Origin of the sequence: Bacillus sp. KS1, from assembly GCF_020075515.1 — a bacterium.
Classification (GTDB): Bacteria; Bacillota; Bacilli; order Bacillales; family Bacillaceae; genus Bacillus; species Bacillus velezensis.
Map to the genome: position 1 here is coordinate 344,024 of NZ_JACAWW010000015.1, position 57,671 is coordinate 401,694.

The window sequence follows — 57,671 nt, forward strand, 5'->3', positions numbered from 1 at the left end:
AAGGAAAACCGTTTATTTTAGAAGCGGAGGGTTTTTTGGCCAGAGCCGTTCAGCATGAAATGGATCATTTAGACGGCATTTTATTCACATCAAAAATTACGGCTTACTACACTGAAGAAGAACTGGCAGAAATGGAAGGATGATTGGATGACAAGGATCGTTTTTATGGGAACGCCCGACTTTTCAGTTCCCGTCCTGCGCACGCTTATTGAAGACGGGTATGAAGTGGTTGGCGTCGTTACGCAGCCTGACCGCCCGAAAGGCAGAAAAAAAATCATGACGCCCCCTCCTGTAAAGGCTGAAGCTGAACGTCACGGCATTCCCGTGCTTCAGCCCGAAAAAGTAAGGCTCGAAGAAGAAATAGAAAAAGTGCTCAGCCTGAAGCCGGACCTGATTGTTACGGCGGCATTCGGACAGATCCTGCCCAAGCAGCTGCTGGACGGCCCGAAATACGGCTGTATCAACGTACACGCGTCACTATTGCCTGAATTAAGAGGCGGAGCGCCGATACATTATTCGATTCTCCAAGGAAAGAAGAAAACGGGCGTGACGATCATGTATATGGTTGAAAAGCTTGATGCGGGCGATATGATTTCTAAAATCGAAGTGGAAATTGATGAAACGGATAACGTCGGAACGCTACACGACAAATTAAGCATAGCGGGGGCAAAGCTTTTGTCAGAGACCGTCCCGAACGTCATTTCCGGAAATATTAAACCGATCAAACAGGACGAATCAAAAGCGACTTACGCGCCTAACATTAAGCGTGAGCAGGAGCGGATTGATTGGGCAAAGCCCGGGGAAGAGATTTACAACCAGATCAGAGGTTTAAACCCTTGGCCTGTCGCCTATACAACTTTGAACGGTCAAAATATTAAAGTATGGACTTCTGAAAAAGTTGCGGCGAAAACTGAAGCTGCGCCCGGAACAGTCATCCGTACGGAGCAAAACGGGATTGTCGTCGCAGCAGGAAACAGCACCGCCCTTTTAATCACAGAGCTGCAGCCGGCGGGAAAAAAACGGATGAAGGGCGAAGATTTTGTAAGGGGCAAAAATGTGCAGCCCGGTGACGTGTTAGGAGAAGCAAATGAAGAAAATTAATGTCCGGGAGCTCGCTCTTGAAGCGCTTGAGAAGCTTGAGCAAAATCAGGCATACAGCAACCTGCTTCTTACATCGGTTATCAAAACGAACACGCTCAGCGATCAGGACAGAGGACTCCTGACAGAGCTTGTCTACGGAACGCTGCAAAATAAAATCGCCTTAGACTATATGCTGAAGCCTTTTATCCGCAAGCCGAATAAGGTGAAACCGTGGGTGATTCAGCTGCTTCGTCTGTCCGCGTATCAAATGGAGTATTTAGAAAAAATTCCGGATCGCGCCGCCATTCATGAAGCGGTTGAGATCGCCAAAAAACGCGGGCATAAGGGCATTGCGTCCTTTGTCAACGGCATCCTCCGCTCCCTGCAGCGTGAAGGGGCGCCGTCATTCGCTGAAATTGAAGACCCGGTTCTCCGTCTTTCTACAGAGACAAGCCATCCCGAATGGCTCGTTAAAGAGTGGATCGAGGCGTACGGCTTTGAGGCGGCTGAAAAGATCTGCCGGATTCATCTCATTCCGCCTAAGCAGACGCTCCGTGTCAATCACATAAAGAGCGACAGGGAAACGGTGCTGAATGAGATGGAGAAAGCCGGTCTGGAAGCGGAAGCCGGAGACCTTTCTCCTGATGCGATTAAGCTTTTAAAAGGAAGCATCGCGAACACGGCATTTTTCCAAAACGGCCGGGTATCCATACAGGATGAAAGCTCAATGCTTGTCGCGCGGGCACTGGACCCGAAGCCGGGCGAAACCGTTTTAGACGCATGCGCCGCACCGGGCGGAAAGTCGGCTCACATTGCGGAACTGATGGAGAACGAGGGGAGCCTCACATCGCTTGATCTTCACCGCCATAAAGTGAAGCTGATTAAAGAGGGCGCAGAACGGCTCGGGCTTACAATCATCGACGCGCAAACGATGGATGCGCGAAAAGCGGGAGAGGCCTTTGGCGCAGAACGGTTTGACCGTATTCTCGTTGATGCCCCTTGCTCAGGTTTCGGCGTCATCAGAAGAAAACCCGATATGAAATATACGAAGACGCCGGAGGACAGCAGACGGCTGTCAGAAATCCAGCTCGGCATTTTAAGGGAAATCGCCCCATTAGTAAAAAAAGGTGGCACACTCGTATACAGTACGTGTACAATGGACCGGACAGAAAATGAAGAAGTTATGCATGCGTTTATACAAGAACACCCTGAGTTTGAACCCGATTTGTCTCTTGAAAAGCGGCTGCCTGAAAAGGCGAGACCCTTTGTTCAGGATGGAAGCCTTCAAATTCTTCCGCATTATTTCGGAACAGACGGTTTCTTTATTAGCAGCATGAGAAAGAAGGGATAAAAAATGACACAATTAAAAAAGACAAGCGTACGGAAAGAGCTGCGGACTGAGCAGCCGTCCATTTACTCTTTTGAATTAGATGAAATCAAACAATGGCTGACCGAGAATGGCGAAAAGCCGTTCCGCGCGGCACAGATTTTTGAATGGCTCTATGAAAAGCGGGTTTCTTCATTTGATGAAATGACAAACCTCTCAAAAAGCCTGCGTGAAAAACTCGAGAGCAATTTTGTGCTGACAACGCTGAAAACGGCTGTAAAACAGACATCTCAAGACGGCACGATGAAATTTTTATTTGAGCTTCATGACGGTTATACGATCGAAACGGTTTTAATGAGACACGAGTATGGTAATTCTGTATGTGTAACGACACAGGTCGGCTGCCGGATCGGCTGCACATTTTGCGCGTCAACGCTCGGCGGACTGAAACGGAATCTTGAAGCGGGAGAAATCGTCGCTCAAGTCGTGAAAGTGCAAAAGGCGCTTGATGAAACGGATGAACGCGTCAGCTCAGTCGTCATCATGGGAATCGGAGAGCCGTTTGATAATTTCAATGAAATGCTCGCTTTCTTAAAAATCATTAACCACGATAAAGGGCTGAACATCGGAGCGCGTCATATCACAGTTTCCACTAGCGGAATCATTCCGAAGATTTACGATTTCGCCGATCAAAAAATGCAGATCAATTTCGCGATTTCTCTGCATGCTCCGAATACAGAAATCAGAAGCCGTCTGATGCCGATTAACAAAGCCTATAAGCTTCCTGACCTTATGGAGGCCGTCAAATATTACATCGAGAAAACAGGCAGACGGATCAGCTTTGAATACGGGCTGTTCGGCGGCGTAAATGATCAGGTCGAACATGCAGAAGAGCTTGCAGAACTGTTAAAAGACGTGAAATGCCATGTCAATTTAATTCCGGTAAACTATGTGCCTGAACGGGATTACGTCCGCACACCGAGAGATCAGATTTTCGCATTTGAAAAAACGTTAAAATCCCGCGGTGTAAATGTCACGATCAGAAGAGAGCAAGGCCATGACATTGACGCGGCCTGCGGTCAGCTTCGCGCGAAGGAGCGTCAAGACGAGACGAGGTGAAGAGGTTGATTACAGCCTTGAAAACAGATACAGGTAAAGTCCGCCGGCATAATGAAGATGCGGCGGGCATTTTCACAAAAGAAGACGCGGTGCTTGCGGTTGTCGCCGACGGCATGGGCGGTCATCTTGCCGGAGATGTAGCGAGCAGGATGGCGGTTGCGGCGATGGAAGAGCAGTGGAACCGGACCGAAACGGTTCCTTCTCTGCCGTCTGCTTGCGAGGATTGGCTGAAAGACCGGATCCATGAGGCGAATGTCAAAGTACATGACCACGCTAAAGCGAATGAAGAATGCCGGGGAATGGGCACCACCGTTGTTTGCGCCTTATTCACCGGTAAATTTGTCACTGTGGCTCATATCGGAGACAGCCGGTGCTACCTGCTTCAAGAGGGGGATTTCACTCAGCTGACTGAAGACCATTCGCTTGTGAATGAGCTGGTCAAGACAGGAGAAATTTCGAAAGAGGACGCCGAGCACCATCCGCGGAAAAATGTATTGACGAGAGCGCTAGGGACAGATGAAACCATCAGTCCCGACGCCCGTTCTTTTGAACTGTCTGACGGCGATCAGCTGCTTTTATGCTCTGACGGACTGTCAAATAAAATAGAAGATCACGAGATCAAACAAATGCTTCAAACCGAATCTGATCCTCAGGAAAAAGTAGACCTTCTCATCAGCAAAGCGAATCAAAACGGCGGCGAAGATAACATCACGGCTGTGTTGATTGAGTTTTCCGCAGATGCAAAAGAGGGTGAAGACAAGTGCTAACCGGCAAGCGGATCAGCGGGCGTTATCATATCCTCCGGCCCATTGGCGGCGGCGGAATGGCAAACGTTTTTTTAGCTGAGGACATCATTCTCGAACGTGAAGTCGCAATTAAAATTCTGCGGTTTGACTTTGTGAATGACATTGATTTTATCAGGCGTTTTAGAAGAGAAGCACAGTCGGCATCAAGCCTCGATCATCCGAATATCGTCAGTATTTACGATATCGGGGAGGAAGGCGATATTTATTACATTGTCATGGAATATGTGGAAGGCATGACATTAAAGGAATACATAAACGCACACGGGCCGCTCCATCCGAAAGAAGCGCTGTCCATTATGGAGCAAATCGCCTCGGCCATCGCCCATGCCCATCAAAACCATATCGTGCACCGGGATATTAAACCGCACAATATATTGATAGATCATTTAGGGCATATCAAGGTGACGGATTTCGGCATCGCCACAGCGCTTACGTCTACGACAATCACACATACGAATTCTGTGCTGGGCTCGGTTCATTATTTGTCTCCGGAGCAGGCGAGAGGCGGTCTGGCAACGAAAAAATCAGATATTTACGCGCTCGGCATCGTGCTGTTTGAGCTTTTAACAGGTAAAATTCCTTTTGACGGAGAATCAGCCGTCAGCATAGCGCTAAAGCATCTGCAAACAGAAACGCCTTCCGCCAGAAAGTGGAACCCTTCCATTCCGCAGAGCGTCGAAAACATTATTTTGAAGGCAACCGCTAAAGACCCGTTTCACCGCTATGAAAGCGCCGAGGACATGGAAGCGGACATCAGAACGGCTTTTGACGCCGGCAGGCTGAATGAACAAAAGTTTTCCGTGCAGGATGATGAGGAAATGACAAAAGCCATTCCCGTTATTACTGACGGCGCAAAAGCCGCGCCTCAGGCGGAAACGCCGGGGGAGACGGACGATAAGGAACAGCAGCCCGCCAAAAAGAAAAAACGGAAATGGCCGTGGGTTTTGCTGGCCGTCTGTTTCATTTTCATTATGGCGGCTGTTCTTGCGGTCACCGTGTTTCCGTCTTTATTTATGCCTAAAGATGTAAGCGTCCCCGACGTACGGGGCATGAAGTACGAAAAAGCGGAAGCCCTGCTTGAAAAGAACGGGCTCCGGGCGGATCCTGATATAACGGACATTGAAGATGAAAAAATAGAAGAGGAATTAATGGTCAAAACGGACCCAAAAGCGGGGTCTACCGTTAAAGAAGGCTCTTCTGTAAAACTGTATAAAAGCATCGGAAAACCGAAAACCCAGCTGATCGACGTGAAAGGACGGCAGATCGGCGACGCAAAAAAAGCGCTGAAGGAAAAAGGCTTCAAACATGTCAATGTCAAAGAAGAGAACGATGACAGCGAGGCCGGCACCGTAATTGATCAGAACCCGTCAGCCGGCACCGACATGGTCGCAAGCGACGATGAAGTCAATCTAACGGTCAGCCTCGGCCCGGCGGACGTTACGCTGAGGGACTTAAAGACTTACAGCAAAGAAGCGGCTTCAGGGTATCTTGAAGATAACGGCCTGCAGCTTGTTGAAAAACAAGCCCATTCAGATGATGTGCCGGAAGGACAAGTCATGAAGCAAGAGCCGGCAGCCGGCACTGCGGTTAAGCCGGGAAGTAATGTTGAAGTGACGTTCTCGCTCGGACCTGAAGAAAAACCGGCGAAAACGGTAAAAGAAAAAATCAGCATTCCTTACGAACCCGAACATGAAGGGGACGAGCTTGAAGTGCAAATCGCCATCGATGATAAGGACCACAGCATCTCTGATACGTATGATTCATTTAAAATAAAAGAGCCGACTGAAAAAACAATTGAACTGAAGATTGATCAGGGACAGAAGGGGTATTATCAAGTGATGGTCGATCATAAAGTCGTCAGCTACAAAACGATTGAATACCCGAAAGATAATGACTGACAAGGAGGGACCCTATGCCTGAGGGCAAAATTATAAAAGCGTTAAGCGGATTCTATTATGTCTTGGATGAATCACAGGACAAGATCATTCAATGCAGGGGCCGGGGCATTTTCAGAAAAAATAAAATAACGCCCCTGGTCGGCGATTATGCCGTTTATCAGGCTGAAAATGATAAAGAAGGCTACCTGCTGGAAATCAAAGAACGAACAAACGAGCTGATCAGGCCGCCGATTTCAAATGTCGATCAGGCCGTTCTTGTCTTTTCTGCCGTTCAGCCGGCGTTCAGCACGTCTTTATTGGACCGCTTTCTCGTCCTTGTGGAAGCCAACGGCATTCACCCGATCATCTGCATAACCAAAATGGACTTAGCTGCAGACAGGGAATCGAAAGAGGCGATACTTTCTTACGTGAAAGACTATCAGGGGATCGGTTATGACGTATATGTGACGTCATCAAAAGAAAACAGCGGTTTAACAGGCATTGTGAAACACTTCGAGAACAAAACAACGGTGTTTGCCGGTCAGTCGGGAGTCGGAAAATCTTCGCTTTTAAATGCGATCAGCCCGGAGCTTGAGCTGAAAACAAACGAGATTTCCGCACATTTGGGACGCGGAAAACATACGACGCGCCATGTGGAGCTCATTCATACATCAGGCGGTCTGGTGGCGGATACTCCGGGATTCAGTTCGCTTGAATTTACCGGCATTGAGGAAGAAGAGCTGGGCAGCACGTTCCCTGAGATCAGAGAAATAAGCGCCTCTTGCAAATTCAGAGGCTGTCTGCATCTTAAGGAGCCGAAATGCGCGGTAAAGCAAGCGGTGGAAGAAGGAAAGATTCAGCCATACCGCTATGAGCATTACAAAGAATTTATGCAGGAAATAAAAGAGAGAAAGCCGAGGTATTAATATGATTAAGGTTGCGCCATCAATTCTTTCCGCCGATTTTGCTTCACTGGGCGAGGAAATTAAAGACGTGGAAAAAGGAGGGGCGGACTATATCCATATTGATGTCATGGATGGCCATTTCGTCCCTAACATTACAATCGGGCCGCTTATCGTTGAAGCCGTCCGTCCGGTGACTGATCTGCCGCTGGATGTCCATCTTATGATTGAAAACCCGGACCGCTACATCCCGGCATTCGCAAAAGCCGGTGCGGACATCCTTTCCGTTCATGCTGAAGCGTGTCCGCATCTTCACCGGACCATTCAATTGATAAAAGAGCAGGGGGTAAAAGCGGGAGTTGTGCTCAATCCGCATACGCCCGTCCAAATGATTGAACATGTGATCGAGGAGCTTGACCTTGTGCTGTTAATGACGGTTAACCCCGGTTTTGGCGGACAGCGCTTCATTCATTCGGTTCTGCCGAAAATCCGTCAGGTCAAACAGCTGGCTGAGGAGAAAGGCCTGTCTGAGCTTTTAATCGAGGTGGACGGAGGCGTTAATAAAGAAACAGCCCCTTTATGCGCTGAAGCGGGCGCCAATCTGCTTGTTGCCGGGTCTGCCGTATATAATCAGCCGGATCGGAAAAAAGCCATCGCTGACATTCGAAACGCGTAATAAACATGCTGAAAAAGAGCCCGGTGAAAGCCGCCGGCTCTTTTCGCGTCTAAGAGAGAGGAAAACATATGAAGACAATCAATATTGTTGCGGGCGGCCCGCGGGAGCTTATTCCCGATCTATCCGAATACACAGGCGGAGATACGACGTGGGTCGGAGTCGATAAAGGGACGGTTGCTCTTTTGGAGGCCGGAATCATTCCGCAGGAAGCTTTCGGTGATTTTGACAGCATTACGGAAGAGGAGCTCATGCAGATTCAAAAAGCGGCTCCGGCCCTCCATGTATATCAGGCGGAAAAAGATTATACCGATCTTGAACTCGCCCTTGACTGGGCTTTACAACTAGAACCGGAGACCATTCGGATATTCGGTGTGACGGGCGGAAGAGCCGATCACTTTTTAGGGAACATCCAGCTGCTGTATAAAGCCTTACATAAGAATACCGATGTCGAGCTGATCGACCGGCAGAATGACATTCAGATGTTCGGGCCCGGCCGTTATACAATTGAAGAAAAAGCGGGCAGACGCTATATTTCTTTCATTCCGTTTACGGAAGCGGCAGACGGCCTGACACTCGACGGTTTTAAATATCCCCTTGATAATTGTCATATTCCTCTGGGTTCCACACTATGTATTAGTAACGAACTCATTCATTCACGAGGTACTTTTTCGTTTGCAAAAGGCATATTAATAATGGTAAGGAGCGCGGATTAGAAAAGCGGCTTCTGCCATATGCGGAAAAAACCATGAATCCTAAAGTGATGAACGCAGCGGATACGGGACTTATAGGAGGGGACAAAATGAAATTTTATACCATTAAATTGCCGAAGTTTTTAGGAGGAATTGTCCGGGCGATGCTGGGCTCATTTAGAAAAGAGTAAGCCCAAGAAGCTGAAATTGCCCTCTTTGAACGCATAAAAAACGCCTGCCGCATAAAAGGGCAGGCGTTCATTTTTGCTTATACACGCTCAACTTTACCGGATTTTAAAGCCCGGGCAGATACATACACTTTTTTAGGTTTGCCGTCAACGAGGATGCGGACCTTTTGAAGGTTGGCGCCCCAAGTACGCTTAGAAGCGTTCATTGCGTGAGAACGGTTGTTTCCGGCTTTTGTTTTTTTACCTGTAATAAAACATTTACGTGCCATTTGTTTCCCTCCTAACTGCGCGAAACATCTTTTCAAACATAGTTTCTCAGATGCTTTCGTTATACAATACTTTAAATAATTTACCACAGCTAAAAACCGTTTGCAACTATTGTTTCCCTTACTTTCAAGAAAAATCACTTGACATGTAAAACCAATCACATTTCCGCGCTGAAGGCCGCTGTCTGTATCTTTTCTTTTCATAATGGGATACATATAGTAGAATAATGATAACTCTATGCACCTGAAGGAGGAACCTGTGTGTCCATTGAAATGAAGACAAAATACGGACAGATTGATATATCCAACGAAGTCATCGCAATGGTTGCCGGAGGCGCTGCCATTGACTGTTACGGAATAGTGGGGATGGCCTCAAAAAACCAGATTAAAGACGGTTTGTCTGAAATCCTCCGGAGAGAGAACTTCGCAAAAGGCGTACATGTCCGTCAGGAAGCCGAACAAATACATATCGACATGTACATTATTGTCAGCTACGGCACTAAAATATCCGAAGTAGCCCACAATGTTCAGACGAAGGTAAAATACACAGTAAATCAAACAATCGGACTTGCAGTTGATTCTGTAAATATTTATGTCCAAGGCGTACGAGTAACGAACCCGTAGTGAGGAGGATGAGTATTGGCTAGACGAAACTTAGATGGGAGAGCTTTTGCGGCAATGATTCTGGCGGGGGCTGAGACATTGTCTCAAAACGCATCCGCGGTGGATGCGCTGAACGTGTTTCCCGTGCCTGACGGCGATACCGGAACAAATATGAATTTATCGATGTCATCCGGTGCAAGAGAGGTAGAGCACATTGACTCACCCGATATCGGCAAAGTCGGCATCGCCCTGTCAAAAGGCCTGCTTATGGGGGCGAGAGGAAACTCAGGGGTGATCTTGTCCCAATTGTTCAGAGGTTTCACAAAGAGCATTGAAAACAAAAACCAAATAGACGCCCAAGAATTTGCCGCAGCACTCCAAGCGGGAGTGGATATGGCATATAAGGCGGTCATGAAACCGGTTGAAGGAACGATTTTAACCGTGGCCAAGGATGCGGCTAAAAAAGCGGTCGCCTCGGCTAAAGAAGAAACCGATATCATTGCTCTCATGGAGGCCGTTATTGAAGAAGCGGAAGCGTCGCTGAACCGCACACCGGATCTGCTTCCTGTTTTAAAGGATGTCGGTGTCGTTGACAGCGGCGGAAAAGGTCTGCTTTGTGTATATGAAGGCTTTTTGTCTGCTTTAAAAGGAGAGGCCGTACCGAAAAAAGCGGTTCTTCCGGCACTCGATGATATGGTGAATGCCGAGCATCATAAAAGCGCGCAGAGCATGCTGAGTACAGAAGATATTGAATTCGGATTTTGTACGGAAGTGATGGTAAGGCTGGATCAAGATAAACGGACGTTCAAGGAAGAGACGTTCAGAAACGAACTGAGCCGTTTCGGCGATTCATTGCTGGTCGTGGCTGATGATACGCTGGCGAAAGTCCATATTCATGCCGAAGAACCAGGGAACGTACTCAATCTCGCACAGCGTTACGGCGATTTGATTAAAATTAAAATTGAAAACATGAGGGAACAGCATACTTCAATCATCAGCCAAGAACATGATGAAAAAAAGCCGGCCGGCGTTATGAAAGAAGCCCGGAAGCCTTTTGGCATCGTGACTGTGGCAATGGGAGAGGGCATTTCTGAATTGTTTACGAGCATCGGCGCTTCACACGTAATCGAAGGCGGCCAGACAATGAATCCGAGCACGGAAGATATTGTTGAAGCCGTTCAGTCTGTCAATGCGGAGACGGTTTTCATTCTTCCGAACAATTCCAATATTGTGATGGCTGCCAATCAGGCGGCGAGCGTGGCTGAAGAAAATGTCATTGTCATTCCGGCAAAAACGGTCCCTCAAGGCATGGCCGCCCTGCTTGCGTTTAACCCTGACCAGCCGGCTGACGTAAATGAAGCCAATATGCTTGAGGCCATCCGGAATGTGAAAAGCGGGCAGGTGACATATTCAGTCAGAGACACCCATATTGACGGTAAAGATATTAAAAAAGGTGATTTTATCGGCATTTTAAACAGTTCAATTATCGGCAGCGCCGAAGATCGGATGAGTGCGGCGAAATTGCTGCTGGATGAAATGATCGGGGAAGAAGATGAAATCGTCACCATCCTGTACGGAGAGGACGCGCCGGAAGAAGAAGCTGAGAAACTTGCTGAGTATATTGCAAGCGTCTGTGAAGATATCGAGGTTGAAATCCATAACGGCAGACAGCCTCTGTATCCATATATATTTGCGGCAGAATAGAAGGGCTTATCAGGCCCTTCTATTCTTATGCCTTTATTTACCTGCGGCAGTGTGCCTGCTTGCCAATTGAGAAATGTTCAATTAGTCTAAAGAAAAGCGCTGAATAGAGTGATGTTAAGGAGGAACAAACCAGCATGAAGTATAGAAGCGTTTTTGATATTATCGGCCCGGTAATGATCGGTCCGTCCAGTTCACATACCGCAGGCGCCGCCCGGATCGGCAGAGTGGCCAGAAGCCTATTCAGGCGGGAGCCCCGCCGGATCATTGTGTCTTTTTACGGATCATTTGCGGAGACGTATAAGGGTCACGGCACTGATGTCGCGATTATCGGCGGCCTGCTTGATTTTGATACATTTGATGAACGGATTAAAACAGCGATTCAAATTGCGGAAGAGAAGGGCATATATGTAGAGTTCCGTACAGAGGATGCCGTGCCCGTTCATCCGAATACAGCGCGTATCGTCATTTCTGATGATGAGGGAGAGCTTGCCCTTACCGGTATTTCCATCGGCGGCGGAAAAATAGAAATCACGGAGCTCAACGGCTTTGAGTTGCGTCTTTCCGGAAACCATCCGGCTATTTTAGTCGTTCACAATGATAAATTCGGCACGATTGCAGGCGTTGCCAATGTGCTTGCGAAATTCTCCATCAACGTCGGACATATGGAAGTGGCGCGTAAGGACGTCGGCCAGCTTGCGCTGATGACGATTGAGGTCGATCAGAATATTGAAGAAGAAGTGCTTGACGAGCTTTCAACACTTCCTAATATTATACAGGTTACTAAGATAGCTGACTAAAAAGTCAGGAGGAAAATGACATGTTTCGTAATGTAAAAGAATTAATAGAAATTACTCAAGAAAATCAAATTCCGATTTCGGAAGTGATGATCACCCAAGAGATGGAAGTGACGCAAAAAACGCGGGAAGAAATCTTTCAAGGAATGGAGCGCAATCTCTCCGTCATGGAAGCAGCTGTTGAAAAAGGGCTGAAGGGCGTCACGAGTCAGACCGGTTTAACAGGCGGAGATGCCGTGAAACTTCAGGCGTACATCCAATCGGGAAGAAGCCTGTCGGGCAATCTGATTTTAGACGCCGTCTCTAAAGCTGTCGCGACAAATGAAGTTAATGCGGCCATGGGAACGATCTGCGCTACACCGACCGCCGGCTCTGCCGGGGTTGTGCCGGGAACGTTATTCGCCGTAAAGCATAAGCTGAACCCTACGACAGAACAAATGATCCGTTTTCTGTTTACAGCCGGCGCGTTCGGTTTTGTCGTAGCAAACAATGCGAGTATTTCAGGAGCGGCAGGAGGCTGTCAGGCGGAAGTCGGGTCAGCATCAGGCATGGCAGCGGCTGCGATTGTGGAAATGGCGGGCGGAACGCCTCAGCAATCAGCGGAAGCAATGGCGATTACACTGAAAAATATGCTCGGTCTCGTATGTGACCCGGTCGCCGGATTGGTAGAAGTGCCGTGTGTCAAACGAAACGCAATGGGAGCATCCAACGCAATGATCGCGGCGGATATGGCGCTGGCCGGGATTACAAGCCGCATTCCTTGCGATGAGGTGATTGACGCGATGTACAAAATCGGCCAGACAATGCCGACAGCACTGCGTGAAACGGGACAAGGCGGTTTAGCCGCGACACCGACGGGAAGAGAGTTGGAGAAAAAAATTTTCGGAGGAGCGCTGAAATCAAGTGACACACCATCAGCAAACTAGTATAGCGGAGATTAAGGGCATTGGGCCGGAAACAGAAAAAACATTGCACGAACTTGGTATCTATGACATTTCTGATCTTCTGAATTATTTCCCTTACCGTTATGACGACTATGAGCTGAGGGACTTAGAAGAAGTAAAACATGAAGAAAGAGTGACGGTAGAAGGGAAGGTTCATTCAGAGCCTTCTCTTACCTATTACGGCAAAAAACGAAACAGGCTGACATTCAGGGTGCTTGTCGGCAATTATTTAATTACCGCGGTCTGCTTTAACCGTCCCTACTTAAAAAAGAAACTGACGTTAGGTTCTGTCGTCACGATATCCGGGAAATGGGATAAACACAGACAGACCGTTTCCGTGCAGGAATTAAAAAACGGTCCTCATCAAGAAGATAAAAGCATTGAGCCTGTTTATTCCGTTAAAGAAAACGTCACCGTAAAAATGATGAGACGGTTTATTAAGGAAGCGCTGGAGCATCATTTGGACAGTGCGGCCGATCCGCTTCCTGAAAAATTGAGAATCCGCTACAAGCTGCCTGATTACAAACATGCCCTGCAGACGATGCATCAGCCTGAAACGAGGGAATCGTTACAGCAGGCAAGACGCCGGTTTGTTTACGAGGAATTCTTGTTATTTCAGCTGAAAATGCAGGCGTTCCGTAAAGCGGAAAGGGAACAGTCAAAAGGCATCAGCCATGTGTTTCCTGCTGAAAAGCTCGCCGCTTTCACAGACAGCCTGCCGTTTTCGCTCACAACCGCACAGACGCGCGTGCTTCGGGAAATTACCGCTGATATGACATCCCCTTACCGAATGAACCGTCTGCTGCAAGGTGATGTCGGTTCAGGGAAAACGGCCGTCGCCGCCATCGCTTTGTACGCTGCGATTCTGTCGGGGTATCAGGGGGCATTAATGGTGCCGACTGAAATTCTGGCCGAACAGCATGCAGATTCTCTCGTGTCATTGTTTGCAAATGAAGATGTGAATATCGCGCTTTTGACGAGTTCTGTAAAAGGAAAGCGGCGCAGGGAGCTTTTGGAGCGGCTTGCTCTCGGAGAGATTGATATTCTAGTAGGGACCCATGCTTTAATCCAGGATGAAGTGGAATTTAAAGCGCTGAGTCTTGTTATTACGGACGAGCAGCACAGGTTCGGGGTCGAACAGCGCAAAAAACTCAAGAATAAAGGTCAGGATCCGGATGTGCTGTTTATGACAGCCACCCCGATTCCGAGAACGTTGGCCATTACCGTCTTCGGAGAAATGGATGTTTCCGTGATAGATGAAATGCCCGCGGGGCGAAAACAAATCGAAACGTATTGGGTGAAACACGACATGCTGGAGCGGATTTTGGCTTTTATAGAAAAAGAGCTGAAACAGGGAAGGCAAGCCTATATTATCTGCCCGCTCATTGAAGAGTCGGATAAACTGGATGTACAGAATGCGATTGACGTATATAACATGCTGTCTGACGTTTACCGTGGGAAATGGAATGTCGGCCTGATGCACGGGAAGCTCCATTCTGATGAAAAAGATCAGGTGATGAGAGAATTCAGCGCCAATCAATGTCAGGTACTTGTGTCAACAACTGTCGTAGAAGTCGGGGTGAACGTGCCGAATGCGACGATTATGGTCATCTATGACGCCGACCGTTTCGGATTATCTCAGCTCCACCAGCTCCGCGGCCGGGTCGGACGGGGAGACCACCAATCTTTCTGCATCTTGATGGCAGATCCGAAATCCGAAACCGGGAAGGAACGGATGAGAATCATGTCGGAGACAAACGACGGCTTCGAGCTGTCTGAAAAGGACCTTGAACTGCGCGGCCCCGGTGATTTCTTCGGAAAAAAACAGAGCGGTATGCCCGAGTTCAAGGTGGCGGATATGGTTCATGACTACAGAGCTTTGGAGACGGCCCGCCAGGATGCGGCCAATCTGGTGTCTTCAGAGGCTTTTTGGAAAGATGACGAATACCGCATGCTGCGCGGTCAATTACTTTCAAGCGGCGTCCTGGAAGGGGAGAAATTAAGCTGATTCTGTAAAATTCGGCGGCTTTCAAAAAACAATCATTGCATTCCAATCTATGAGATTATATACTACTATTAGTACCTAGTCTTAATTGTCCGGATGGTGTTTACAGATGAGAAGAAGCAAAAAAGAACGCCAAAAATTATTGCAGCAGACGATCAAATCGACACCCTTCATCACAGATGAAGAATTAGCGGGGAAATTCGGCGTCAGCATTCAGACGATCCGTTTAGACCGCTTAGAGCTCTCAATACCGGAGCTGAGGGAAAGAATTAAAAATGTGGCAGAACAAACGCTTGATGATGAAGTGAAATCACTGTCTTTAGATGAAGTGATCGGTGAAATTATTGATCTGGAGCTTGACGGCCAGGCCATTTCCATATTAGAAGTAAGACGCGAACATGTCTTCAGCCGCAATCAAATTGCGCGGGGGCATCATTTGTTTGCGCAGGCGAACTCACTCGCCGTAGCCGTCATTGATGATGAGCTGGCGCTGACCGCAAGCGCAAATATCCGCTTTACAAGACAGGTGAAAGAAGGCGAGCGCGTCGTTGCGAAAGCCAAAGTGACGGCAGTCGAAAAAGAAAAAGGCAGAACGGTAGTTGAAGTCAACAGCTATGTGGGAGAAGAAGTCGTGTTCTCCGGCAGCTTTGACATGTACCGTTCAAAACAATCATAAAGGTGGAGCATGCATGAGAATAGCTGTAGATGCAATGGGAGGCGACAACGCACCCAAAGCTGTTATTGACGGAGTAATGAAGAGTATTGAGGCATTTGACGATCTCCATATTACGCTAGTCGGTGACAAGACAACGATAGAATCACACTTGCCAACAACAACAGACCGCATCACTGTGTTGCACGCCGATGAAGTGATTGAACCGACGGATGAACCGGTCCGCGCCGTACGCAGAAAGAAAAACTCTTCTATGGTGCTGATGGCGCAGGAAGTGGCTGAAAACAGAGCAGACGCCTGCATCTCAGCGGGGAATACAGGCGCACTCATGACAGCGGGACTGTTTATGGTCGGCAGAATTAAAGGAATCGACCGGCCTGCGCTTGCGCCGACGCTTCCGACTGTTTCAGGCGACGGTTTCCTTCTTTTGGACGTGGGAGCCAATGTCGATGCCAAACCGGAGCATCTCGTCCAGTACGGAATTATGGGATCTGTATATGCCCGGCAGGTTCTCGGAATCAGCTCGCCCCGCGTCGGCTTGTTAAATGTCGGCACGGAAGAAAAGAAAGGAAACGACCTGACAAAAAAGACGTTTGAATTATTAAAAGAAACAAACGTGAATTTTGTCGGAAACGTAGAGGCGAGAGACTTGCTTGAAGGCGCTGCTGACGTCATCGTCACAGACGGCTTTACGGGCAACGTCACGTTGAAAACATTGGAAGGTTCAGCGTTATCGATTTTCAAAATGCTGAAAGATACACTGACTTCAAGTTTTGTTTCTAAGCTCGCAGCGGGAGTGCTGAAGCCGAAGCTGATGGAAATGAAACTGAAAATGGACTATTCTGAGTACGGCGGGGCGAGTCTTTTCGGTTTGAAAGCCCCCGTCGTTAAAGCGCACGGCTCTTCTGACGCACGCGCTGTTTACCATGCGCTGCGCCAGGCGAGAGAAATGGTCAGCCAAAACGTGGCCGCATTTATAGAAGAAGAAGTAAAAGAAGAAAAAACAGATGAGTAGTCTGGAGGTTACCGCATCATGAGTAAGATTGCATTTTTATTTCCCGGACAGGGATCACAATATATTGGTATGGGAAAAGACTTGTACGAACGCGAAGAAGCGTCAAAACGTATTTTTGATGAAGCGGATGAAACGCTTGAAACAAAGCTGAGCTCGCTCATTTTTGAAGGTGACGCCGAAGAATTGACCCTTACATACAATGCGCAACCCGCGCTGTTGACAACGAGCATCGCCGTATTGGAAAAGTTTAAAGAATCCGGCATCACCCCTGATTTCACCGCCGGCCACAGCCTCGGAGAATATTCGGCGCTTGTTGCGGCGGGAGCGATGACATTTAAAGATGCCGTTTACACGGTAAGAAAACGGGGAGAATTCATGAATGAAGCCGTGCCGGCCGGAGAAGGCGCCATGGCAGCTATTCTCGGAATGGATGCGGAGTCCTTGAAAAAGGTGACGGATCAAGTGACGGAAAACGGTCATCTCGTACAGCTTGCAAACCTGAACTGCCCCGGCCAGATCGTCATTTCCGGAACGGCAAAAGGCGTGGAGCTGGCTTCAGAAGAAGCGAAAAACAACGGAGCCAAACGGGCAATCCCATTAGAAGTAAGCGGACCGTTCCATTCTGAATTAATGAAGCCGGCAGCGCAAAAACTCGAGGAGGTGCTCAGCGCCTGTGAGTTAAAAAATGCGGCTGTTCCCGTGATTTCAAACGTTTCGGCTGACGTTATGACAGAAAAAGACGATATCAAGAAAAAACTGATCGAACAGCTGTACTCACCTGTACGCTTTGAAGAAACCATTAACAAACTGATTGACGAAGGCGTCACGACGTTTGTTGAAATCGGGCCCGGAAAAGTGCTTTCAGGCCTTGTGAAAAAAGTGAACCGCCGCCTTAAAACAATCTCGGTTTCTGACCATGAAACCATCGAACTGGCGATTCAAACGCTGAAGGAGGAGAATCAGGATGCTTAATGAAAAAACAGCAGTGGTAACGGGAGCGTCCCGCGGAATCGGGCGGGCGATCGCGCTTGATCTTGCGAAAAACGGCTGTAACGTAGTAGTCAACTACTCCGGGAATGAAGCGAAAGCGAACGAAGTCGTAGATGAAATCAAATCTTTGGGCCAAAACGCGATCGCGGTAAAAGCCGATGTATCAAATTCCGAAGAAGTACAAAACATGATGAAAGAGGCTGTCGCTGCATTTTCTTCAATCGACATTCTCGTGAACAATGCGGGGATCACAAAAGACAATCTTCTGATGAGAATGAAAGAAAATGAATGGGATGATGTCATTAACATTAACCTGAAAGGTGTATTCAACTGCACGAAAGCCGTGACAAGACAGATGATGAAACAGCGCTCCGGCCGGATTATCAACGTATCATCAATCGTCGGCGTCAGCGGAAACCCCGGCCAGGCGAACTATGTGGCGGCAAAAGCCGGTGTAATCGGCTTAACGAAGTCATCAGCCAAAGAGCTTGCGAGCCGAAATATTACGGTTAATGCCATTGCTCCGGGCTTTATTTCTACAGATATGACGGACAAGCTTTCTAAAGAAGTCCAAGATGAAATGCTGAAGCAGATTCCGCTCGCGCGTTTCGGTGATCCTTCCGATATCAGCAGCGTTGTTACGTTCCTTGCTTCTGAAGGATCGCGTTATATGACGGGCCAAACCCTTCATATTGACGGCGGAATGGTGATGTAAAGATTTGTTTTTAAAATTTCATCCTAGTTTCTCTAGTTTTTTAAAAACGAATCCTCTATAATACTTGAGGGGAGGTGAATTGCTATGGCAGATACATTAGAGCGTGTAACGAAAATCATCGTAGACCGCCTTGGCGTTGATGAAGCTGACGTCAAACTTGAAGCTTCTTTCAAGGAAGACTTAGGTGCTGATTCCCTAGATGTAGTTGAGCTTGTTATGGAACTTGAAGACGAGTTTGATATGGAGATTTCTGACGAAGATGCTGAAAAGATTGCAACAGTCGGCGACGCTGTGAACTACATACAAAACCAGCAATAAGCTGATGCTAAAAGTCCCGCCTGACAGCGGGGCTTTAGCCCTTTAATCGTTCGGTTACCGGCGTCTGACGCTGTACGCGCTGCCGATTCCGTTTACGGCGGGGAGCGCGGTGAACCTGATGTGCCTATGGAGGTTACTATGTCAAAACACTCACATTTTAAAGATAAAAAAAAGTTCTATAAAAAAATAGAGCAATTTAAAGAGTTCCAAGAACGGATTTCGGTTCATTTTCAAAACGAGAAACTTTTGTATCAAGCATTTACACATTCATCTTATGTGAATGAGCATCGGAAAAAGCCGTATGAAGACAATGAAAGGCTTGAATTTTTAGGTGACGCTGTTTTGGAACTGACGATCTCCCAATTCTTATTTGCCAAATATCCGGCCATGAGTGAAGGAGATTTGACGAAGCTGAGAGCCGCTATCGTATGCGAGCCGTCACTCGTCTCACTTGCCCATGAATTGTCATTCGGCGATCTTGTTCTCTTGGGAAAAGGAGAAGAAATGACGGGCGGCAGAAAGCGTCCTGCGCTTTTAGCGGATGTGTTTGAAGCGTTTATCGGCGCACTGTATCTGGATCAGGGCCTTGAGCCGGTTCAGCAATTCCTGAAAGTGTACGTGTTCCCTAAAATAAACGATGGTGCTTTTTCTCATGTGATGGATTTCAAAAGCCAGCTTCAAGAATTTGTACAGCGGGACGGAAAAGGATCGCTTGAGTACAAAATTCTCAATGAAAAAGGGCCTGCCCACAACCGGGAATTCGAGGCGCTTGTCTCTCTTAAAGGTGAGGCGCTCGGTATCGGGAACGGACGTTCCAAAAAAGAAGCCGAGCAGCATGCGGCACAGGAAGCTCTTGCAAAAATGCAAAAACATCATACGAAACAATAAAATCCCCCTGTTTCCCTAGGGGGATTTCAGTATGTCTGCGCCTGATATAAGAGGGTGATTATGATAATATTGAGATACTTATACGATAAGGAGGATCTGGGATGTTCCTCAAACGTTTAGACGTTATAGGATTTAAATCATTTGCAGAACGGATATCCGTTGACTTTGTAAAAGGCGTCACGGCCGTTGTCGGTCCGAACGGCAGCGGAAAGAGCAACATTACCGAAGCCATCCGCTGGGTGCTCGGCGAACAATCAGCCCGCTCGCTTCGGGGCGGAAAAATGGAAGATATCATTTTTGCGGGAAGTGATTCGCGCAAGCGGCTGAACCTTGCCGAAGTTACGTTAACGCTTGATAATGAAGATCATTTTCTCCCGATCGATTACCACGAAGTCAGCGTGACGAGACGGGTGTACCGTTCCGGAGAAAGTGAATTTCTCATCAACAATCAGCAGTGCCGCCTGAAAGATATCATTGACTTATTTATGGACTCCGGGCTCGGGAAAGAAGCATTTTCTATTATCAGCCAGGGGAAAGTCGAAGAGATTCTCAGCAGCAAAGCGGAAGACCGCCGCAGTATTTTTGAAGAAGCGGCCGGCGTGCTGAAATATAAAACAAGAAAGAAAAAAGCGGAAAACAAACTGTTTGAGACGCAGGATAACTTAAACAGGGTGGAAGATATTCTCCACGAGCTTGAAGATCAGGTCGAACCGCTGAAAATCCAGGCATCAATCGCCAAAGACTACTTAGAAAAAAAGAAAGAGCTTGAGCATGTCGAAATCGCCCTTACCGCCTTTGACATCGAACAACTGCATGGCAGATGGTCGGGTTTAAAAGACAAGGTGCAGGCGGCTAAAGAAGAAGAATTGGCGGAATCATCGGCTCTATCCGCAAAAGAAGCGATGATAGAAGAGACGAGAGATAAAATCCACGCGCTTGATGAATCCGTCAACGAACTGCAGCAGGTTCTGCTCGTGACAAGTGAAGAGCTGGAAAAGCTGGAAGGCCGGAAAGAAGTGCTGAAAGAGCGCAAAAAAAACGCCGCGCAAAACCGGGAACAGCTTGAGGAATCCGTTACACATTACACGAACAAAGAAGCCGAACTGAAAGCGGACATTGAAAAACAGTCTGCCGTCTATGATAAGCTGCGTGCGGAAGTGAAGCAGTTAAACGCCCAGGTGAAAGAAAAGCAGCAGGCTCTCAGTCTGCATAATGAAAATGTAGAAGACAAAATTGAACAATTAAAAAGCGATTACTTTGAATTGTTAAACAGCCAGGCGTCGATTCGCAACGAGCTGCAGCTTTTAGATGACCAGATGTCCCAATCTGCGGTCCAGCAGGCGAGACTGACCGCAAACAATGAAAAATACCTTGAAGAACGAAACGATATTGCAGTCCGCAAAGCGGCGTGCGAAGAAGAATTGGCCGCCGTTGAAGAGGATATTCACAATCAGGTCGTCCGCTTTCGCGAAGTCCAGACAGCATATGAACAGAAAAAACGCCAATATGAAAAGAAAGAATCTGCGCTGTATCAGGCATATCAATTCGTCCAGCAGGCCAGATCCAAAAAAGATATGCTTGAAACGATGCAAGGCGATTTTTCAGGATTTTACCAAGGCGTAAAAGAAGTGCTGAAGCAGAAAGAGCAGCTTGGCGGCATCCGCGGCGCCGTTCTCGAACTGATTGCCACCGAACAAAAATATGAAACGGCGATCGAGATTGCACTCGGCGCAGCGGCGCAGCACGTTGTCACAGACGACGAGCAGGCGGCGCGGAAAGCGATTCAATATTTAAAACAGAATTCATTCGGCCGCGCGACGTTCCTGCCGCTTACGGTTATGAAACCGCGCCAGCTCCAAACCCGTGATGAACAGACGGCTTCAAAGCATCCGTCTTTCCTCGGCACAGCGAGCGGGCTTGTCACATATGATGCCGCGTATCGGAATGTCATTCAAAACCTTCTCGGCACCGTGCTGATCACTGAAGATTTAAAAGGCGCGAATGAACTGGCCAAGCTTCTCGGGCACCGCTACCGCATCGTGACGCTTGAGGGCGATGTCGTCAATCCAGGCGGATCAATGACAGGCGGCGCGGTCAAAAAGAAAAACAATTCTCTGCTCGGCAGAAGCCGTGAGCTTGAGACGGTGACTGCGCGGCTTTCCGAAATGGAAGAAAAAACAGCTCTGCTTGAAAAAGAGGTCAAAACGCTGAAGCAGGCCATTCAAGAGCTTGAACATACGCTGAGCGGTCTCCGTGAAGACGGTGAAGCTTTCAGAACAAAGCAGCAGGATGTAAAAGGCAGGCTGTATGAACTCGAAGTTGCTGAAAAGAACATCAATACCCATCTGGAGCTTTACGATCAGGAGAAAGCATCGCTGACGGAAAGCAGCCGGGAAAAAGAAACGCGCAAATCAGCTCTGGAAGAACAGCTGAGTGAGGCATCCGGCCAGCTGAAAGAGCTTGAGGAAGAGATGGAAAAGCTGACAAAACAAAAGCAGACCCTATCCTCAACAAAAGAAACGCTCTCTCATGAACTGACGGAATGTAAAGTGGCCGCTGCGAAAAAAGAACAGGCGTGCTCGAGTGAGGAAGACAACCTCAAAAGGCTGAAAAAAGAGCTTGAAGAAACGCAGCTCGCTCTGAAAGAAACACGGGAAGATTTAAGCCTCCTGACCTCAGAGATGACGTCCAGCACAAGCGGTGAGGAGCAGCTTGAAGAAGCAGCCCATCATAAGCTTCACGATAAAACGAGAACGATCGAATTGATCGCCAGCCGGCGCGACCAGCGGGTGAAGCTTCAGAGGGTGCTTGATACGAACGAGCTTGAGCTGAAAGAGATGAAGCGTCTGTACAAGCAAAAAACGGACATTCTGAAAGATGAAGAGGTAAAACTCGGCCGGATGGAAGTCGAGCTTGATAATCTCTTGCAGTATTTACGCGAGGAGTACAGCTTATCCTTTGAAGGGGCTAAAGAACAATATCAGCTCGAACTCGAGCCTGAAGATGCGAGAAAACGGGTCAAACTGATCAAGCTTTCAATTGAAGAGCTCGGAACGGTCAATCTCGGCAGCATCGATGAATTTGAAAGAGTAAACGAACGGTATCAGTTTTTAACAGAGCAGAAAAATGACCTGACGGAAGCGAAAAACACACTGTTTCAAGTCATTGAAGAAATGGATTCTGAAATGACGAAGCGATTCCATGAAACGTTTGTCCAGATCCGTTCTCAATTCAACGACGTGTTCCGTTCTTTATTCGGAGGAGGACGGGCTGAACTGAAGCTGACTGATCCGAATGATCTTCTTAATTCCGGGGTGGACATTATCGCGCAGCCTCCGGGCAAAAAACTGCAAAACTTAAATCTTTTGTCAGGGGGAGAACGGGCGCTGACTGCCATTGCCCTTTTATTCTCCATTCTGAAAGTAAGGCCCGTGCCGTTCTGCGTCCTTGATGAAGTGGAAGCTGCGCTTGATGAAGCCAATGTATTCAGGTTTGCGCAATATTTAAAAAAATACAGCGGCGACAGCCAGTTTATCGTCATCACCCACAGAAAAGGCACCATGGAAGAAGCGGATGTCCTCTACGGTGTTACGATGCAGGAATCCGGCGTTTCCCGAATGGTTTCGGTCAAACTGGAAGAAACAAAAGAATTCGTTCAGTAACGAGGAAAGAGGTTGAAAGATGAGCTTTTTTAAAAAATTAAAAGAGAAAATCACGAAACAGACAGACTCCGTCTCTGAAAAATTTAAAGATGGTCTTGAAAAAACAAGAAATTCCTTCTCAAATAAAGTGAACGAACTCGTCTCCCGCTACCGGAAGGTCGACGAGGATTTCTTCGAGGAGCTTGAGGAAGTGCTGATTGGCGCTGACGTCGGTTTTACAACCGTTATGGAGCTGATTGATGAGCTCAAAAAAGAAGTGAAGCTGAAAAACATCCAGGATCCTCAGGAAGTGCAGTCCGTCATTTCTGAAAAGCTTGTCGACATTTATAATAGCGGCGACGAACAGATTTCTGAATTAAATATTCAGGACGGGCGCCTGAACGTTATTCTGCTTGTCGGGGTAAACGGCGTCGGAAAAACGACAACGATCGGAAAACTTGCCCATAAGCTGAAAAATGAAGGCAAATCCGTTGTGCTCGCTGCCGGAGACACCTTCAGAGCCGGGGCGATTGAACAGCTTGAAGTGTGGGGGGAGCGTACAGGCGTGCCTGTCATTAAACAGGCTGCCGGAAGCGACCCTGCTGCGGTTATTTATGATGCCGTACACGCGGCTAAAGCAAGAGGAGCGGATGTGCTGATTTGTGATACGGCCGGCCGCCTTCAGAATAAAGTAAACTTAATGAAAGAGCTTGAAAAAGTCAAACGCGTCATCGAACGCGAAGTGCCTGAGGCTCCGCATGAGGTTCTCCTTGCGCTGGACGCGACGACAGGCCAAAATGCGATGGCGCAGGCGAAAGAATTCTCCAAAGCGACGAATGTGACGGGTATCGCGTTAACGAAGCTTGACGGCACCGCAAAAGGCGGTATCGTCCTGGCGATCCGCAATGAGCTTCACATCCCCGTGAAACTGGTCGGCCTCGGAGAAAAGGTTGACGATCTCCAGCGGTTTGATGCAGAATCTTACGTATACGGTCTCTTTTCTGATTTAGTTGAAAAAGCCGAGGATTAATGAATAAAAAACGAGTATAAAATGGACGGTTTTATACTCGTTTTTTTATACCATTGATAGATCGGAATGGAGGGGCAATTGTTGGACAAGTGGCTGAAAGCTGAATTGGAAAGCAAGATCGGCTCGATAAACCATATGTCGCTGTTGGATGAACAGGGAGGCACTTCAACCGTTCGAAAAATAGTGACCGGCCAAGACGCATTTCTGCTGAAAAGTTCTTTTCAACAGAAGTATCGGGAATGGTTAATGAGAGAAGCCTTCGTTTTACAAAAACTGACGGAAACTCGTCGTCTGCCTGTTCCTATTTATTATGGGATGATACAGGAACAGCATGCCAGCCATATCCTAATGTCATTTGAGGATGGAATCACCCTGACTTCGGCTTTAAGAAAAGCAAAAGGGGATACTGAAAAGAAAAAGCTGATCAAAAGTTTCGGCCAGTTTCTGCAACGGCTGCATGAAACCGAAATGGTCTCTGGTTTACAGCCGGAAACAGACTGGCTCGATCTGCAAATCAAACGAGCCGGGGAATATGTCAAAAAAGGACAGGCTGAAGGAAGTGCAGAGCTTTTGAAGGAATTGGACAGGTACAGGCCTGTTCCTGTTCAGCAGACAATGATTCACGGTGACTGCACGACTGATAATGTGCTGGTGAAAGACGGAGAGGTCTATCTGTTTATCGATGCTGCGGGAATATCGGCGGGAGATCCGCGATATGATGAATCATTAGCGATCAGTCATTTTGTCACAAATGAAGCATGCCTTAATGCTTTTTACGAAGGCTATTGCCGCTATCGTGTATCAAAACAAGAATTCGAGTATTTTAACGACGGTCTGTATGAATTTTTTTAAAAAAACTTATTATGTAAAAAGAGCATCCTGCTTTGACAAGATAAAAACTTGACACACGCTCTGAAACCATGTAAACTAAGTTTTTGTAAAGGGATTTGACTTAACAAAGGGGAGAGCTCAAATGTCGCTCGAAAAAACGACGAGAATGAACTATTTATTTGACTTCTATCAGTCGTTGCTGACGTCAAAACAAAAGAGCTATATGTCGCTTTATTATCTGGACGATTTCTCCCTTGGTGAAATAGCCGAAGAGTATGACGTTTCAAGGCAAGCCGTTTACGATAACATCAAACGGACTGAAGCGATGCTTGAACAATATGAAGAAAAACTGCTCCTTTTTAAAAAGTTTCAGGAGCGTAAAGAAATGTTTACAAAGCTGAAAGAGCTTGCTTCCGGGTTGCAGGAAGAGGAAAAAATGACGGCTCTGATTGAAGCGCTTGAGAAATTAGATTAGGAGGCGGCAAACAATGGCATTTGAAGGATTAGCCGACCGACTGCAAAAGACGATTTCAAAAATCCGCGGAAAAGGAAAAGTCAGCGAACAAGACGTAAAAGAGATGATGCGTGAAGTTCGTCTTGCGCTTCTTGAGGCTGACGTTAACTTTAAAGTCGTAAAGGATTTTGTGAAAAAAGTAAGTGAACGGGCTGTCGGACAGGACGTTATGCAGAGTCTGACACCCGGTCAGCAGGTTATTAAAGTCGTAAAAGAAGAGCTTACCGAGCTGATGGGCGGCGAAGAAAGCAAAATTGCCGTCGCCAAACGCCCGCCGACCGTTATTATGATGGTCGGGCTCCAAGGTGCCGGTAAAACGACAACCACGGGGAAGCTTGCCAACCTGCTGCGCAAAAAACATAACCGCAAACCGCTGCTCGTGGCTGCGGATATTTACCGCCCCGCCGCGATTAAACAGCTGGAAACACTGGGGAAACAGCTTGATATGCCGGTCTTTTCGCTTGGCGATCAGGTCAGCCCGGTGGAAATTGCCAGACAGGCGATTGAAAAAGCGAAGGAAGAGCATCATGATTATGTGATTTTAGATACCGCCGGACGGCTGCACATCGATCATGAACTGATGGATGAGCTCTCCGGCGTAAAGGAAGTCGCAAATCCTGAGGAAATTTTCCTTGTCGTCGACTCAATGACCGGTCAGGATGCGGTAAACGTCGCCAAAAGCTTTAATGACCAGCTCGGTTTAACGGGTGTCATTTTAACAAAGCTTGACGGGGATACCCGCGGAGGTGCGGCGCTTTCTATCCGCGCGGTCACCGAAACGCCGATTAAATTCGCCGGAATGGGAGAAAAGCTCGATGCTCTTGAAGCATTCCATCCTGAACGGATGGCATCCCGGATTCTCGGAATGGGTGACGTGCTGACGCTGATTGAAAAAGCTCAGGCGACCGTTGATGAAGACAAAGCCAAAGAGCTTGAGCAGAAAATGAGAACGATGAGCTTCACATTGGACGATTTTCTGGAGCAGCTCGGCCAGGTCCGAAACATGGGGCCTCTTGACGAACTGCTGCAAATGATGCCCGGCGCAGGCAAAATGAAAGGCTTAAAAAACATCCAAGTCGATGAAAAACAGCTGAATCATGTGGAAGCGATCATTAAATCAATGACTGTTCTTGAAAAAGAACAGCCGGATATCATTAACGCCAGCCGGCGGAAGCGGATTGCCAAAGGAAGCGGAACATCCGTTCAGGAAGTCAACCGTCTTTTAAAGCAGTTTGAGGAAATGAAAAAAATGATGAAGCAGATGACCAACATGACAAAAGGGAAGAAAAAAGGCTTTAAATTACCTTTTATGTAATCGGTTATACATGATAAAACCGTTGTTAAGAAAAAACACTTTACAAACACTTTTATCATTGTTAATATACTATCTTGTTGAAATATTTTCGGAGGTGCTAGTAAAATGGCAGTAAAAATTCGTTTAAAACGTATGGGAGCAAAAAAATCTCCTTTCTATCGTATTGTTGTAGCAGATTCTCGTTCACCGCGTGACGGCCGTTTCATCGAAACAGTCGGCACATACAACCCGGTTGCAAAGCCGGCTGAAGTGAAAATCAACGAAGAGCTTGCTCTTAAATGGCTTCAAACAGGAGCTAAACCTTCTGATACAGTCCGCAACTTGTTCTCAAGCCAAGGAATTATGGAAAAATTCCACAACGCTAAACAAGGCAAGTAATGACTGATCAGAACTTGGAAGATTTGATTGTCAGCATTGTGGCTCCGCTTGTCGACCATCCGGAAGACATAACGGTCACAAAGGAAGAGACTGATCAAAAGATTGCGCTGCGCTTATCTGTCAATAAGTCAGATACCGGTAAAATTATCGGAAAGCAAGGCCGGACTGCAAGAGCGATTCGAACCGTCGTTTTTGCAGCTGGCGCACAGTCTTCTAAGAAAGTTCAATTTGAAATATTTGACTGAAAAAGGGAGAGGGCCGGCACCTCCCCTTTTTTTACACGTAAAAAAGGCAAATGAACAGAAATATGTTGGAAGAGTGGGGAGTCTGGTCCTATGCAGATTATTCACAGGGTAACCGTTATGCAGGTTCTGACCGAGCAAAGCAAGGAAAAGCTTTTGGCCTCTTTTGCAGAAAAAAAGCAAACGCTTGAACGAGAATGCAGCCAGCTCTATTTTCAGCTTAGAAAACATGAAAAAGATCAGCAGAATCCCGATGTAGCGGAATCTTTTAAAAAAGCAATTGAAAAAAGACAAGACAAAATCAAAATGATCGATTTCCAAATAAGCCAGACAGAGTCGCTCCCGCTTGGAAGCGAAGTGAAGGAAAAGGAGATCGATGCGCTGCTTTCAATCAATGTCGGTGATAACTGGCATGAAAAAACAGCGGCAAATACCATCGTCATAAAAGACGGGGTAGTAATTGAAATCCGCCCGAGGTGATAATATGACAAACAGATGGTTTAATGTAGGCAAAATTGTAAATACCCACGGCATTAAAGGCGAAGTGCGGGTCATTTCTAAAACGGACTTTGCCGAAGAACGGTACAAGCCCGGCAATACGCTTTATTTGTTTGCGGAAGGGGCTGCGGAGCCAATCAAAGTAACGGTCAGCGCCCACAGGCTTCACAAGCAGTTTCACCTGCTGCAATTCAAAGAAATGCCGAGTCTCAATGAAGTTGAACACCTAAGAAACATGGTGATCAAAGTCCCTGAAGAAGACTTGGGAGAGCTTGAAGAAGATGAATTTTATTTTCATGAAATCATCGGCTGCGAGGTTGTGTCAGAAGACGGGGAACTGATCGGCACAGTGAAGGAAATTTTGACGCCCGGGGCTAATGACGTATGGGTGGTTGCAAGAAAAGGCAAAAAAGATGCGCTCATTCCGTATATTGCTTCTGTGGTAAAGGATATTAATATAAATGAGAAGAAAATTAAGATTCATGTAATGGAAGGGTTAATAGACGAATGAAAATCGACTTTTTAACACTGTTTCCCGAAATGTTTCAAGGGGTGCTCGGCTCATCCATTCTGCAAAAAGCACAGGAAAAAGAGGCTGTCCGTTTTGACGTCATCAATTTCCGGGCTTTTTCGGATAATAAACACCAAACGGTTGATGATTACCCGTACGGCGGGGGAGCCGGGATGGTGTTAAAGCCGCAGCCCGTATTTGATGCGGTTGAAAAGCTGACAGCAGGTACGGACGCCAAGCCGCGCATTATTCTCGTCTGCCCGCAAGGTGAGCGTTATACGCAGAAGAAAGCCGAGGAGCTTGCGGAAGAGGAACATCTCATGTTTATTTGCGGACATTATGAAGGGTATGATGAACGGATTCGGGAACATCTTGTCACTGATGAAATCTCCATCGGGGATTTTGTGCTGACCGGAGGAGAGCTCCCTGCCATGATGATCGCCGACAGCGTTGTCAGGCTTTTGCCGGGCGTCCTCGGAAAAGAAGCATCCCACGTGGAGGATTCCTTCAGCACGGGGCTTTTAGAGCATCCGCACTATACGAGGCCTGCAGATTATAAAGGCTTAAAAGTGCCTGAGACCCTTCTGTCCGGCAACCATGCCAAAATACAAGAATGGCGCAATAAAGAATCAATCAGAAGAACCTTTTTAAGACGTCCGGATCTTCTTGAAAACTATCCTCTCACTGATGAGCAAAGAAAATGGATTTCCGAGTGGGAAAACGAATAGATTCTATTGCGCAGGCGATGAAGATATGATAAGATACTACTTGTGGCTTAAGGAGGCTTATCCTTCAGAAGCTTGAAAACGATGTTCCGCTGTGCCTTGCAGTTGTGGCCAAGAGCATCTGTTGGAAGGAGTTGAAAACGATGCAAAAACTAATTCAAGATATCACAAAAGAACAGCTTCGCACTGATCTTCCTGCGTTCCGTCCTGGTGACACTTTACGTGTACACGTAAAAGTTGTTGAGGGTAACCGTGAGCGTATCCAGATCTTCGAAGGTGTTGTGATCAAGCGTCGTGGTGGTGGAATCAGCGAAACGTTCACAGTTCGTAAGATTTCTTACGGTGTTGGCGTTGAACGTACATTCCCTGTACACACACCAAAAATCGCGAAAATCGAAGTTGTACGTTACGGTAAAGTACGTCGCGCTAAGCTTTACTACCTGCGTGAACTTCGCGGAAAAGCGGCTCGTATTAAAGAAATCAGACGATAATGATAACGAACGAAAAGAGCTTGTTACCCGTAACAGGCTCTTTTTTTATATGAAATTTGTAAAAGCAGAACAAGCAACGTAAAATACATAAGAGATCATCGGAACATTCGGTTCCGGTAAATAAGGCAGGTGTCGAAGTCACATGACCATTCAATGGTTCCCAGGCCATATGGCTAAAGCGAGACGGGAAGTAACAGAAAAACTGAAATTAATTGATATCGTATACGAATTGGTGGATGCGAGAATCCCGATGTCATCGAGAAATCCGATGATTGAGGAGATTTTAAAAAATAAGCCGCGCATTATGCTTTTAAATAAAGCCGATAAGGCGGATGCGGCTGTGACTGCCCAGTGGAAGGACCACTTTCAGGAACAGGGCATTCCCTCTCTTTCAATAAACTCCGTTAACGGGCAGGGACTGCATCAAATCGTGCCGTCCTCAAAAGAGCTGCTGAAAGATAAGTTCGATAAAATGAAAGCAAAAGGCGTTAGGCCAAGAGCAATCCGCGCATTAATCATCGGCATTCCGAATGTCGGCAAGTCTACGCTCATTAACCGGCTGGCCAAGAAAAACATTGCCAAGACGGGAGACAGGCCCGGCATTACCACTTCACAGCAGTGGGTAAAGGTAGGCAAGGAATTAGAGCTGCTCGATACACCGGGAATTTTATGGCCTAAATTTGAAGATGAGCTTGTCGGCTTGCGCCTGGCGATCACCGGGGCGATTAAAGATACGATTATCAACCTGCAGGATGTGGCCGTCTTCGGGCTGCGCTTTCTGGAAGAGCATTATCCCGACCGCTTGAAGGAGCGCTACGGACTTCAGGAAATCCCTGAGGATATCGCCGCTCTTTTCGACGCGATCGGTGAAAAACGAGGCTGTTTGATGGGCGGCGGAATGGTTGACTATGATAAAACAACGGAAGTCATCATTCGGGACATCCGGACGGAAAAATTCGGCAGGCTTTCATTTGAAACACCATCAGAATAAAGACGCGCAGCGATGCGGGTCTTTATTTTTTCCGCAGAATACCGATATACATAATGTAAGGGAGAAGAGAACGTGAATACATTAACCGTAAAAAGCGTAAAAGAACGCCTGCAAGAGGTCAGGGACGAAAGCGACCCCTTCCTTGCCCAATGTGAGAAAGACCCGAGAAAAAGCGTACAGACGCTTTTAGAGCAATGGCTGAAAAAGCACGCGAAGGAAAAAGCTCTTAAAGAGCAATGGCTGAACATGACGGCATACGAAAGACTGTCATCCAAAAAGGGCTTCCGCCTGATTGCGGGTGTTGACGAAGCCGGAAGAGGGCCGCTTGCCGGACCGGTTGTCGCCGGCGCCGTCATTTTGCCGGCAGAATGCGAGATTCTCGGTCTCACGGACTCGAAGAAATTGTCGGAAAAGAAGCTCGAGGAGTATTACAGCCGGATCACGGAAGAAGCGGCGGCTGTAGGAGTCGGCATTGTCCATGCGGACGTCATTGACCGGATCAACATTTATGAGGCCGCGAGACTGGCGATGGTAAAAGCCGTCAATGCTTTAACGGAAACACCTGATTATCTGCTTGTTGATGCCATGACCCTTCCGCTTGACATTCCGCAGTCATCAGTTATAAAAGGGGATGCCAAAAGCGTGTCAATTGCCGCCGGAGCCTGCATAGCAAAAGTAACGCGGGACCGTCTCATGGCTGAGTACGCCAAAACCTATCCCATGTACGGCTTTGAAAAAAATAAAGGCTACGGAACGAAAGAACATCTTGAAGCTCTTCAGGCATACGGACCGACAACTATTCACCGAAAAACGTTCGCTCCCGTTCAATCTTATTGTTAGAAAAGAGGCTTAAGACATGAACATAAGCGGCGAAATCCAAGCGGCTTTCAGACAGCTGACGGCGGAAATCCCTCCGGACCGGCAAGACGGCGGTAAAGACAGCGGCGCTCAAAGGCTGCTGTTAGGGAAGGTTCTCCGTTTGCTGGACGATCAAAGCGCTCTTATCCAAATCGGCGGCCGGACGATGCAGGGAAAACTTGAAACCGCCCTTCGTCCGCAGGCGTATTACTGGTTTTCTTATGACAAACAGCCGGCGGAAAAAACGGGCCGGCTTCATGTCATCGACCAATTCGAAGGAAGCCCGAAAACCGTTCAGGAAGCTGCGGGAAGACTGTTAAACGCTCTTTCCGTCAAATCAGGTCCTGTGTCTCTGCAGATTGCCGAAACATTTATGCAGCAGAAGCTGCCGATGACGGAAAACAGCCTCAAAGCCTGCATCCGCTGGGCTGAATCGCTTCCGGCCGCCGAATTGAAAAAAGCGGCGGAAACAATCGTATTTGCGCTGAAACGGGAACTGCCCGCACATCCGGAAGTCTTGTCAGCCATTCATGCCGTTAAATATCCGGTTCCGACCCGGCGCCTCCTCTCAGGACTGCTTCAGGCAGTCAATCAGGCTCCGCAATCGGCAAAAGAGCTGTCTGTGCTCAAAGAGGCGGTTTCTGACGTGTTAAACGCGGAAACGGATCTTCATGCAGAACGTCTCTTGAAGAAGCTTGCCGAGGCTGCACGCATGCCGATCTCAGAAACCGGGCTGATGGATGAAGGAGAACGGACGGGATCAAAACAATCACCATTTGTCCGAGAGACTCGTGAAAACGGAAAGGCAGTCTCAAGCCAACCTTCTCCTCCGAGTGCGCGGACAGATCCGGAACTTCCTGAAAAAACGGCAAAACAGATTATAGAGAAATTAATGACATCGGCAGAAGAAACTGAAAACCGTCCCGTAAAAGTAACGGCGGAGATCATGAAGGCTTTCATTTCTCAAGAAAGAACATTGAAAACAGCACCTGTTCTTCAAAACGCACGTCTGACAGAACAGGAGGCGGCTGTTTTCGAAAAAGCCGTTCAGCTCACCGAATTGAAATATGCGGAAAAACATGATGTATTAAGCCTTTTGCAGAAAATCAAAAAAGGACTGGGCACGCGTGATGAATTATCATTCATTACAGCGCTTGAAAAAGGCGTGTCTCCGCAGCCGGAGAAACAAGCGCTGAAAACGGCCCTCCAAGCCGTCTGGACGCTTCAAGAAGCGCCCCAATCCGTTAAACAAGAGGCGGAACCGCTTATTCATAAATTAAACGGCCAGCTGTTTATTGAGCAGCATAACCCTTCTTTTACGCAGATGGTGCTGTCATTTCCGCTGGGAGCGTCCGCGTATGAGAATGATATCACAGTTCTCTTTAAAGGACGGAAGAAGCCGGACGGAAAACTCGATCCGTCACATTGCAGGCTCCTGTTTTTGCTGCATCTTGAAACACTGCAAGAAACCGTTGTGGACTGCATGATTCAGCAAAATGTAATGACCATTACGGTTGAGACTGATTTTGAGCTTCAGGCGGCCATCGACCCTCTCGTACCGGCTTTAAAAGAAGCCGTAAAAGAAACGGGCTTCAGCCTGTCAGGCGTCACGGCTAAAAAACGGCGCCCGAAAGACCAGAGCGCTCTTGTGGAAGAGTTTATGGAAAAAGACGGCGGAAGAAAAGTGGATGTGAAAATATGAAAGAGCAAACGCCGTTAAGAAGAGCTGTCGCCCTGCATTACGACCGGCAGAAAGACCAAGCCCCGAAGGTTGTCGCAACAGGCAGGGGGCACGTGGCGGAAAATATTATAAAAGAAGCTGAGAAGGCTGGGGTCCCCATTCAGGAAGACTGAACCCTTGTCGAATTAATGCGCCATTTGACGGTTGACGATCAGATACCGGAGGCGCTTTATGAAACCGTTGCCGAAATTTTTTCATTTGTTTACAGACTGGACGAAACCCTGAAAAACGAAAAATAAGGACCATTCATTTCCCGGACTCCGTTTAAATTTATATTTTCAATAAAATAAAAGTTAGAATGTTTGGAAGGATATAAAGATTTTGTTTTGAACCCTAGACAATTCTTCCAGTATTATATAGAATGAAAGCGCAGTCTATTTTTAGTTTTGCTACATAAGTTAGGAGGATGGGAAATGAATATCCATGAGTACCAGGGAAAAGAAGTCCTCAGAAAATACGGGGTGTCTGTTCCTGAAGGTAAAGTGGCTTTTACAGCAGAGGAAGCAGTTGAAAAAGCAGAGAGCCTGTCAAGCTCGGTTTATGTCGTAAAGGCGCAAATCCATGCTGGCGGCCGCGGCAAAGCTGGTGGGGTAAAGATTGCAAAAACAAAAGATGAAGTGAAAGAGTATGCCGAAGAACTGTTAGGCAAGACGCTCGTCACACATCAAACGGGTCCGGACGGACAAGTAATAAAACGCTTACTTATTGAAGAAGGCTGCGATATTAAAAAGGAATACTATGTCGGGCTTGTACTTGACCGCGCTACTTCAAGAATCGTTTTAATGGCGTCTGAAGAAGGCGGAACGGAGATTGAAGAAGTAGCGGAAAAAACACCTGAAAAAATTAAAAAAGCGGTAATTGATCCGGCTGTCGGCCTTCAGGGCTATCAGGCAAGGGAAATTGCATTCGCAATTAACATCCCGAAAGAGCTTGTCGGCAAAGCCGCTAAATTTATGCTCGGCTTATATAAAGCATTTGTTGAGAAGGACTGCTCCATCGCCGAGATCAACCCTCTCGTCGTTACGGGGGACGGAAACGTCATGGCGCTGGATGCTAAGCTGAACTTCGACAGCAATGCGTTATACAGACAAAAAGACATTATGGAATACAGAGATTTAGATGAAGAAGATCCGAAAGAAATCGAAGCGTCAAAATACGATTTAAGCTACATTTCCCTTGATGGAAATATCGGCTGCATGGTAAACGGCGCGGGTCTTGCAATGTCTACAATGGATATCATTAAACACTACGGCGGAGAACCTGCAAACTTCCTTGATGTCGGGGGCGGCGCAACCGCAGAAAAAGTGACGGAAGCTTTTAAAATCATTCTTTCCGATCAAAACGTAAAAGGAATTTTCGTTAATATTTTCGGAGGCATCATGAAGTGTGATGTCATCGCCGAAGGCGTTGTTGAAGCGACGAGACAAGTCGGATTGACATTGCCGCTGGTCGTGCGCCTTGAAGGGACAAACGTAGATTTAGGAAAGAAAATCCTGAATGAATCAGGCTTAAATATCACATCTGCGGAATCAATGGCAGACGGCGCACAGAAAATCGTATCCTTAGTTTAGGAAAGAATGAAAGGCAGGGGACCAGATAATGAGTGTTTTTATCAATAAAGATACAAGAGTTATTGTACAGGGGATTACAGGTTCTACCGCTTTATTTCATACAAAGCAGATGCTGGAATACGGCACGAATATCGTTGGCGGTGTAACACCTGGAAAAGGCGGAACGGAAGCGGAAGGCGTACCGGTATTCAATACGGTCGCAGAAGCGGTTCATACAACGGGCGCTGATGCGTCAGTTATTTACGTGCCGGCTCCGTTTGCGGCGGACGCAATTATGGAAGCGGTTGACGCGGAAATTGATCTTGTCATTTGTATCACTGAGCACATTCCGGTTTTGGACATGGTGAAAGTGAAGCGCTTTATGGAAGGCAAGAAAACGAGATTAATAGGGCCGAACTGCCCGGGTGTTATTACACCTGAAGAATGCAAGATCGGCATTATGCCGGGATACATTCATAAAAAGGGTCATGTCGGCGTTGTATCCCGTTCAGGAACATTGACATACGAGGCCGTCCATCAGCTTTCAGAAGCCGGCGTAGGCCAGTCTACCGCTGTAGGGATCGGCGGCGATCCGGTCAACGGCACGAACTTTATTGACGTGTTAAAAGCGTTCAATGAAGATCCTGAAACACATGCCGTCATCATGATCGGAGAAATCGGCGGCACAGCTGAAGAAGAAGCGGCTGAGTGGGTGAAAGCGAACATGACGAAGCCTGTTGTCGGCTTTATCGGCGGTAAAACCGCGCCTCCGGGAAAACGCATGGGCCATGCGGGCGCCATCATCTCCGGAGGAAAAGGCACGGCAGAAGAAAAAGTCAAAACGATGAACGCCTGCGGAATTGAAGTCGCGGAAACCCCTTCTGTAATGGGTGAAACGCTGATTAAGGTGTTAAAAGAAAAAGGCTTATTTGAAACGTGCAAAACGCACTGATCGAAGCAGGGGCAGCCGTAACGGCTGTTCCTGTTTTTGCTGAAAAAAGAGGAGGTTGCCCGATTTGGATCAAGCATCGCGCTGTTTAATGGTCTGCAGTATTAATCAAATCATTTCCCCGTCTCTTCTATTAAAATGGTGGAAAGCTGATCACTCTCTGTCTTTTTTACCGGATCCGCATCCATTAACTGTTTTATCAGAAGGGAAAACAGCCCCGGAAGCAATTTTTCGGGAAATAGAGCGCAAGGATCCGGAACTTGATGAAGTTCTGTCCGATTACCGCCGCGAAGGCATTACTGTTATTCCGATTTCATCAAGCCGCTACCCAACATGGCTTAAAGCGATTTATGATCCGCCGGCTGTCTTGTATGCAAAAGGGAACACGCTGCTTCTTGAAAAAGGCAGAAAAATCGGGATTGTAGGAACGCGGAAACCGACGGAAGACGGAATAAAAGCGGTTGGGCATCTTTCCGCCGAACTCTCAAAAAAAGGCTGGGTCATTGTAAGCGGGCTTGCATCCGGTATAGACGGTTTGTCTCATAAGGCGAGCATCAGGGCAAAAGGGCTTACGATCGGCGTGATAGCCGGCGGATTCCATCACATCTATCCCCGGGAAAATCTCCTGTTAGCAGAATACATGGCTGAACACCATCTCCTACTCTCAGAACATCCTCCTGAAACAAAGCCGAAAAAATGGCACTTTCCGATGAGAAACCGCATAATCAGCGGACTAAGTGAAGGAATTGTGGTCGTGCAGGGAAAAGAAAAAAGCGGTTCATTAATCACAGCTTACCAGGCCCTCGATCAAGGCAGAGAGGTATTTGCCGTTCCGGGTTCCATATTTAATCCATATTCCGGAGGACCTATAAAACTCATTCAAGAAGGGGCGAAAGCTGTATTATGCGCAGAGGATATTGACGGAGAGCTGACCGCCCGATGCGTTCAGTATACGGAACCCTTTTGAAATATCGTTTGACAAACGGTATTGTAATATTTAATAATAGTGAGGATTTAAAGTTGCATATTATTTTCATGTATAAAATGACGTTCATCATAAAGAATGAAATGTTGAAAGCCATAAAAAGGCAGCTCTAAAATGAATTGATACTTGAAAAGAGAGAGAACACCTCTTGAGGGGGATGAAAATGTCTGATTATCTAGTCATCGTGGAATCGCCGGCAAAGGCGAAAACGATTGAACGTTATTTAGGGAAGAAATATAAAGTCAAAGCTTCAATGGGACATGTCCGAGATCTTCCGAAAAGTCAAATGGGAGTTGACATCGAACAGAACTTTGAACCGAAATATATTACGATCCGCGGAAAAGGCCCTGTTTTAAAAGAATTAAAAACAGCGGCAAAGAAAGCAAAAAAAGTCTATCTCGCGGCCGACCCCGACAGAGAAGGGGAAGCGATTGCATGGCATCTCGCACACAGCCTTGATCTGGATCTCAGCTCGGACTGCCGGGTCGTCTTTAATGAAATAACGAAAGACGCCATTAAAGAATCATTTAAACATCCGCGCATGATTAATATGGATCTTGTCGATGCGCAGCAGGCGCGCCGCATATTAGACAGACTTGTCGGATACAAAATCAGCCCGATTCTTTGGAAAAAAGTAAAAAAAGGCCTCAGTGCGGGCCGTGTGCAATCCGTTGCGCTCCGGCTGATCATCGACCGGGAAAAGGAAATCAATGACTTTAAACCTGAAGAGTACTGGACGATTACCGGCTCATTTTTAAAGGGAAAAGAGACATTTGAAGCCGGATTTTTCGGAAAAAACGGCAAAAAGCTTCCTTTAAAAAGCGAAGAAGACGTAAAAGCCATTCTTGCTCAGCTGAAAGGCAATAAGTATACAGTTGACAAGGTTACGAAAAAAGAGCGCAAACGAAATCCCGCTCTGCCGTTTACAACGTCCACTCTGCAGCAGGAGGCTGCCAGGAAGCTGAATTTCAGAGCGAAGAAAACGATGATGATCGCTCAGCAATTATATGAAGGAATTGATCTCGGCAAAGAAGGGACAGTCGGGCTCATCACGTATATGAGAACGGACTCAACGCGGATTTCCAATACAGCCGTTGAAGAAGCGTCAGCTTTTATTGATCAGGCGTACGGAAAAGAGTACTTAGCGGGAAAACGGAAACCGGCAAAGAAAAATGAAAACGCTCAAGATGCCCACGAAGCGATCCGCCCGACTTCGGTGCTCAGAAAACCTGCCGACTTAAAAGCGGTGCTTGGAAGAGACCAGCTCAGATTATACAAGCTGATTTGGGAGCGCTTTGTTGCAAGCCAGATGGCGCCTGCCGTCCTTGATACGATGAGCGTCGATCTCAGCAATAACGGATTGACATTCCGGGCAAACGGAAGTAAAGTCAAATTCGCCGGCTTCATGAAAGTCTATGTAGAGGGTAAAGACGATCAGCTGGAAGAAAAAGACCGCATGCTTCCGGACCTTAAAGAGGGAGACACGGTTTTATCGAAAGATATTGAGCCTGAGCAGCACTTTACTCAGCCGCCTCCGCGTTATACAGAGGCGCGCCTGGTTAAAACGCTTGAAGAACTGGGGATCGGCCGTCCTTCGACATATGCGCCGACTCTTGACACCATCCAGCGCCGCGGTTACGTGGGATTAGACAATAAACGGTTTGTGCCGACTGAGCTTGGGCAGATCGTGCTGGATCTTATCATGGAGTTTTTCCCGGAAATCATTAACGTTGAATTCACGGCTAAAATGGAAAGAGACCTTGACCATGTTGAAGATGGCCAGACAGAATGGGTTCAAATCATTGACAGCTTCTATACTGATTTCGAAAAACGCGTGAAAAAAGCGGAAGCCGAAATGAAAGAAGTGGAAATTGAACCTGAATACGCCGATGAAGATTGTGAGTTATGCGGCTCCCGGATGGTTTATAAAATGGGCCGATACGGCAAATTTATGGCGTGCTCCAACTTCCCTGACTGCCGGAATACAAAACCGATTGTCAAACAAATCGGCGTAAAATGCCCTAAGTGCCATGAAGGAAACATTGTCGAACGAAAATCAAAAAAGAAACGCATCTTTTACGGCTGTGACCGTTATCCTGAATGCGACTTCGTATCTTGGGACAAACCGATTGAACGAAAATGCCCGAAATGTGAAAATATGCTCGTAGAGAAAAAGCTTAAAAAAGGCATACAAGTCCAATGCGTCGAATGCGATTATAAGGAAGAACCACAGAAGTAGCGGTGAGCAGAGCCTTGCTCACCTTCTTTGTGTGGAAGGGACAAACAACAGGAGATGAAAAGAAATGAACCAGCAAACAGTTAATGTAATCGGAGCAGGCCTTGCCGGAAGTGAAGCGGCATGGCAGCTTGCAAAACGAGGAATTCAAGTGAAACTATATGAAATGCGGCCCGTCAGGCAGACGGCAGCCCATCATACTGATAAATTCGCCGAACTGGTATGCAGCAACTCCCTCCGTTCAAATACACTCGCCAATGCGGTAGGGGTATTAAAGGAAGAAATGCGGGCGCTTGACTCGGCAATCATTCAATCTGCTGATAAATGCTCGGTTCCGGCCGGAGGAGCGCTTGCCGTTGACCGTCATGAATTTGCGCAAAGCGTGACGGATCTCGTGAAAAACCATCCGAACGTAACGGTTCTTACTGAGGAAGTAACAGAGATTCCGGAAGGCCCGACTGTTATCGCGACCGGACCGCTTACGTCAGAATCGCTTTCACAGCAGCTGAAGGAGCTCACGGGAGAAGAGTATCTGTATTTTTATGACGCGGCGGCGCCGATTGTCGAAAAAGACAGCCTTGATATGGAGAAAGTGTACTTAAAATCCCGTTATGACAAGGGAGAAGCGGCGTACTTAAACTGCCCGATGACAGAGGAAGAGTTCGACCGTTTCTATGAAGCATTGACGACGGCTGAGACGGTACCTTTAAAAGAATTCGAAAAAGAAATCTTCTTTGAAGGCTGCATGCCGATTGAAGTCATGGCGAAAAGAGGCAAGAAAACGATGCTGTTCGGACCGATGAAACCGGTCGGACTGGAAGATCCGAAAACAGGCAAGCGCCCTTATGCAGTCGTTCAGCTCAGACAGGATGATGCGGCGGGAACGCTTTATAATATTGTAGGTTTTCAGACACATTTAAAATGGGGAGACCAAAAAGAAGTGCTTAAACTGATCCCCGGTCTTGAAAATGTTGATATCGTCAGATACGGCGTCATGCACAGAAACACATTTATCAACTCGCCGAGCCTTTTGAACCCGACATATCAATTTAAACAGCGGAACGATCTGTTTTTCGCGGGCCAAATGACCGGCGTAGAGGGTTATGTTGAATCTGCTGCTTCAGGTCTTGTAGCGGGAATCAATGCCGCCAAACTTGTGCTCGGTCAGGATCTTGTGACATTCCCGCAGGAGACGGCGATCGGAAGCATGGCTCACTACATTACGACGACGAATCAGAAGAACTTCCAGCCGATGAATGCAAACTTCGGCCTCTTAAAAGAATTGCCTGTAAAAATTAAAAACAAAAAAGAACGAAATGAAGAATACGCTAAACGCGCAATTGAAACTATTCAAACTATTTCGAAAACGATATAGCTTTTCATTGCAACTTCGATGCATTATATGATACCATTTAAAAGCCCTTCGGAGAGGGAGGTCTTCATAATGACTGAGAATGTTAACTTTTTTTTAAAGTTATTCGTTGAATATTTACAAATTGAAAAAAATTATTCACAATATACTATTGTGAATTATGTTAATTCGATTGAAGAATTTGGGATGTTTCTGCATGCTCAAAATATAAATGGAATGAAAGAAGCTGCATATCATGATGTGAGAATATTTTTGACAGAGGCTTATGAAAAAGGCCTGTCAAGAAAAACAATCAGCAAGAAAATTTCAGCTTTGAGAAGCTTCTATAAATTTTTAATGAGGGAAAAGCTTGTTGAAGAGAATCCGTTTCAGCTTGTTCATCTGCCGAAACAAGAGAAACGGATTCCGAAGTTTCTTTATGAAAAAGAACTTGAGGAACTATTCGCTGTTTCAGACAGAAGTCAGCCGTCAGGGATGCGCGATCAGGCCCTGCTTGAGCTTCTTTATGCGACCGGAATGAGGGTCAGTGAGTGCTGTACGCTCACTGTCGGCGATCTTGACCTGTTCATGGATACGGTGCTCGTTCACGGGAAAGGCAAGAAGCAGCGCTATATCCCGTTCGGCTCATATGCCCGTGATGCGCTGGAGCTGTATATCAACAGCGGAAGGCAGTGCCTGCTTGAAAAAGCAAAAGAGCCTCATGATGTGCTGTTTGTCAATCAAAGAGGCGGCCCGCTGACCGCCAGAGGAATCCGGTATATTTTAAGCGGGCTTGTAAAAAAAGCATCCGGCACTTTACATATACACCCGCATATGCTTCGGCACACGTTTGCGACTCATCTGCTGAATGAAGGGGCTGATTTAAGAAGCGTCCAGGAGCTTTTGGGCCATTCCAATCTGTCTTCTACGCAGATATACACGCATGTATCGAAGGAAATGCTGAGAAACACATATATGTCCCACCACCCGAGAGCTTTTAAAGAAAATTAAAAGGAGGCCCTTCTCATGTCATCTTTTCATGCGACAACGATTTTTGCCGTCCAGCATAACGGGAAAAGCGCTATGTCAGGAGACGGCCAGGTCACATTCGGTCAGGCTGTAGTCATGAAACATACCGCGAGAAAAGTGAGAAAGCTGTTTAACGGAAAGGTTCTGGCCGGATTTGCGGGATCTGTTGCAGACGCTTTCACACTTTTTGAAATGTTTGAGGCGAAGCTTGAAGAATACAACGGCAATTTAAAACGTGCGTCGGTTGAGCTTGCGAAAGAATGGCGCAGCGATAAAGTGCTGCGCAAGCTGGAAGCCATGCTGATTGTCATGAACCAGGATACCTTGCTTCTCGTATCGGGAACAGGTGAAGTGATTGAGCCGGATGACGGCATTTTGGCAATCGGCTCCGGCGGAAACTACGCCCTGTCAGCAGGAAGAGCGCTGAAAACCTATGCCGGAGAGAATCTGTCCGCCAAAGATATTGCAAAAGCCGCTTTGAAAATCGCGGGCGAGATTTGTGTGTACACAAACGATCAGATCATTTTGGAAGAACTTGAATAGAAAGGACTTGAGGCGCATGGAAAACAAACCGTTAACACCGAGACAAATCGTAGATCGGTTGGATCAATACATTGTAGGACAGCAGGATGCGAAAAAAGCTGTCGCCGTGGCATTAAGAAACCGCTATCGCAGAAGTCTTCTTGATGAAAAACTGAGAGACGAGATCGTTCCCAAAAACATCCTGATGATGGGCCCGACCGGGGTGGGGAAAACAGAGATCGCCAGACGGATCGCCAAGCTTACCGGTGCGCCATTTATAAAAATTGAAGCGACAAAATTTACAGAAGTCGGCTATGTAGGCAGAGATGTCGAATCAATGGTCAGAGACCTCGTTGAGACATCCGTGCGGCTCATTAAAGAAGAAAAAATCAGCGAAGTGAAAGAACAGGCTGAAGAAAATGCAAACAAACGTATAGTGCGGCTTCTCGTTCCGGGAAAGAAAAAACAAGCGGGTGTGAAAAATCCGTTTGAAATGCTTTTCGGAGGAAGTCAGGCGGCAAATGATGATGAAGCCGACCAGCAGGAAGAAGCAAGCCTTGAAGAGAAAAGAAAGCGCATGGCGCATCAGCTCGCATTGGGAGAGCTCGAAGACCATTACGTCTCCGTAGAGGTGGAAGAGCAGCAGCCGTCGATGTTTGACATGCTGCAAGGCTCCGGGATGGAGCAGATGGGCATGAATATGCAGGATGCCCTGAGCAATCTGGTGCCAAAAAAGAAAAAACGCCGCAAAATGACGGTCAGAGAAGCAAGGAAGGTTCTGACCAATGAAGAGGCAGGCAAATTAATCGATATGGATGAAGTCGGCCAAGAGGCCGTGTTAAGAGCTGAAGAGGGCGGCATTATCTTTATTGACGAAATAGATAAAATCGCAAAAAACGGAGGGGCTTCTTCCTCAGCAGATGTATCGAGAGAAGGCGTTCAAAGAGATATCCTTCCGATTGTCGAAGGATCTACCGTCGTCACGAAATACGGCTCCGTCAAAACAGATCACGTGCTGTTTATCGCAGCCGGGGCATTCCATATGGCCAAACCGTCTGATCTGATTCCGGAGCTGCAGGGCCGCTTTCCGATTCGTGTAGAATTGAGCAAGCTGACAGTAGATGATTTTGTGAAGATTCTCGTCGAACCCGATAACGCCCTGTTAAAACAATATCAGGCTTTATTGCAGACAGAAGGTATATCTCTTGAATTTTCTGACGAAGCTATTCGTAAGATCGCCGAAGTAGCTTATCATGTGAATCAGGATACGGACAACATCGGAGCGAGAAGGCTTCACACGATATTGGAACGTCTCTTGGAAGACCTGTCGTTTGAAGCGCCGGACGTGACGATGGAAAAAGTCGCTATCACGCCGCAATACGTTGAAGAAAAGCTCGGAACGATTGCAAACAACAAAGATCTAAGTCAATTTATATTGTGAAAATTTAATAAGAGGAATTCTAGGAGGATTATTTATCATGGCTTTACTACAAAAAACACGAATTATTAACAGCATGCTGCAGGCTGCGGCAGGCAAACCCGTAAACTTTAAAGAAATGGCTGAAACGCTTCGTGACGTCATTGATTCTAATATTTTCGTCGTCAGCCGCAGAGGAAAGCTTTTGGGCTACTCTATTAATCAGCAGATTGAAAATGACCGCATGAAAAAAATGCTTGAAGACCGCCAGTTCCCGGAAGAGTACACGAGAAATCTGTTCAATGTTCCGGAGACGTCTTCAAACCTTGATATCAACAGCGAATACACGGCGTTTCCTGTAGAAAACAGAGACCTGTTCCAAGCGGGCTTAACAACGATCGTGCCGATCATCGGCGGAGGAGAGAGACTGGGCACGCTCATTCTGTCCCGTCTGCAGGATCAATTTGAAGATGATGATCTCATTCTTGCTGAATACGGAGCAACCGTTGTAGGAATGGAGATTTTAAGAGAAAAAGCGGAAGAAATCGAAGAAGAGGCGCGAAGCAAAGCGGTTGTTCAAATGGCGATCAGTTCTCTGTCTTACAGTGAACTTGAAGCGATTGAGCATATCTTTGAAGAGCTTGACGGAAACGAAGGCTTGCTTGTGGCAAGTAAGATTGCGGACCGTGTCGGTATTACACGTTCAGTAATCGTTAACGCGCTGAGAAAGCTGGAAAGCGCAGGCGTCATTGAATCCAGATCACTGGGAATGAAGGGGACGTACATTAAAGTTCTGAACAACAAATTCCTTATTGAATTGGAAAACCTTAAATCTCATTAAGACAAAAGCAGGATCCCTAAAAATGGGCGTCCTGCTTTTTTTATGGACAATAGGTGAAAAGTTGCAGTTTAAAGTTGCTTATTGGAATCTGATCTGAGATAATCCATCTTGCTGTGTGAAAAAAGGAGGAAGATACAGAAATTCTGCTATTTTCAGTCTAATATTAAACAAATCCTTGTAGTACAAATATTCTAGGACTTAATACCTACATACAAAATAGATATAATTGAGCACTTTTTTTTAGCCTAACTTCATAGACTTTAAGCCTGTTATTTCTTACAATAAGCATATGGTTTTACAATTCTCGACAAGGATTTTTAGGAGAAAAATATCTGAAATGGAGGTAAGTGGATTTGGACTTATTTTCTGGAACTATACAAAATCTTGAGAATGCCTTGGGGAGAGCGGACATTAAGCAAAAAGTCTTAACTAATAATATCGCCAATATAGATACACCGAACTACAAGGCAAAAAAAGTCTCTTTCCGAAATTTGTTAGATCAGGAAACATCCAATCTTGAGGCTGTAAAAACCGACTATCGGCACGTTGACTTTACGGGTTCGGGGGACGATTATTCTATCGTGTCCAGCAGTGATACATCGTACCAGCAAAACGGAAACAATGTCGATATCGACAAAGAAATGACAGATTTAGCCGAAAACCAAATTAATTATCAGGCTTTGGTTGAAAGAATGAGCGGCAAATTCAATTCTCTGAAAACCGTCTTGACAGGAGGAAAATAATGAGTGGCTTTCAAAGCTTAAATATTTCGGGTTCCGCTTTAACTGCACAGCGTGTCCGGATGGACGTCGTATCGTCCAACCTGGCCAATATGGATACAACGAGAGCGAAGCAGGTAAATGGCGAATGGGTGCCTTACAGAAGAAAGCTGGTATCTCTCCAATCCGGAGGCGAATCATTTTCGTCCCTTTTACATTCCAAGATGAACGGAACAGGAAGCGCGGGAAGTGGCGTAAAGGTATCTGGTGTTACGGAAGACCCGTCCGCTTTTAATCTCGTTTATGATCCGGAGAATCCTGATGCGAATAAAGACGGATATGTACAAAAACCAAATGTAGATCCATTAAAGGAAATGGTGGATCTTGTCAGCAGCTCGAGATCATATGAAGCAAACGTAACTGCATTAAACGCCTCCAAAGGCATGCTTTTGAAGGCTTTAGAAATCGGAAAGTAAGGTGATGTAAGTGGTTAACGCTATTACTCCTTTTCAGCTTCAACAAACCCAAAACACTCAAAACGTAACGAATCAATTAAACCAAACTCAAAAAACTGATTCTTCAAACCAAACAAGCTTTTCGGAGCTTTTAAAAAACTCTATTGATTCGTTAAATGAGTCACAAGTAAAATCTGACCAAATAACGAACGAACTGGCTGCAGGAAAGGATGTAAACCTTGACGAGGTCATGATCGCTGCCCAAAAAGCAAATATTTCTCTGACGGCCGCTACCGAATTCCGCAATAAAGCCGTGGAAGCCTATCAGGAAATCATGAGAATGCAGATGTAGTGGTCAGATTGAAGAGAATGACTGGAATGACCGGGGGTTAACATGAATCGTACTCTAATGCAAATGAAAACCAAAACGGCAGCGTTTTGGAACAACAGATCAAAAATACAGAAGATACTCATGGTAAGCGGCTTGGCCGCATTCATTATTTTACTCATCGTCGTTATTATTTTTACTTCGTCTGAAAAGATGGTGCCTCTTTATAAAGATTTGTCCGCGGAAGAAGCGGGGAAGATTAAAGAAGAGCTCGATACGAAAAAGGTGTCTTCTGAACTTGCTGATGGCGGCACGGTCATTAAGGTTCCTGAGAGCCAAGTGGATTCGCTTAAAGTCCAGCTTGCCGCAGAAGGCCTGCCGAAAACGGGATCAATTGATTATTCGTTCTTCGGACAAAATGCGGGCTTCGGCCTGACAGATAATGAGTTTGACGTTTTAAAGGTTGAGGCGACTCAGACCGAATTGTCAAACCTGATAAATGAAATGGACGGTATTAAAAGCTCGAAGGTCATGATCAATATGCCGAAAGAAGCCGTGTTCGTCGGTGAAGATCAGCCGGCAGCATCCGCTTCAATCGTTTTGCAGATTAAACCGGGCTACTCGCTTGATCAAAACCAGATCAACGGGCTGTACCATCTCGTTTCTAAAAGTGTTCCGAACTTAAAAGAAGATAATATCGTCATAATGGATCAAAATTCTACATATTATGACAAAAGTGACAGCGGTGCAGGGGCCGTTTCTGACAGTTATGCTTCTCAGCAAGGTATTAAGTCGCAGGTCGAAAAGGACATTCAAAAACATGTTCAGTCACTGCTCGGCACAATGATGGGGCAGGATAAGGTCGTTGTTTCCGTAACGGCGGATATTGACTTCACGAAGGAAAAACGCACTGAAGACACTGTCGAACCTGTCGATAAAGATAACATGGAAGGCATAGCGGTAAGCGCCGAAAAAGTTGCGGAAACGTACAAAGGCGACGGAGCGGCCAACGGCGGCACGGCCGGAACGGGAAGCAATGACACCGCGAACTATGCCGAGACAAACGGCGGTTCAAACAGCGGGGACTACGAAAAAAGCAGCAATAAAATCAACTATGAAGTCAACCGCATTCATAAAGAAATCGCTGAAAGCCCGTATAAAGTGCGTGATTTAGGGATTCAGGTCATGGTGGAGCCGCCTAATCCGAAAAATGCCGCTTCCTTATCAGCACAGAGACAGGCTGATATACAGAAGATTTTAGGAACGGTCGTCAGAACGTCTCTTGATAAAAACGAAACGCAAAATCAAAACCTGACAGACAATGATATCAACAATAAAATCGTTGTATCCGTTCAGCCGTTTGACGGAAAAACAAGCCTGAACACAGATTCGGCACAATCTTCAGGTCTTCCGATCTGGGTATACATTACAGGCGGCGTACTGCTTGCGGCCATTATTCTGCTTATTATTCTCCTCATCAGAAAGAAACGCTCACAAGAGGATGAATACGAAGAATATGAATATGAAACACCGCCGGAGCCGGTTCGATTGCCTGATATCAACGAAGAGAAAATTGAAACGGAAGAAACAGTCAGACGAAAACAGCTTGAAAAAATGGCTAAAGAAAAACCGGAAGACTTTGCTAAATTGCTTCGAAGCTGGCTGGACGAGGATTAGGGGGAATGGAAAATGGCGAAACGTGATCAGAACAAGCTTACAGGAAAACAAAAAGCAGCCATCCTCATGATTTCCTTAGGCCTTGATGTATCAGCTTCTGTATACAAGCATTTGTCTGAAGAAGAAATTGAAAGATTGACACTCGAGATTTCGGGAGTCAGAAGCGTCGATCATCAAAGAAAAGATGAAATCATTGAAGAATTTCATAATATCGCAATCGCTCAGGACTATATTTCACAAGGCGGTTTAAATTACGCCCGCCAAGTGCTTGAAAAAGCGCTCGGAGAAGACAAAGCGGTAAGCATTTTAAACAGGCTCACCTCTTCTTTGCAGGTAAAGCCGTTTGACTTCGCAAGAAAAGCGGAGCCCGAACAGATTTTAAATTTCATTCAGCAGGAACATCCGCAAACGATGGCGCTGATTTTATCCTACCTTGACCCGGTGCAGGCCGGACAGATTTTGTCTGAGCTGAACCCGGACGTTCAGGCTGAGGTGGCAAGAAGGATTGCGGTTATGGACAGAACGTCTCCAGAAATCATAAATGAAGTGGAGCGGGTCCTTGAACAAAAGCTGTCCTCCTCCTTTACGCAGGATTATACGCAGACCGGCGGCATAGAAGCCGTTGTTGAAGTGTTAAACGGCGTAGACAGAGGAACGGAAAAAACGATTCTTGATTCATTAGAAATCCAAGATCCAGAATTGGCGGATGAAATCAAAAAACGGATGTTTGTCTTTGAAGATATTGTCACCCTTGATAACCGTGCGATTCAGCGCGTGATCAGAGACGTTGAAAACGACGACCTCCTGCTTTCATTGAAGGTTGCGAGCGAGGAAGTCAAAGAAATCGTCTTCAGCAATATGTCACAGCGTATGGTTGAAACGTTTAAAGAGGAAATGGAAATTATGGGGCCTGTGCGTTTGCGTGATGTGGAAGAGGCGCAATCAAGAATCGTGGGCGTCGTCCGCAAGCTGGAAGAAGCCGGTGAAATTGTAATCGCGCGAGGCGGAGGAGACGATATTATTGTCTAATATCATTAAACAGCAATCATCATTTTCTCCTGAACAAAAACGGCGCAAGCTTTCCTTGCAGGAAGTCAGGAAAACACATTCCCAGCCAGACCGGGAGGAACCCGAAAATCCAGAGGCTCTCATGGCTTTTGCCAAAGCAGAAGCCGACAGGGTGTCTGAAGAAGCGAAAAATCAATTTGAGCACACTCTTCAGCAGATTGAAGAAGAGAAAAACCGCTGGGCGGAAGAAAAACAAAGATTGATAGAAGAAGCAAAGGCAGAAGGATATGAAGAAGGCATGGCATTGGGAAAAGCCGAGGCTCAAGCTGAATACGCTAATCTCATCAGCCGGGCCAATGCCGTTATGGAAATGGCGAGACAGTCAGTCGAGGAAAAACTGGAAAGCGCTGAGGAAGAAATTATTGAGCTTTCCGTTGCGCTCGCTAAAAAAGTATGGCGGCAAAAAAGTGATGATAAAGAGGCTTTCCTTCTGCTGGTCAAACAGGTAGTAGCCGAAGTGAAAGATTATGATGACATCTCCATCTATGTGGACCCTGAATATTATGAGACGGTTCATCAGCATATGGACGAAATTCAGCAGCTGTTATACAAAGAATGCAGATTAAGCTTATATGCCGATGAAAAAGCCGCGAAGGGAACGTGCTCGATAGAAACTCCGTTCGGACGTGTCGATGCAGGCATAGACACCCAGCTGATGCAATTAAAGCAAAAACTTTTAACGGCGCTTGAGGCGGGAGCGGAGCAATGAAGACACAGTATTTAATAGACTCAATTGAAACAGCGGATCCGTACAAGCGCTACGGCAAGGTTAAACGGGTCATCGGGCTGATGATTGAATCAAAAGGGCCCGAAAGCTCGATCGGAGATGTTTGTCTCATTTATCCGAAAGGCCCTGCGAAAAAAGCGATTAAAGCTGAGGTTGTAGGCTTCCAGGATGAAAACATTCTGCTAATGCCTTATCTGGAAGCGGCCAGCATCGCGCCGGGCAGCATTGTGGAGGCCACTGGCGAGTCGCTCCGCATCAAAGTAGGCGCGGGTTTAATCGGACAAGTTGTCGACGCGTTCGGCGAACCTCTTGACGGCCGGGCGCTTCCGAAAGGTTTGTCCCCCGTTTCGACCGAGCAGCCGCCGCCAAACCCGATGAAACGCCCGCCGATACGGGAAAAGATGGGTGTCGGTGTCAGATCGATTGACAGTCTGCTGACGGTAGGAAAAGGGCAGAGAATCGGGATTTTTGCCGGAAGCGGAGTCGGAAAAAGCACCCTGATGGGAATGATCGCGAAGCAGACTGAAGCTGATTTAAACATTATCGCACTCGTCGGTGAACGGGGGCGCGAGGTGCGTGAATTCATCGAGAAGGATTTAGGCGAAGAAGGCCTGAAACGTTCGATAGTCGTAGTCGCGACCTCTGATCAGCCTGCCTTAATGCGTTTGAAAGCGGCGTATACGGCCACCGCCATTGCAGAGTATTTCCGCGATAAAGGCCGGAATGTGATGTTCATGATGGACTCCGTCACGAGGGTCGCGATGGCTCAGCGGGAAATCGGCCTGGCAGCGGGAGAACCGCCGACAACAAAAGGATATACACCTTCTGTGTTCGCTATTTTGCCCCGTTTGCTGGAAAGAACGGGCGCGAATGAACAAGGAACGATAACCGCTTTTTATACGGTTCTCGTTGACGGAGATGACATGAACGAACCGATTGCCGATACGGTGCGCGGAATATTAGACGGGCATATCGTTCTCGATCGGGCGCTTGCCAACAAAGGGCAGTTCCCGGCCGTGAACATCCTGAAAAGCATCAGCAGGGTCATGTCTAATATTTCAGACACATCGCATATAGAGGCGGCCAACAAATTCCGCGATCTTCTGTCAACTTATCAAAACTCTGAAGATCTCATTAATATCGGAGCTTACAAAAGAGGATCATCAAGAGAAATTGATGAAGCGATTCAGTTTTATCCGCAGCTTATTCAATTTTTAAAACAAGGAACGGAAGAACCTGCTCAATTGGAAGACAGCATTGCGGCATTGACGAGTCTGACAGGAAAAGAGGAATAAACATCGTGGCATACCAATTCAGATTTCAAAAGCTGCTGGAATTAAAAGAAAATGAAAAAGACCAAACATTGACTGAATACAGACAATCGGTTTCTGAATTTGAGACAGTGGCTGAAAAACTATATGAAAATATGAGCAAAAAAGAATTGCTCGAAAAAGACAAAGAATCAAAGCTGAAATGCGGGATGAGCGTTCAGGAAATGAGACATTATCAGCACTTCGTTTCCAATCTTGAGAACACCATCTATCATTATCAAAAGCTTGTCATCATGAAACGAAATGAAATGAATGAGAAGCAGGAACAGCTCACCGAAAAAAACATTGAAGTAAAGAAATTTGAAAAAATGCGGGAAAAACAATTTAATATGTTCGCACTTGAAGACAAAGCTGCAGAGATGAGGGAAATGGACGACATTTCAATCAAGCAGTTTATGATTCAGGGGCATTAGGAGCGAATGAAATGGCCGATAAAGAAAAGAGATCTGGAAAGTTCGGTTCAATCCTGCTTTTTATCATGATCCCGCTGATTTTTCTGATCATCGTCGCAAGCATCATCCTTTGGGCTGCCGGCGTTGATGTGATGAAGCCGATTCAAGAAACAGCCGCTAAAACGCCTGTTTTAAAAGAATTGGTTCCCGAAACGAAAGAAATGAAAAGCGCGGCGGAAAAGCAGAAGGAAGACAGAACGGCTTCTCTTGAAAAGACCATAAAGGAACAAAAAAGTGAAATTAACATTTTGAATAAAGATTTAGACACAAGCAAGTCCGAAATCGATAATCTGAATCAGAAAATCCGTTCACTGAAACAGGAAGCTGAACAACAGCAGAAAACGAAGACGGATGAAACGAAAAAAGACGCTTCGGATTCAGCCGGAAAAGATAAAATGATCAACATCTATAAAAGTATGGACAGCGGTAAAGCGGCAAGCATTATCGTAAAGCTGAAAGAAAAAGAAGCCCTCGATATTTTAAACGGATTAAGTAAAAAGCAGCTTGCTGAAATCTTGACGAAAATGACTCCTGAACAAGCGGCTAAATATACAGAAAAACTATCCGCTGACGGAAATAAGGAGTGATGTAAGTTGAAGCTGCTTGAATTAACGGGTAATCGTACGCAGGCTGCGCAAAACAGCAATGTGAAGATGAATGTAAACAGCTTAGGTCTATTTCATAACTGGCTCCTGTCGGAAATCACTTCTCCCCGGCAGCCTGGAGATGAAACAAAAACAAGTGACGCAGAGCTGAATAATGCCCTATCGAAAATCGGTGATTGGCTGAAAGCCGGCTCGGAAGATAAAGAATTGCAGCTGAAACAGCTGCTTGAGGCGGTAAAAGCTCTTGAAGGAAAGCAGACGGCTGAAACGGCTCTTCCTTTATTGAAGCAGCTTGCCGAATCTGTTGAAGACATGTTAGCGGGAAAACAGCATGGGGCGAAGCCTGAAACGGATGAGCCGGATTCTTCCGCAAAAGACGGGGATTCCGTCAAGGATGCGCTTGAGAAGGGTCTGCTTTTCATTCATGAAGCCGTATCCCAGCTCTTCACATCTCAGCAGGAACTGCCGGACAGCGCGCAGGCAAAGGCGGTTTACCAGGAAGGCGCCCGTTTATTAGAGGCATTGAAAAAACAAGGCGTTCCGGACCGCGTGATTCAAGACCTGCGGCAGACATTTTTTCCGAAAAACGAATCTGCATCTAAACTTTACTCCATGACAGCCGCTGAGCTGAAGAGCTTTCAAAGCGTCGCGGAGCAGCTTGCGGGCCTTTCTCAAAAGGGAACAAAGGAATGGGATATGGCTGAAACTGAGCTGAAAGCTTTTGTGTTATCTCAATCATCTGAATCATCCCAAGAGTCAGCCGGAAAAACAGAACAGCAAAACGGCGGCACGGTTTCTCACGCAAAGGCGCCTGACAGCAAATTGTCTGCACATATCCTGTTTTCGGGAACGAGAAGCCTTGCCGGCATTCAGCAAACGTCCGCAGGAGCTGAACAGCAGCCGGCAGAAAATAAACCGTTAACGGATCAGGTCATCAGCGGCTGGAAACAGATGAAATACACGCCTTTCGGGAAAACAACCGGAAGCTTTACGATTCGTCTTAATCCCGAGAACCTCGGATTTGTCACAATTAAGGTGACAAACGAAAACGGGATGTTTCAAAGCAAAATAATCGCATCCAGCCAGTCCGCGAAAGAGCTGCTGGAACAGCATCTTCCTCAGCTGAAACAGTCGCTTCCGAATATGTCGGTCCAGGTCGACCGTTTTACAGTCCCGCTTCAAGGCGGGGATCAGCAGCCTGTTTACGGGCAGACGGCCGATCACAATAAACAGCAGCATCAGGGACAGAGAGAGCAGAAGAACCAGCAGCAGTCAGGCGATTTCGGAGATATGCTGGAGGAGTTTTCTCTCAATGAAATGGAGGAAGAATAGGTGACATCAGTAAACTCGGATTATGCCGCGGCGGGCGCTTCAACCACTTCAAACGCGAAGAGCACCTCCGCAGTAAACAGCAGTACGAATTTAGGGAAAGACGAATTTCTGAAGATCTTAATGACACAGGTTCAAAACCAGGACCCGCTCAATCCGGTTGATGACAAAGAATTCATCAGCCAGATGGCGACATTTTCTTCATTGGAACAAATGATGAATATGAATACGACGATGACTAAATTTGTAGAAAATCAAGATCCGTTTACGATGTATGTGAACTGGATCGGCAAAAATGTCACATTCAGCGACAGCGACGGGAAGGATCAGACAAGCCCAGTCAATTCAGTCAAGCATTCAAACGGCAATTACGTGCTCGTGCTTGAAAATGGCAAAGAGGTCAGTCCGTGGAATGTCACGGCCGTCAGCGAAACATCTAAATAAAAAGAAACCCAGGGGGAATTTAACATGTTACGTTCATTATATTCCGGTATCAGCGGCATGAAAAACTTTCAGACAAAACTAGATGTAATCGGCAATAACATCGCCAACGTCAACACAGTGGGATTTAAGAAAAGCCGCGTTACATTTAAAGATATGATCAGCCAGACAGTCGCCGGCGGTTCAAACGTGACCAATTCAAAACAAATCGGCCTGGGTGCCGCGACTTCTTCCATTGATGTCGTTCATTCAACCGGCGCCCCGCAGGCTACACAGAATAAAACCGACCTAGCCATTGACGGAGACGGATACTTTCAGATTAATACAGGTTCGGGAATCGTTTACACACGTGCGGGGAATTTCGGAAAGGACAATCAAGGCAACCTTGTTACGACTGACGGGTACTACCTTGAAAAAATCGGCGGCGGCAAAATCAATATTCCGACTGATGCGAAAGATTACAGCATCGGTGCAGACGGAACCGTTACATACACTGATGCAGGGGATGCGGTTCATGATGCCGGACAAATCGGTCTGGTCACGTTCCCTAACAGCGCCGGTCTGGAAAAAATCGGAGGCAACCTTTACAGAGAATCATTAAGTTCAGGAGCTGCGAGCGCAGTCACCACTCCGGGCGAAAACGGAACGGGTAAGCTTTTGGCAGGCTATCTTGAAATGTCAAACGTAGATCTGACAGATGAATTTACCGAAATGATCGTTGCTCAGCGCGGTTTCCAATCAAACTCAAAAATCATTACGACTTCAGATGAAATCCTTCAGGAGCTGGTTAATCTGAAACGGTAAGGAGGGAGGAGAGGCGGTTAGGCCGCTTCTCCGGATTGCATGATTCAAGTCACCCGTTTAAACGGCCAGCCTTTTACGCTGAACGCGCTGTTTATCGAACAGATTGAGTGCTTCCCCGACACGACGATTACACTGTCCAACGGCAAAAAGTTCGTAGTGAAAGAACCGGAAGAAGCAGTTCTCAAAAAAGTCATATCGTTTTACCATAGCATACAAATATTTTCACTGGATCAGGGAATAGAGGAAGAAGAATGAAGAAAAAATTAGTCATCATTTTGCTGATTATTTTAATTGTCATCGCCGGCCTCGGAACGGCAGCATATTTTGTCGTCAGCGGAAATTCCGGCAAAGATAAAAAGCCGACAATTGACGAAGTCGTTGCAGCCACTGTGTCTGTCGACGATATCACGACAAACTTAAAGTCTGACAGCATCATCCGTATCGGCATCAAGCTTGAAACCGACTCGGCTAATGCGAAGGAAGAACTTGAAAAACGCGATTTTCAGGTGAAAGACAACATCATTTCCATTTTAGCCGACACAAGCGCCGGAGAGATTGAGGGAGATAAAGGAAGAGAAGCGTTTAAACAATCATTAAAAGAGAAAGTAAACAGCTATCTCCAAGAAGGAAAAGTTCAGAAAGTGTACATTACCTCCTTTAATCTGCAATAAAAACAAATTTGACAGAATACGGAGGTGAAGAAAATGTCAGGAGAAGTTCTCTCCCAAAATGAAATAGACGCACTGCTTTCCGCCATTTCCACGGGTGAGGCGGATGCGGAAGAGCTGAAAAAAGAAGTTAAAGAGAAAAAAGTAAAGGTATATGATTTTAAACGGGCTCTCAGATTCTCGAAAGATCAGATACGCAGTTTAACCCGGATACATGATAACTTTGCGAGGCTTCTCACAACACACTTTTCCGCCAAGCTCAGAACGTATATTCATATATCCGTCAGCTCAGTTGACCAGGTGCCGTATGAAGAATTTATCCGTTCCATACCGAACATGACGATTTTAAATTTATTCGATGTTCATCCGATGGAAGGCAGAATCATGATGGAGGTTAATCCCACCATCGCATACGCAATGCTTGACCGCGTCATGGGTGGCATCGGCATCACTCATAACAAAGCTGACAGCCTTACGGAAATTGAAACGAATATTATTTCTAACTTATTTGAAAATGCACTGGGCAACTACAAAGAAGCTTGGCAATCGATTGCTGATATTGACCCTGAAATGACTGAATTTGAAGTGAATCCTCAGTTTGTACAGATGGTTTCCCCAAATGAAACAGTCGTTGTCATTTCTCTCAATACACAGATAGGTGAAATCAGCGGTGTCATTAATCTTTGTATTCCCCATGTCGTACTTGAGCCGATTATCCCTAAGCTTTCCGTACATTATTGGATGCAATCAGACCGGAATGAAGCGAAGCCCGAAGAAACGAAGTTGCTTGAAAAGCGCATCATGACGGCTCAAATTCCCGTTGTGGCTCTCTTGGGCGCTTCTGAACTGACAATAGAAGAATTTTTAAGTTTGGAAGTCGGGGACTGTATAACTCTGGACAAATCAGTGACTGATCCTCTTACTGTATTGGTCGGAAACAAACCGAAGTTTTTAGGGCAGGCCGGCCGGGTGAATCGAAGACAGGCAGTGCAAATTTTAGATCACGACATAAGAGGTGAACAAGATGAACAATAGATTATCTCAAGATGAAATCGATGCTCTTCTTAACGGCACAAACAGTCAATCAGAGGATACAGAGCAGCCTCAAGGGGCGAACTTGTCTGAACTTGAGCGCGATGCGATCGGAGAAATCGGGAATATTTCGTTCGGCAGCTCGGCTACGGCGCTGTCCACTCTTTTAAATCAAAAAGTGGACATTACGACGCCGAGTGTGACCGTCATTTCAAAAAGCAAAATCAGTGATGAATTTCCTCATCCGTATGTTGCCATTGAAGTGAACTACACAGAAGGCTTTGACGGCAGCAATTTGCTCGTCGTCGAACAAAGCGACGCGGCCATCATCGCGGATTTGATGATCGGCGGAGACGGCCGGGGCGCCGATCCGTCACTCGGTGAAATCCACCTGAGCGCCGTGCAGGAAGCAATGAATCAAATGATGGGCTCGGCTGCTACGTCAATGTCGACCGTATTCAGTAAAAAGATTGACATTTCTCCGCCAAGGGTTGAACTTCTGGATGTGACGGAAGAAAAAGGGACCGACAGAATACCTGAGGATGACCTGCTCGTAAAAGTGTCATTCCGTCTGAAAGTCGGCGAATTAATCGATTCGAGCATCATGCAGCTTTATCCGATTACGTTTGCGAAAGATCTGATCGCAGACCTGATGACTGCAGACCAGCATGAGTCAGAGGCTGCAGAAACCGTATCAGAACCTCAGCAAACATACGAAACGCCGCAGCCGGAACCTGCCATGCAGCCGGAGCCGCAAGCAAAACCCGAGCTTCCGAAGAGACAGGGAACCGCCAAAAAAGCTGCTCCTGTTCAAGTCGCTCCGGTAGAATTCCAGGCGTTTGATCATAACGAAGCGGCGCAAGGATCAAGGAATAACCTTGATATGCTGATGGATATTCCGCTTTCCGTTACGGTTGAGCTCGGCAGAACGAAGAGAAGCGTCAAAGAAATCCTTGAACTTTCTGCGGGAAGCATTATTGAGCTTGACAAGCTGGCTGGTGAACCTGTTGACATCCTGGTCAACCAGCGGATCGTGGCAAAGGGCGAGGTCGTTGTCATAGAAGAAAACTTCGGCGTGAGAGTCACTGATATTTTAAGTCAGGCAGACCGCCTTAACAATTTAAAATAAGCGAACATAGAGGAGAGAAACAGATTATGGCACACAGAATTTTAATTGTAGACGATGCAGCATTTATGAGAATGATGATCAAGGATATTTTAGTGAAGAACGGTTTTGATGTTGTAGCTGAAGCTTCAGACGGAGCGCAGGCAGTCGAAAAATTCAAAGAGCATTCCCCCGACCTTGTGACAATGGATATTACAATGCCTGAAATGGACGGGATTACAGCTTTAAAGGAAATTAAACAAATCGATCCGCAGGCGAAAATCATCATGTGTTCGGCTATGGGCCAGCAGTCAATGGTTATTGACGCGATTCAAGCCGGCGCAAAAGACTTTATCGTGAAACCGTTCCAAGCGGACCGCGTGCTTGAAGCCATTAATAAAACATTAAGCTAAAGGGTGTACGACTGTTGAAAAAGAGTCATGGTTTACTAGCTTTGATTTGTTGTTTCGTTTTACTCAATGTACATCCGTTCCCTGCTTTTGCGGCGGAGTCTGACAATTCCACCGTCAACGAATGGTTTGACAAACAATCAACAAACAAAACAGAGAAAAAAAGCGATACATCGAAACAAACGGCTGATCAAGAGATAGGGGATGCTTCTGCATCTTCTGTCTCCGCTTTTGATTTTGTAAAGATGATTGGGGCGTTATTATTCGTCATTCTGCTGATCTATGGATTTGTCAA

63 protein-coding genes and 1 pseudogene (2 of these 64 running past the window's edge) are annotated in these 57,671 nt (G+C 46.6%); 63 read left to right on the plus strand and 1 reads right to left on the minus strand.

Annotation, left to right across the window (positions count from 1 at the left end; all coding sequences use genetic code 11):
* The 10 genes from def to spoVM form a co-directional block, all read left to right on the plus strand.
* Positions 1-143, plus strand: partial view of a peptide deformylase gene (gene def, locus HWY38_RS09010; protein WP_029325903.1) — the 3' end only. Its footprint begins 340 nt before the window's first position; the window shows 143 of its 483 coding nt (coding positions 341-483); its start codon lies beyond the left edge, outside the window; the stop codon is at positions 141-143.
* Positions 144-147: 4 nt separating this feature from the next.
* Positions 148-1,101, plus strand: coding sequence for a methionyl-tRNA formyltransferase (gene fmt, locus HWY38_RS09015; protein WP_105937736.1), 954 nt, complete (start codon positions 148-150; stop codon positions 1,099-1,101).
* On the plus strand, positions 1,088-2,431 hold the full coding sequence (gene rsmB / locus HWY38_RS09020; protein WP_224181687.1) for a 16S rRNA (cytosine(967)-C(5))-methyltransferase RsmB: 1,344 nt from the start codon (positions 1,088-1,090) through the stop codon (positions 2,429-2,431). The genes fmt and rsmB overlap by 14 nt, the downstream gene beginning before the upstream one ends.
* 3 nt (positions 2,432-2,434) lie before the next feature.
* Complete coding sequence (gene rlmN / locus HWY38_RS09025) at positions 2,435-3,526, plus strand: 23S rRNA (adenine(2503)-C(2))-methyltransferase RlmN (RefSeq protein ID WP_003154339.1); 1,092 nt, start codon at positions 2,435-2,437, stop codon at positions 3,524-3,526.
* Between the two features lie 5 nt (positions 3,527-3,531).
* Complete coding sequence (locus HWY38_RS09030; protein WP_224181688.1) at positions 3,532-4,293, plus strand: Stp1/IreP family PP2C-type Ser/Thr phosphatase; 762 nt, start codon at positions 3,532-3,534, stop codon at positions 4,291-4,293.
* Complete coding sequence (pknB, locus tag HWY38_RS09035) at positions 4,287-6,230, plus strand: Stk1 family PASTA domain-containing Ser/Thr kinase (protein ID WP_224181689.1); 1,944 nt, start codon at positions 4,287-4,289, stop codon at positions 6,228-6,230. Before HWY38_RS09030 ends, pknB begins: the two co-directional genes overlap by 7 nt.
* Before the next feature lie 14 nt (positions 6,231-6,244).
* Positions 6,245-7,135, plus strand: coding sequence for a ribosome small subunit-dependent GTPase A (gene rsgA / locus HWY38_RS09040; RefSeq protein WP_224181690.1), 891 nt, complete (start codon positions 6,245-6,247; stop codon positions 7,133-7,135).
* Between the two features lies 1 nt (position 7,136).
* The gene (rpe, locus tag HWY38_RS09045; protein WP_014417749.1) at positions 7,137-7,787 is read left to right on the plus strand and encodes a ribulose-phosphate 3-epimerase; all 651 of its coding nucleotides are present in this window, start codon (positions 7,137-7,139) and stop codon (positions 7,785-7,787) included.
* 68 nt (positions 7,788-7,855) lie between these two features.
* Positions 7,856-8,500, plus strand: a complete 645-nt coding sequence (locus HWY38_RS09050; RefSeq protein ID WP_224181691.1) for a thiamine diphosphokinase — start codon at positions 7,856-7,858, stop codon at positions 8,498-8,500.
* An 86-nt stretch (positions 8,501-8,586) separates the two neighbouring features.
* The gene (gene spoVM, locus HWY38_RS09055; protein ID WP_003154329.1) at positions 8,587-8,667 is read left to right on the plus strand and encodes a stage V sporulation protein SpoVM; all 81 of its coding nucleotides are present in this window, start codon (positions 8,587-8,589) and stop codon (positions 8,665-8,667) included.
* 77 nt (positions 8,668-8,744) lie between these two features.
* On the opposite strand, the gene rpmB is transcribed toward spoVM, so the two are convergent.
* Complete coding sequence (gene rpmB / locus HWY38_RS09060; RefSeq protein ID WP_003154328.1) at positions 8,745-8,933, minus strand: 50S ribosomal protein L28; 189 nt, start codon at positions 8,931-8,933, stop codon at positions 8,745-8,747.
* 258 nt (positions 8,934-9,191) lie between these two features.
* On the opposite strand from rpmB, the gene HWY38_RS09065 reads away from it, so the two are divergent.
* The 53 genes and pseudogenes from HWY38_RS09065 to fliZ form a co-directional block, all read left to right on the plus strand.
* Positions 9,192-9,554, plus strand: coding sequence for an Asp23/Gls24 family envelope stress response protein (locus tag HWY38_RS09065; protein WP_003154327.1), 363 nt, complete (start codon positions 9,192-9,194; stop codon positions 9,552-9,554).
* A gap of 15 nt (positions 9,555-9,569) precedes the next feature.
* Complete coding sequence (locus HWY38_RS09070) at positions 9,570-11,237, plus strand: DAK2 domain-containing protein (protein WP_224181692.1); 1,668 nt, start codon at positions 9,570-9,572, stop codon at positions 11,235-11,237.
* Between the two features lie 134 nt (positions 11,238-11,371).
* Positions 11,372-12,034, plus strand: coding sequence for an L-serine ammonia-lyase, iron-sulfur-dependent subunit beta (sdaAB, locus tag HWY38_RS09075; protein ID WP_017417764.1), 663 nt, complete (start codon positions 11,372-11,374; stop codon positions 12,032-12,034).
* A gap of 20 nt (positions 12,035-12,054) precedes the next feature.
* Entirely contained in the window at positions 12,055-12,957 is a 903-nt protein-coding gene (gene sdaAA / locus HWY38_RS09080; protein ID WP_224181693.1) for an L-serine ammonia-lyase, iron-sulfur-dependent, subunit alpha, read from the plus strand.
* Positions 12,935-14,983 (plus strand): ATP-dependent DNA helicase RecG, encoded by a 2,049-nt coding sequence (recG, locus tag HWY38_RS09085; protein ID WP_032874873.1) that lies wholly within the window; start codon positions 12,935-12,937, stop codon positions 14,981-14,983. The genes sdaAA and recG overlap by 23 nt, the downstream gene beginning before the upstream one ends.
* 106 nt (positions 14,984-15,089) lie before the next feature.
* Positions 15,090-15,656: a transcription factor FapR gene (fapR, locus tag HWY38_RS09090; RefSeq protein WP_003154320.1), complete on the plus strand. Its 567-nt coding sequence runs from the start codon at positions 15,090-15,092 to the stop codon at positions 15,654-15,656.
* A gap of 13 nt (positions 15,657-15,669) precedes the next feature.
* The gene (gene plsX / locus HWY38_RS09095; RefSeq protein ID WP_224181694.1) at positions 15,670-16,668 is read left to right on the plus strand and encodes a phosphate acyltransferase PlsX; all 999 of its coding nucleotides are present in this window, start codon (positions 15,670-15,672) and stop codon (positions 16,666-16,668) included.
* An 18-nt stretch (positions 16,669-16,686) separates the two neighbouring features.
* Positions 16,687-17,640 carry an ACP S-malonyltransferase gene (gene fabD / locus HWY38_RS09100; RefSeq protein WP_003154316.1) on the plus strand — a complete coding sequence of 318 codons (954 nt, stop codon included), beginning with the start codon at positions 16,687-16,689 and terminating at the stop codon, positions 17,638-17,640.
* Complete coding sequence (fabG, locus tag HWY38_RS09105; protein ID WP_032874875.1) at positions 17,633-18,373, plus strand: 3-oxoacyl-[acyl-carrier-protein] reductase; 741 nt, start codon at positions 17,633-17,635, stop codon at positions 18,371-18,373. Before fabD ends, fabG begins: the two co-directional genes overlap by 8 nt.
* Before the next feature lie 84 nt (positions 18,374-18,457).
* Complete coding sequence (acpP, locus tag HWY38_RS09110; RefSeq protein WP_003154310.1) at positions 18,458-18,691, plus strand: acyl carrier protein; 234 nt, start codon at positions 18,458-18,460, stop codon at positions 18,689-18,691.
* Between the two features lie 138 nt (positions 18,692-18,829).
* Positions 18,830-19,579 carry a ribonuclease III gene (gene rncS, locus HWY38_RS09115; protein WP_014417754.1) on the plus strand — a complete coding sequence of 250 codons (750 nt, stop codon included), beginning with the start codon at positions 18,830-18,832 and terminating at the stop codon, positions 19,577-19,579.
* A 101-nt stretch (positions 19,580-19,680) separates the two neighbouring features.
* Positions 19,681-23,241: a chromosome segregation protein SMC gene (smc, locus tag HWY38_RS09120; RefSeq protein ID WP_224181695.1), complete on the plus strand. Its 3,561-nt coding sequence runs from the start codon at positions 19,681-19,683 to the stop codon at positions 23,239-23,241.
* A 19-nt stretch (positions 23,242-23,260) separates the two neighbouring features.
* Positions 23,261-24,250 carry a signal recognition particle-docking protein FtsY gene (ftsY, locus tag HWY38_RS09125; RefSeq protein ID WP_003154301.1) on the plus strand — a complete coding sequence of 330 codons (990 nt, stop codon included), beginning with the start codon at positions 23,261-23,263 and terminating at the stop codon, positions 24,248-24,250.
* Positions 24,251-24,331: 81 nt separating this feature from the next.
* Positions 24,332-25,102 (plus strand): phosphotransferase family protein, encoded by a 771-nt coding sequence (locus tag HWY38_RS09130; protein ID WP_224181696.1) that lies wholly within the window; start codon positions 24,332-24,334, stop codon positions 25,100-25,102.
* A gap of 121 nt (positions 25,103-25,223) precedes the next feature.
* Complete coding sequence (locus tag HWY38_RS09135) at positions 25,224-25,556, plus strand: putative DNA-binding protein (protein WP_003154299.1); 333 nt, start codon at positions 25,224-25,226, stop codon at positions 25,554-25,556.
* A gap of 13 nt (positions 25,557-25,569) precedes the next feature.
* A complete protein-coding gene (gene ffh / locus HWY38_RS09140; protein WP_007409763.1) occupies positions 25,570-26,910 on the plus strand; it encodes a signal recognition particle protein in 1,341 nt (446 codons plus the stop codon).
* A 105-nt stretch (positions 26,911-27,015) separates the two neighbouring features.
* The gene (gene rpsP, locus HWY38_RS09145) at positions 27,016-27,288 is read left to right on the plus strand and encodes a 30S ribosomal protein S16 (protein WP_003154296.1); all 273 of its coding nucleotides are present in this window, start codon (positions 27,016-27,018) and stop codon (positions 27,286-27,288) included.
* Positions 27,288-27,533 (plus strand): KH domain-containing protein, encoded by a 246-nt coding sequence (locus HWY38_RS09150; protein WP_007611392.1) that lies wholly within the window; start codon positions 27,288-27,290, stop codon positions 27,531-27,533. The genes rpsP and HWY38_RS09150 overlap by 1 nt, the downstream gene beginning before the upstream one ends.
* 90 nt (positions 27,534-27,623) lie before the next feature.
* Positions 27,624-28,010, plus strand: coding sequence for a YlqD family protein (locus tag HWY38_RS09155; protein WP_003154291.1), 387 nt, complete (start codon positions 27,624-27,626; stop codon positions 28,008-28,010).
* A gap of 4 nt (positions 28,011-28,014) precedes the next feature.
* Positions 28,015-28,539 (plus strand): ribosome maturation factor RimM, encoded by a 525-nt coding sequence (gene rimM, locus HWY38_RS09160; protein ID WP_003154290.1) that lies wholly within the window; start codon positions 28,015-28,017, stop codon positions 28,537-28,539.
* Positions 28,536-29,267 (plus strand): tRNA (guanosine(37)-N1)-methyltransferase TrmD, encoded by a 732-nt coding sequence (gene trmD, locus HWY38_RS09165; protein WP_003154289.1) that lies wholly within the window; start codon positions 28,536-28,538, stop codon positions 29,265-29,267. Before rimM ends, trmD begins: the two co-directional genes overlap by 4 nt.
* A 140-nt stretch (positions 29,268-29,407) precedes the next feature.
* A complete protein-coding gene (gene rplS / locus HWY38_RS09170; protein WP_003154288.1) occupies positions 29,408-29,755 on the plus strand; it encodes a 50S ribosomal protein L19 in 348 nt (115 codons plus the stop codon).
* A gap of 142 nt (positions 29,756-29,897) precedes the next feature.
* Positions 29,898-30,746 carry a ribosome biogenesis GTPase YlqF gene (gene ylqF / locus HWY38_RS09175; RefSeq protein WP_007409766.1) on the plus strand — a complete coding sequence of 283 codons (849 nt, stop codon included), beginning with the start codon at positions 29,898-29,900 and terminating at the stop codon, positions 30,744-30,746.
* A 72-nt stretch (positions 30,747-30,818) separates the two neighbouring features.
* The gene (locus tag HWY38_RS09180) at positions 30,819-31,586 is read left to right on the plus strand and encodes a ribonuclease HII (RefSeq protein WP_007611398.1); all 768 of its coding nucleotides are present in this window, start codon (positions 30,819-30,821) and stop codon (positions 31,584-31,586) included.
* 16 nt (positions 31,587-31,602) lie between these two features.
* Positions 31,603-33,306, plus strand: a complete 1,704-nt coding sequence (locus HWY38_RS09185; protein ID WP_224181697.1) for a glycosyl transferase — start codon at positions 31,603-31,605, stop codon at positions 33,304-33,306.
* Positions 33,303-33,584 (plus strand): annotated as a pseudogene (locus HWY38_RS09190) (FlhB-like flagellar biosynthesis protein). The gene HWY38_RS09185 and the pseudogene HWY38_RS09190 overlap by 4 nt, the downstream one beginning before the upstream one ends.
* A 174-nt stretch (positions 33,585-33,758) precedes the next feature.
* Positions 33,759-34,916 carry an ADP-forming succinate--CoA ligase subunit beta gene (gene sucC / locus HWY38_RS09195; protein WP_003154283.1) on the plus strand — a complete coding sequence of 386 codons (1,158 nt, stop codon included), beginning with the start codon at positions 33,759-33,761 and terminating at the stop codon, positions 34,914-34,916.
* 28 nt (positions 34,917-34,944) lie between these two features.
* Positions 34,945-35,847 carry a succinate--CoA ligase subunit alpha gene (gene sucD, locus HWY38_RS09200; protein ID WP_003154281.1) on the plus strand — a complete coding sequence of 301 codons (903 nt, stop codon included), beginning with the start codon at positions 34,945-34,947 and terminating at the stop codon, positions 35,845-35,847.
* A 64-nt stretch (positions 35,848-35,911) separates the two neighbouring features.
* The gene (gene dprA, locus HWY38_RS09205; protein WP_032871465.1) at positions 35,912-36,811 is read left to right on the plus strand and encodes a DNA-processing protein DprA; all 900 of its coding nucleotides are present in this window, start codon (positions 35,912-35,914) and stop codon (positions 36,809-36,811) included.
* A gap of 181 nt (positions 36,812-36,992) precedes the next feature.
* Positions 36,993-39,068, plus strand: a complete 2,076-nt coding sequence (topA, locus tag HWY38_RS09210) for a type I DNA topoisomerase (RefSeq protein ID WP_007409771.1) — start codon at positions 36,993-36,995, stop codon at positions 39,066-39,068.
* Between the two features lie 64 nt (positions 39,069-39,132).
* Positions 39,133-40,440, plus strand: coding sequence for an FADH(2)-oxidizing methylenetetrahydrofolate--tRNA-(uracil(54)-C(5))-methyltransferase TrmFO (trmFO, locus tag HWY38_RS09215; RefSeq protein WP_012117550.1), 1,308 nt, complete (start codon positions 39,133-39,135; stop codon positions 40,438-40,440).
* Between the two features lie 69 nt (positions 40,441-40,509).
* Positions 40,510-41,427, plus strand: coding sequence for a tyrosine recombinase XerC (gene xerC, locus HWY38_RS09220; RefSeq protein ID WP_007409774.1), 918 nt, complete (start codon positions 40,510-40,512; stop codon positions 41,425-41,427).
* Positions 41,428-41,442: 15 nt separating this feature from the next.
* Positions 41,443-41,988: an ATP-dependent protease subunit HslV gene (hslV, locus tag HWY38_RS09225; protein WP_003154267.1), complete on the plus strand. Its 546-nt coding sequence runs from the start codon at positions 41,443-41,445 to the stop codon at positions 41,986-41,988.
* Between the two features lie 16 nt (positions 41,989-42,004).
* On the plus strand, positions 42,005-43,408 hold the full coding sequence (gene hslU, locus HWY38_RS09230; RefSeq protein WP_007611413.1) for an HslU--HslV peptidase ATPase subunit: 1,404 nt from the start codon (positions 42,005-42,007) through the stop codon (positions 43,406-43,408).
* A 37-nt stretch (positions 43,409-43,445) separates the two neighbouring features.
* A complete protein-coding gene (gene codY, locus HWY38_RS09235) occupies positions 43,446-44,225 on the plus strand; it encodes a GTP-sensing pleiotropic transcriptional regulator CodY (RefSeq protein WP_003154263.1) in 780 nt (259 codons plus the stop codon).
* Positions 44,226-44,578: 353 nt separating this feature from the next.
* Complete coding sequence (gene flgB, locus HWY38_RS09240; RefSeq protein ID WP_003154260.1) at positions 44,579-44,968, plus strand: flagellar basal body rod protein FlgB; 390 nt, start codon at positions 44,579-44,581, stop codon at positions 44,966-44,968.
* Positions 44,968-45,420, plus strand: coding sequence for a flagellar basal body rod protein FlgC (gene flgC, locus HWY38_RS09245; protein WP_007409776.1), 453 nt, complete (start codon positions 44,968-44,970; stop codon positions 45,418-45,420). Before flgB ends, flgC begins: the two co-directional genes overlap by 1 nt.
* A 10-nt stretch (positions 45,421-45,430) precedes the next feature.
* The gene (gene fliE, locus HWY38_RS09250; RefSeq protein ID WP_007409777.1) at positions 45,431-45,751 is read left to right on the plus strand and encodes a flagellar hook-basal body complex protein FliE; all 321 of its coding nucleotides are present in this window, start codon (positions 45,431-45,433) and stop codon (positions 45,749-45,751) included.
* 42 nt (positions 45,752-45,793) lie between these two features.
* Positions 45,794-47,404, plus strand: a complete 1,611-nt coding sequence (fliF, locus tag HWY38_RS09255; RefSeq protein ID WP_224181698.1) for a flagellar basal-body MS-ring/collar protein FliF — start codon at positions 45,794-45,796, stop codon at positions 47,402-47,404.
* A 12-nt stretch (positions 47,405-47,416) separates the two neighbouring features.
* A complete protein-coding gene (gene fliG, locus HWY38_RS09260) occupies positions 47,417-48,433 on the plus strand; it encodes a flagellar motor switch protein FliG (RefSeq protein WP_003154256.1) in 1,017 nt (338 codons plus the stop codon).
* Positions 48,426-49,181 (plus strand): flagellar assembly protein FliH, encoded by a 756-nt coding sequence (gene fliH / locus HWY38_RS09265; RefSeq protein WP_224181699.1) that lies wholly within the window; start codon positions 48,426-48,428, stop codon positions 49,179-49,181. The genes fliG and fliH overlap by 8 nt, the downstream gene beginning before the upstream one ends.
* Positions 49,178-50,494 carry a flagellar protein export ATPase FliI gene (gene fliI / locus HWY38_RS09270; RefSeq protein WP_224181700.1) on the plus strand — a complete coding sequence of 439 codons (1,317 nt, stop codon included), beginning with the start codon at positions 49,178-49,180 and terminating at the stop codon, positions 50,492-50,494. Before fliH ends, fliI begins: the two co-directional genes overlap by 4 nt.
* Positions 50,495-50,499: 5 nt before the next feature.
* Positions 50,500-50,943 carry a flagellar export protein FliJ gene (gene fliJ, locus HWY38_RS09275; RefSeq protein ID WP_032874893.1) on the plus strand — a complete coding sequence of 148 codons (444 nt, stop codon included), beginning with the start codon at positions 50,500-50,502 and terminating at the stop codon, positions 50,941-50,943.
* An 11-nt stretch (positions 50,944-50,954) separates the two neighbouring features.
* A complete protein-coding gene (locus HWY38_RS09280; RefSeq protein WP_015388236.1) occupies positions 50,955-51,569 on the plus strand; it encodes a MotE family protein in 615 nt (204 codons plus the stop codon).
* 6 nt (positions 51,570-51,575) lie between these two features.
* Positions 51,576-52,919 (plus strand): flagellar hook-length control protein FliK, encoded by a 1,344-nt coding sequence (locus HWY38_RS09285; protein ID WP_224181701.1) that lies wholly within the window; start codon positions 51,576-51,578, stop codon positions 52,917-52,919.
* Complete coding sequence (gene flgD, locus HWY38_RS09290) at positions 52,920-53,360, plus strand: flagellar hook assembly protein FlgD (protein ID WP_003154247.1); 441 nt, start codon at positions 52,920-52,922, stop codon at positions 53,358-53,360. It begins immediately after the preceding gene.
* A gap of 24 nt (positions 53,361-53,384) precedes the next feature.
* Positions 53,385-54,161 carry a flagellar basal body rod protein FlgG gene (gene flgG, locus HWY38_RS09295; protein ID WP_003154244.1) on the plus strand — a complete coding sequence of 259 codons (777 nt, stop codon included), beginning with the start codon at positions 53,385-53,387 and terminating at the stop codon, positions 54,159-54,161.
* Between the two features lie 39 nt (positions 54,162-54,200).
* Positions 54,201-54,416 carry a flagellar FlbD family protein gene (locus HWY38_RS09300; RefSeq protein ID WP_003154243.1) on the plus strand — a complete coding sequence of 72 codons (216 nt, stop codon included), beginning with the start codon at positions 54,201-54,203 and terminating at the stop codon, positions 54,414-54,416.
* The gene (gene fliL / locus HWY38_RS09305) at positions 54,413-54,832 is read left to right on the plus strand and encodes a flagellar basal body-associated protein FliL (protein ID WP_224181702.1); all 420 of its coding nucleotides are present in this window, start codon (positions 54,413-54,415) and stop codon (positions 54,830-54,832) included. Before HWY38_RS09300 ends, fliL begins: the two co-directional genes overlap by 4 nt.
* A gap of 33 nt (positions 54,833-54,865) precedes the next feature.
* Entirely contained in the window at positions 54,866-55,864 is a 999-nt protein-coding gene (gene fliM / locus HWY38_RS09310) for a flagellar motor switch protein FliM (protein WP_003154240.1), read from the plus strand.
* Entirely contained in the window at positions 55,854-56,990 is a 1,137-nt protein-coding gene (gene fliY, locus HWY38_RS09315) for a flagellar motor switch phosphatase FliY (protein ID WP_174737305.1), read from the plus strand. The genes fliM and fliY overlap by 11 nt, the downstream gene beginning before the upstream one ends.
* Positions 56,991-57,016: 26 nt before the next feature.
* Positions 57,017-57,379 carry a chemotaxis protein CheY gene (gene cheY / locus HWY38_RS09320; RefSeq protein ID WP_003154238.1) on the plus strand — a complete coding sequence of 121 codons (363 nt, stop codon included), beginning with the start codon at positions 57,017-57,019 and terminating at the stop codon, positions 57,377-57,379.
* 14 nt (positions 57,380-57,393) lie between these two features.
* On the plus strand, positions 57,394-57,671 hold the 5' end (the start) of the coding sequence (gene fliZ / locus HWY38_RS09325) for a flagella biosynthesis regulatory protein FliZ (protein ID WP_003154237.1). It continues 376 nt past the right edge of the window; 278 of the gene's 654 nt are visible here — the first part of the coding sequence; the start codon lies at positions 57,394-57,396; its stop codon lies beyond the right edge, outside the window.

Excerpts from the sequence above, each read along its gene's own strand:
- fmt (WP_105937736.1), top strand. The coding sequence starts at position 148 with ATGACAAGGATCGTTTTTATGGGAACGCCCGACTTTTCAGTTCCCGTC.
- rsmB (WP_224181687.1), top strand. The coding sequence starts at position 1,088 with ATGAAGAAAATTAATGTCCGGGAGCTCGCTCTTGAAGCGCTTGAGAAG.
- rlmN (WP_003154339.1), top strand. The coding sequence starts at position 2,435 with ATGACACAATTAAAAAAGACAAGCGTACGGAAAGAGCTGCGGACTGAG.
- rsgA (WP_224181690.1), top strand. The coding sequence starts at position 6,245 with ATGCCTGAGGGCAAAATTATAAAAGCGTTAAGCGGATTCTATTATGTC.
- rpe (WP_014417749.1), top strand. The coding sequence starts at position 7,137 with ATGATTAAGGTTGCGCCATCAATTCTTTCCGCCGATTTTGCTTCACTG.
- HWY38_RS09050 (WP_224181691.1), top strand. The coding sequence starts at position 7,856 with ATGAAGACAATCAATATTGTTGCGGGCGGCCCGCGGGAGCTTATTCCC.
- spoVM (WP_003154329.1), top strand. The coding sequence starts at position 8,587 with ATGAAATTTTATACCATTAAATTGCCGAAGTTTTTAGGAGGAATTGTC.
- rpmB (WP_003154328.1), bottom strand. The coding sequence starts at position 8,933 with ATGGCACGTAAATGTTTTATTACAGGTAAAAAAACAAAAGCCGGAAAC.
- sdaAB (WP_017417764.1), top strand. The coding sequence starts at position 11,372 with ATGAAGTATAGAAGCGTTTTTGATATTATCGGCCCGGTAATGATCGGT.
- sdaAA (WP_224181693.1), top strand. The coding sequence starts at position 12,055 with ATGTTTCGTAATGTAAAAGAATTAATAGAAATTACTCAAGAAAATCAA.
- fapR (WP_003154320.1), top strand. The coding sequence starts at position 15,090 with ATGAGAAGAAGCAAAAAAGAACGCCAAAAATTATTGCAGCAGACGATC.
- plsX (WP_224181694.1), top strand. The coding sequence starts at position 15,670 with ATGAGAATAGCTGTAGATGCAATGGGAGGCGACAACGCACCCAAAGCT.
- fabD (WP_003154316.1), top strand. The coding sequence starts at position 16,687 with ATGAGTAAGATTGCATTTTTATTTCCCGGACAGGGATCACAATATATT.
- fabG (WP_032874875.1), top strand. The coding sequence starts at position 17,633 with ATGCTTAATGAAAAAACAGCAGTGGTAACGGGAGCGTCCCGCGGAATC.
- acpP (WP_003154310.1), top strand. The coding sequence starts at position 18,458 with ATGGCAGATACATTAGAGCGTGTAACGAAAATCATCGTAGACCGCCTT.
- rncS (WP_014417754.1), top strand. The coding sequence starts at position 18,830 with ATGTCAAAACACTCACATTTTAAAGATAAAAAAAAGTTCTATAAAAAA.
- smc (WP_224181695.1), top strand. The coding sequence starts at position 19,681 with ATGTTCCTCAAACGTTTAGACGTTATAGGATTTAAATCATTTGCAGAA.
- ftsY (WP_003154301.1), top strand. The coding sequence starts at position 23,261 with ATGAGCTTTTTTAAAAAATTAAAAGAGAAAATCACGAAACAGACAGAC.
- HWY38_RS09135 (WP_003154299.1), top strand. The coding sequence starts at position 25,224 with ATGTCGCTCGAAAAAACGACGAGAATGAACTATTTATTTGACTTCTAT.
- ffh (WP_007409763.1), top strand. The coding sequence starts at position 25,570 with ATGGCATTTGAAGGATTAGCCGACCGACTGCAAAAGACGATTTCAAAA.
- rpsP (WP_003154296.1), top strand. The coding sequence starts at position 27,016 with ATGGCAGTAAAAATTCGTTTAAAACGTATGGGAGCAAAAAAATCTCCT.
- HWY38_RS09150 (WP_007611392.1), top strand. The coding sequence starts at position 27,288 with ATGACTGATCAGAACTTGGAAGATTTGATTGTCAGCATTGTGGCTCCG.
- HWY38_RS09155 (WP_003154291.1), top strand. The coding sequence starts at position 27,624 with ATGCAGATTATTCACAGGGTAACCGTTATGCAGGTTCTGACCGAGCAA.
- rimM (WP_003154290.1), top strand. The coding sequence starts at position 28,015 with ATGACAAACAGATGGTTTAATGTAGGCAAAATTGTAAATACCCACGGC.
- trmD (WP_003154289.1), top strand. The coding sequence starts at position 28,536 with ATGAAAATCGACTTTTTAACACTGTTTCCCGAAATGTTTCAAGGGGTG.
- rplS (WP_003154288.1), top strand. The coding sequence starts at position 29,408 with ATGCAAAAACTAATTCAAGATATCACAAAAGAACAGCTTCGCACTGAT.
- ylqF (WP_007409766.1), top strand. The coding sequence starts at position 29,898 with ATGACCATTCAATGGTTCCCAGGCCATATGGCTAAAGCGAGACGGGAA.
- HWY38_RS09185 (WP_224181697.1), top strand. The coding sequence starts at position 31,603 with ATGAACATAAGCGGCGAAATCCAAGCGGCTTTCAGACAGCTGACGGCG.
- sucC (WP_003154283.1), top strand. The coding sequence starts at position 33,759 with ATGAATATCCATGAGTACCAGGGAAAAGAAGTCCTCAGAAAATACGGG.
- sucD (WP_003154281.1), top strand. The coding sequence starts at position 34,945 with ATGAGTGTTTTTATCAATAAAGATACAAGAGTTATTGTACAGGGGATT.
- topA (WP_007409771.1), top strand. The coding sequence starts at position 36,993 with ATGTCTGATTATCTAGTCATCGTGGAATCGCCGGCAAAGGCGAAAACG.
- trmFO (WP_012117550.1), top strand. The coding sequence starts at position 39,133 with ATGAACCAGCAAACAGTTAATGTAATCGGAGCAGGCCTTGCCGGAAGT.
- xerC (WP_007409774.1), top strand. The coding sequence starts at position 40,510 with ATGACTGAGAATGTTAACTTTTTTTTAAAGTTATTCGTTGAATATTTA.
- hslV (WP_003154267.1), top strand. The coding sequence starts at position 41,443 with ATGTCATCTTTTCATGCGACAACGATTTTTGCCGTCCAGCATAACGGG.
- hslU (WP_007611413.1), top strand. The coding sequence starts at position 42,005 with ATGGAAAACAAACCGTTAACACCGAGACAAATCGTAGATCGGTTGGAT.
- codY (WP_003154263.1), top strand. The coding sequence starts at position 43,446 with ATGGCTTTACTACAAAAAACACGAATTATTAACAGCATGCTGCAGGCT.
- flgC (WP_007409776.1), top strand. The coding sequence starts at position 44,968 with ATGAGTGGCTTTCAAAGCTTAAATATTTCGGGTTCCGCTTTAACTGCA.
- fliF (WP_224181698.1), top strand. The coding sequence starts at position 45,794 with ATGAATCGTACTCTAATGCAAATGAAAACCAAAACGGCAGCGTTTTGG.
- fliG (WP_003154256.1), top strand. The coding sequence starts at position 47,417 with ATGGCGAAACGTGATCAGAACAAGCTTACAGGAAAACAAAAAGCAGCC.
- fliI (WP_224181700.1), top strand. The coding sequence starts at position 49,178 with ATGAAGACACAGTATTTAATAGACTCAATTGAAACAGCGGATCCGTAC.
- HWY38_RS09280 (WP_015388236.1), top strand. The coding sequence starts at position 50,955 with ATGGCCGATAAAGAAAAGAGATCTGGAAAGTTCGGTTCAATCCTGCTT.
- flgG (WP_003154244.1), top strand. The coding sequence starts at position 53,385 with ATGTTACGTTCATTATATTCCGGTATCAGCGGCATGAAAAACTTTCAG.
- HWY38_RS09300 (WP_003154243.1), top strand. The coding sequence starts at position 54,201 with ATGATTCAAGTCACCCGTTTAAACGGCCAGCCTTTTACGCTGAACGCG.
- fliL (WP_224181702.1), top strand. The coding sequence starts at position 54,413 with ATGAAGAAAAAATTAGTCATCATTTTGCTGATTATTTTAATTGTCATC.
- fliM (WP_003154240.1), top strand. The coding sequence starts at position 54,866 with ATGTCAGGAGAAGTTCTCTCCCAAAATGAAATAGACGCACTGCTTTCC.
- fliY (WP_174737305.1), top strand. The coding sequence starts at position 55,854 with ATGAACAATAGATTATCTCAAGATGAAATCGATGCTCTTCTTAACGGC.
- cheY (WP_003154238.1), top strand. The coding sequence starts at position 57,017 with ATGGCACACAGAATTTTAATTGTAGACGATGCAGCATTTATGAGAATG.